General features: G+C 65.7%; 48 protein-coding genes and 4 pseudogenes. 31 read left to right on the forward strand and 21 right to left on the reverse strand.

All coding sequences use genetic code 11. The features are described from left to right. Positions 1-999 precede the first annotated feature (999 nt). Positions 1,000-1,092 (reverse strand): annotated as a pseudogene (locus tag MSIMFI_RS29820) (PE family protein); the annotation flags it as partial. Between the two features lie 597 nt (positions 1,093-1,689). Beyond that, positions 1,690-2,244 (reverse strand): annotated as a pseudogene (locus MSIMFI_RS29825) (PE family protein); the annotation flags it as partial. Positions 2,245-2,515: 271 nt separating this feature from the next. Here MSIMFI_RS29825 and MSIMFI_RS23335 point away from each other — a divergent pair. Then, positions 2,516-4,819 carry a molybdopterin guanine dinucleotide-containing S/N-oxide reductase gene (locus tag MSIMFI_RS23335; RefSeq protein ID WP_191499353.1) on the forward strand — a complete coding sequence of 768 codons (2,304 nt, stop codon included), beginning with the start codon at positions 2,516-2,518 and terminating at the stop codon, positions 4,817-4,819. Positions 4,820-4,845: 26 nt separating this feature from the next. On the opposite strand, the gene MSIMFI_RS23340 is transcribed toward MSIMFI_RS23335, so the two are convergent. The 6 genes from MSIMFI_RS23340 to tkt all read right to left on the reverse strand — a co-directional run bounded on the left by MSIMFI_RS23340 (position 4,846) and on the right by tkt (position 11,824). Continuing rightward, the gene (locus MSIMFI_RS23340; RefSeq protein ID WP_186242816.1) at positions 4,846-5,244 is read right to left on the reverse strand and encodes an ATPase; all 399 of its coding nucleotides are present in this window, start codon (positions 5,242-5,244) and stop codon (positions 4,846-4,848) included. Positions 5,245-5,260: 16 nt separating this feature from the next. Then, positions 5,261-6,004: a 6-phosphogluconolactonase gene (gene pgl, locus MSIMFI_RS23345; RefSeq protein WP_191499354.1), complete on the reverse strand. Its 744-nt coding sequence runs from the start codon at positions 6,002-6,004 to the stop codon at positions 5,261-5,263. Beyond that, positions 6,001-6,912, reverse strand: coding sequence for a glucose-6-phosphate dehydrogenase assembly protein OpcA (gene opcA, locus MSIMFI_RS23350; RefSeq protein WP_191499355.1), 912 nt, complete (start codon positions 6,910-6,912; stop codon positions 6,001-6,003). Before opcA ends, pgl begins: the two co-directional genes overlap by 4 nt. Before the next feature lie 58 nt (positions 6,913-6,970). After that, a complete protein-coding gene (gene zwf / locus MSIMFI_RS23355) occupies positions 6,971-8,527 on the reverse strand; it encodes a glucose-6-phosphate dehydrogenase (protein ID WP_191499356.1) in 1,557 nt (518 codons plus the stop codon). A gap of 70 nt (positions 8,528-8,597) precedes the next feature. Next, on the reverse strand, positions 8,598-9,716 hold the full coding sequence (gene tal / locus MSIMFI_RS23360) for a transaldolase (RefSeq protein WP_191499357.1): 1,119 nt from the start codon (positions 9,714-9,716) through the stop codon (positions 8,598-8,600). Positions 9,717-9,733: 17 nt separating this feature from the next. Continuing rightward, positions 9,734-11,824, reverse strand: a complete 2,091-nt coding sequence (gene tkt, locus MSIMFI_RS23365) for a transketolase (RefSeq protein WP_191499358.1) — start codon at positions 11,822-11,824, stop codon at positions 9,734-9,736. A gap of 275 nt (positions 11,825-12,099) precedes the next feature. Here tkt and MSIMFI_RS23370 point away from each other — a divergent pair, with 275 nt between their 5' ends. Beyond that, positions 12,100-13,029, forward strand: coding sequence for a heme o synthase (locus tag MSIMFI_RS23370; RefSeq protein WP_191499359.1), 930 nt, complete (start codon positions 12,100-12,102; stop codon positions 13,027-13,029). Between the two features lie 471 nt (positions 13,030-13,500). On the opposite strand, the gene MSIMFI_RS23375 is transcribed toward MSIMFI_RS23370, so the two are convergent. After that, the gene (locus tag MSIMFI_RS23375) at positions 13,501-14,481 is read right to left on the reverse strand and encodes a quinone oxidoreductase family protein (RefSeq protein WP_191499360.1); all 981 of its coding nucleotides are present in this window, start codon (positions 14,479-14,481) and stop codon (positions 13,501-13,503) included. A 19-nt stretch (positions 14,482-14,500) separates the two neighbouring features. Here MSIMFI_RS23375 and MSIMFI_RS23380 point away from each other — a divergent pair, with 19 nt between their 5' ends. Further along, positions 14,501-15,355, forward strand: coding sequence for a hypothetical protein (locus tag MSIMFI_RS23380; RefSeq protein WP_191499361.1), 855 nt, complete (start codon positions 14,501-14,503; stop codon positions 15,353-15,355). On the opposite strand, the gene MSIMFI_RS23385 is transcribed toward MSIMFI_RS23380, so the two are convergent. From MSIMFI_RS23385 to mptB, 4 genes are all read right to left on the reverse strand, one after another. Continuing rightward, positions 15,305-16,279, reverse strand: a complete 975-nt coding sequence (locus tag MSIMFI_RS23385; protein WP_396820572.1) for a COX15/CtaA family protein — start codon at positions 16,277-16,279, stop codon at positions 15,305-15,307. The genes MSIMFI_RS23380 and MSIMFI_RS23385 overlap by 51 nt on opposite strands. 113 nt (positions 16,280-16,392) lie before the next feature. Next, a complete protein-coding gene (locus MSIMFI_RS23390) occupies positions 16,393-17,103 on the reverse strand; it encodes an ABC transporter permease (protein ID WP_224770445.1) in 711 nt (236 codons plus the stop codon). Positions 17,104-17,180: 77 nt separating this feature from the next. Next, positions 17,181-18,116, reverse strand: coding sequence for an ABC transporter ATP-binding protein (locus tag MSIMFI_RS23395; protein ID WP_396820583.1), 936 nt, complete (start codon positions 18,114-18,116; stop codon positions 17,181-17,183). Between the two features lie 214 nt (positions 18,117-18,330). After that, positions 18,331-20,043, reverse strand: coding sequence for a polyprenol phosphomannose-dependent alpha 1,6 mannosyltransferase MptB (mptB, locus tag MSIMFI_RS23400; RefSeq protein WP_191499363.1), 1,713 nt, complete (start codon positions 20,041-20,043; stop codon positions 18,331-18,333). 85 nt (positions 20,044-20,128) lie between these two features. On the opposite strand from mptB, the gene MSIMFI_RS23405 reads away from it, so the two are divergent. From MSIMFI_RS23405 to MSIMFI_RS23435, 7 genes are all read left to right on the forward strand, one after another. Further along, the gene (locus MSIMFI_RS23405; protein ID WP_224770396.1) at positions 20,129-21,076 is read left to right on the forward strand and encodes a helix-turn-helix transcriptional regulator; all 948 of its coding nucleotides are present in this window, start codon (positions 20,129-20,131) and stop codon (positions 21,074-21,076) included. Continuing rightward, on the forward strand, positions 21,073-22,521 hold the full coding sequence (gene sufB, locus MSIMFI_RS23410; RefSeq protein WP_186242827.1) for a Fe-S cluster assembly protein SufB: 1,449 nt from the start codon (positions 21,073-21,075) through the stop codon (positions 22,519-22,521). Before MSIMFI_RS23405 ends, sufB begins: the two co-directional genes overlap by 4 nt. A gap of 70 nt (positions 22,522-22,591) precedes the next feature. Then, complete coding sequence (gene sufD / locus MSIMFI_RS23415; RefSeq protein WP_191499364.1) at positions 22,592-23,788, forward strand: Fe-S cluster assembly protein SufD; 1,197 nt, start codon at positions 22,592-22,594, stop codon at positions 23,786-23,788. Beyond that, positions 23,785-24,582: a Fe-S cluster assembly ATPase SufC gene (sufC, locus tag MSIMFI_RS23420; protein WP_186242829.1), complete on the forward strand. Its 798-nt coding sequence runs from the start codon at positions 23,785-23,787 to the stop codon at positions 24,580-24,582. The genes sufD and sufC overlap by 4 nt, the downstream gene beginning before the upstream one ends. Beyond that, positions 24,579-25,844, forward strand: coding sequence for a cysteine desulfurase (locus MSIMFI_RS23425; protein ID WP_191499365.1), 1,266 nt, complete (start codon positions 24,579-24,581; stop codon positions 25,842-25,844). The genes sufC and MSIMFI_RS23425 overlap by 4 nt, the downstream gene beginning before the upstream one ends. Further along, the gene (gene sufU, locus MSIMFI_RS23430) at positions 25,841-26,329 is read left to right on the forward strand and encodes a Fe-S cluster assembly sulfur transfer protein SufU (protein WP_191499816.1); all 489 of its coding nucleotides are present in this window, start codon (positions 25,841-25,843) and stop codon (positions 26,327-26,329) included. Before MSIMFI_RS23425 ends, sufU begins: the two co-directional genes overlap by 4 nt. After that, complete coding sequence (locus MSIMFI_RS23435) at positions 26,304-26,651, forward strand: metal-sulfur cluster assembly factor (RefSeq protein ID WP_085252190.1); 348 nt, start codon at positions 26,304-26,306, stop codon at positions 26,649-26,651. The genes sufU and MSIMFI_RS23435 overlap by 26 nt, the downstream gene beginning before the upstream one ends. A gap of 14 nt (positions 26,652-26,665) precedes the next feature. On the opposite strand, the gene MSIMFI_RS23440 is transcribed toward MSIMFI_RS23435, so the two are convergent. Both MSIMFI_RS23440 and MSIMFI_RS23445 read right to left on the reverse strand, forming a co-directional pair. Next, complete coding sequence (locus MSIMFI_RS23440; RefSeq protein ID WP_191499817.1) at positions 26,666-28,495, reverse strand: acyl-CoA dehydrogenase; 1,830 nt, start codon at positions 28,493-28,495, stop codon at positions 26,666-26,668. 92 nt (positions 28,496-28,587) lie between these two features. Continuing rightward, positions 28,588-29,682: a PE family protein gene (locus tag MSIMFI_RS23445; protein WP_191499366.1), complete on the reverse strand. Its 1,095-nt coding sequence runs from the start codon at positions 29,680-29,682 to the stop codon at positions 28,588-28,590. A gap of 242 nt (positions 29,683-29,924) precedes the next feature. On the opposite strand from MSIMFI_RS23445, the gene MSIMFI_RS23450 reads away from it, so the two are divergent. The 6 genes and pseudogenes from MSIMFI_RS23450 (at position 29,925) to MSIMFI_RS23475 (ending at position 35,669) form a co-directional block, all read left to right on the forward strand. Continuing rightward, complete coding sequence (locus MSIMFI_RS23450) at positions 29,925-31,916, forward strand: heavy metal translocating P-type ATPase (protein WP_191499367.1); 1,992 nt, start codon at positions 29,925-29,927, stop codon at positions 31,914-31,916. 41 nt (positions 31,917-31,957) lie between these two features. Further along, a pseudogene (locus MSIMFI_RS23455) lies at positions 31,958-32,358 on the forward strand (thioredoxin domain-containing protein). Positions 32,359-32,365: 7 nt separating this feature from the next. After that, the gene (trxA, locus tag MSIMFI_RS23460; protein ID WP_186242835.1) at positions 32,366-32,716 is read left to right on the forward strand and encodes a thioredoxin; all 351 of its coding nucleotides are present in this window, start codon (positions 32,366-32,368) and stop codon (positions 32,714-32,716) included. A 203-nt stretch (positions 32,717-32,919) separates the two neighbouring features. Then, positions 32,920-33,729: an enoyl-CoA hydratase gene (locus MSIMFI_RS23465; RefSeq protein ID WP_191499369.1), complete on the forward strand. Its 810-nt coding sequence runs from the start codon at positions 32,920-32,922 to the stop codon at positions 33,727-33,729. 16 nt (positions 33,730-33,745) lie between these two features. Next, the gene (locus MSIMFI_RS23470) at positions 33,746-35,383 is read left to right on the forward strand and encodes an ABC-F family ATP-binding cassette domain-containing protein (protein WP_191499370.1); all 1,638 of its coding nucleotides are present in this window, start codon (positions 33,746-33,748) and stop codon (positions 35,381-35,383) included. A gap of 94 nt (positions 35,384-35,477) precedes the next feature. Beyond that, positions 35,478-35,669, forward strand: coding sequence for a helix-turn-helix domain-containing protein (locus MSIMFI_RS23475; protein WP_186242838.1), 192 nt, complete (start codon positions 35,478-35,480; stop codon positions 35,667-35,669). Positions 35,670-35,675: 6 nt separating this feature from the next. Here the strand turns inward: MSIMFI_RS23475 and MSIMFI_RS23480 are convergent, their stop codons facing one another. Further along, the gene (locus MSIMFI_RS23480) at positions 35,676-36,239 is read right to left on the reverse strand and encodes a TetR/AcrR family transcriptional regulator (RefSeq protein WP_191499371.1); all 564 of its coding nucleotides are present in this window, start codon (positions 36,237-36,239) and stop codon (positions 35,676-35,678) included. Positions 36,240-36,259: 20 nt separating this feature from the next. Continuing rightward, a complete protein-coding gene (acnA, locus tag MSIMFI_RS23485; RefSeq protein WP_191499372.1) occupies positions 36,260-39,082 on the reverse strand; it encodes an aconitate hydratase AcnA in 2,823 nt (940 codons plus the stop codon). A 251-nt stretch (positions 39,083-39,333) separates the two neighbouring features. Here acnA and MSIMFI_RS23490 point away from each other — a divergent pair, with 251 nt between their 5' ends. The 6 genes from MSIMFI_RS23490 to MSIMFI_RS23515 all read left to right on the forward strand — a co-directional run bounded on the left by MSIMFI_RS23490 (position 39,334) and on the right by MSIMFI_RS23515 (position 45,486). Beyond that, a complete protein-coding gene (locus tag MSIMFI_RS23490; RefSeq protein WP_191499373.1) occupies positions 39,334-39,912 on the forward strand; it encodes an Rv1476 family membrane protein in 579 nt (192 codons plus the stop codon). A gap of 227 nt (positions 39,913-40,139) precedes the next feature. Continuing rightward, positions 40,140-41,558: an NlpC/P60 family peptidoglycan endopeptidase RipA gene (gene ripA, locus MSIMFI_RS23495; RefSeq protein WP_191499374.1), complete on the forward strand. Its 1,419-nt coding sequence runs from the start codon at positions 40,140-40,142 to the stop codon at positions 41,556-41,558. 10 nt (positions 41,559-41,568) lie between these two features. Beyond that, on the forward strand, positions 41,569-42,288 hold the full coding sequence (gene ripB / locus MSIMFI_RS23500; RefSeq protein WP_186242843.1) for an NlpC/P60 family peptidoglycan endopeptidase RipB: 720 nt from the start codon (positions 41,569-41,571) through the stop codon (positions 42,286-42,288). A 140-nt stretch (positions 42,289-42,428) separates the two neighbouring features. Further along, positions 42,429-43,532: a chaperone MoxR1 gene (gene moxR1 / locus MSIMFI_RS23505; protein WP_085252203.1), complete on the forward strand. Its 1,104-nt coding sequence runs from the start codon at positions 42,429-42,431 to the stop codon at positions 43,530-43,532. After that, positions 43,529-44,482: a DUF58 domain-containing protein gene (locus MSIMFI_RS23510; RefSeq protein ID WP_191499375.1), complete on the forward strand. Its 954-nt coding sequence runs from the start codon at positions 43,529-43,531 to the stop codon at positions 44,480-44,482. The genes moxR1 and MSIMFI_RS23510 overlap by 4 nt, the downstream gene beginning before the upstream one ends. Next, entirely contained in the window at positions 44,479-45,486 is a 1,008-nt protein-coding gene (locus MSIMFI_RS23515) for a VWA domain-containing protein (RefSeq protein WP_191499376.1), read from the forward strand. The genes MSIMFI_RS23510 and MSIMFI_RS23515 overlap by 4 nt, the downstream gene beginning before the upstream one ends. A 58-nt stretch (positions 45,487-45,544) precedes the next feature. Here MSIMFI_RS23515 and MSIMFI_RS23520 read toward each other — a convergent pair whose 3' ends face one another. Further along, positions 45,545-46,387 carry a hypothetical protein gene (locus tag MSIMFI_RS23520; RefSeq protein WP_191499377.1) on the reverse strand — a complete coding sequence of 281 codons (843 nt, stop codon included), beginning with the start codon at positions 46,385-46,387 and terminating at the stop codon, positions 45,545-45,547. 206 nt (positions 46,388-46,593) lie between these two features. Between MSIMFI_RS23520 and fabG1 the strand changes: the two genes are divergently transcribed. Genes fabG1 through MSIMFI_RS23535 form a run of 3 tightly spaced genes read left to right on the forward strand, consistent with a single transcriptional unit; the run spans position 46,594 to position 49,184 of the window. After that, positions 46,594-47,283, forward strand: coding sequence for a 3-oxoacyl-ACP reductase FabG1 (gene fabG1 / locus MSIMFI_RS23525; protein ID WP_396820584.1), 690 nt, complete (start codon positions 46,594-46,596; stop codon positions 47,281-47,283). 35 nt (positions 47,284-47,318) lie between these two features. Then, positions 47,319-48,128 (forward strand): NADH-dependent enoyl-ACP reductase InhA, encoded by an 810-nt coding sequence (gene inhA / locus MSIMFI_RS23530; RefSeq protein ID WP_191499379.1) that lies wholly within the window; start codon positions 47,319-47,321, stop codon positions 48,126-48,128. Between the two features lie 6 nt (positions 48,129-48,134). Further along, positions 48,135-49,184, forward strand: coding sequence for a ferrochelatase (locus MSIMFI_RS23535; RefSeq protein WP_191499380.1), 1,050 nt, complete (start codon positions 48,135-48,137; stop codon positions 49,182-49,184). Here MSIMFI_RS23535 and MSIMFI_RS23540 read toward each other — a convergent pair. After that, on the reverse strand, positions 49,167-50,075 hold the full coding sequence (locus MSIMFI_RS23540; protein ID WP_191499381.1) for a hypothetical protein: 909 nt from the start codon (positions 50,073-50,075) through the stop codon (positions 49,167-49,169). The genes MSIMFI_RS23535 and MSIMFI_RS23540 overlap by 18 nt on opposite strands. A gap of 57 nt (positions 50,076-50,132) precedes the next feature. Here MSIMFI_RS23540 and MSIMFI_RS23545 point away from each other — a divergent pair, with 57 nt between their 5' ends. From MSIMFI_RS23545 to MSIMFI_RS23555, 3 genes are read left to right on the forward strand one after another with little or no spacing between them, the layout of a single operon-like run. After that, positions 50,133-50,567, forward strand: coding sequence for an NfeD family protein (locus MSIMFI_RS23545; protein ID WP_191499382.1), 435 nt, complete (start codon positions 50,133-50,135; stop codon positions 50,565-50,567). Positions 50,568-50,588: 21 nt separating this feature from the next. Next, positions 50,589-51,734 (forward strand): SPFH domain-containing protein, encoded by a 1,146-nt coding sequence (locus MSIMFI_RS23550; protein ID WP_191499383.1) that lies wholly within the window; start codon positions 50,589-50,591, stop codon positions 51,732-51,734. Between the two features lie 10 nt (positions 51,735-51,744). Beyond that, positions 51,745-52,110: a DoxX family protein gene (locus tag MSIMFI_RS23555; RefSeq protein WP_191499384.1), complete on the forward strand. Its 366-nt coding sequence runs from the start codon at positions 51,745-51,747 to the stop codon at positions 52,108-52,110. 559 nt (positions 52,111-52,669) lie between these two features. On the opposite strand, the gene MSIMFI_RS23560 is transcribed toward MSIMFI_RS23555, so the two are convergent. Further along, complete coding sequence (locus MSIMFI_RS23560) at positions 52,670-52,933, reverse strand: hypothetical protein (protein ID WP_224770397.1); 264 nt, start codon at positions 52,931-52,933, stop codon at positions 52,670-52,672. Between the two features lie 85 nt (positions 52,934-53,018). Between MSIMFI_RS23560 and MSIMFI_RS23565 the strand changes: the two genes are divergently transcribed. Genes MSIMFI_RS23565 through MSIMFI_RS23575 form a run of 3 tightly spaced genes read left to right on the forward strand, consistent with a single transcriptional unit; the run spans position 53,019 to position 55,476 of the window. Then, positions 53,019-53,747, forward strand: coding sequence for a response regulator transcription factor (locus MSIMFI_RS23565; RefSeq protein ID WP_191499386.1), 729 nt, complete (start codon positions 53,019-53,021; stop codon positions 53,745-53,747). Then, positions 53,744-55,237, forward strand: coding sequence for an ATP-binding protein (locus MSIMFI_RS23570; RefSeq protein ID WP_191499387.1), 1,494 nt, complete (start codon positions 53,744-53,746; stop codon positions 55,235-55,237). The genes MSIMFI_RS23565 and MSIMFI_RS23570 overlap by 4 nt, the downstream gene beginning before the upstream one ends. Continuing rightward, positions 55,234-55,476, forward strand: coding sequence for a hypothetical protein (locus MSIMFI_RS23575; protein ID WP_191499388.1), 243 nt, complete (start codon positions 55,234-55,236; stop codon positions 55,474-55,476). The genes MSIMFI_RS23570 and MSIMFI_RS23575 overlap by 4 nt, the downstream gene beginning before the upstream one ends. 448 nt (positions 55,477-55,924) lie before the next feature. On the opposite strand, the pseudogene MSIMFI_RS29065 reads toward MSIMFI_RS23575, so the two are convergent. Continuing rightward, positions 55,925-56,251 (reverse strand): annotated as a pseudogene (locus MSIMFI_RS29065) (PE family protein); the annotation flags it as partial.

Below are 56,251 nucleotides of genomic sequence, written 5' to 3' on the forward strand. Positions count from 1 at the left end.
CCCCCGCCGCCCCCGCCCCGCCCGCGTGTCCCCCCGGCCCCCCTTTCGCGGGGGGTGGGGGCCCCCCCCCCCGCCGCCCCCGCCGCCCCCCCCGCGCCGGGTCCCCCGGGTTTCCCCGCCGCCCCCCCCGGCCCCGCCGGTGCGTTGGCCGTGGGGTTGGGCGCCGGCCCCGCCGGCCCCGCCGGCGCCGCCCGAGCCAGCGAGGAGACCGGCGTTGCCGCCGGCGCCTCCGGCGCCGCCCTGTTGGGTGCCGCTACCGCCGGCGCCGCCGTGTCCGCCGGTGCCGCCCGCGCCGCCCGAGCCGAACAGCAGGCTGGCGTTGCCGCCGGCCCCGCCGGCCCCGCCGGTCAGGATGCCGGCCCCTCCGGAGCCGCCAGCGCCGCCGGCGCCGAAGGACAGTGCGCCGGCGTTGCCTCCGGCGCCGCCGGTCCCGCCGGTCTCGCCGCCCGAGCCGCCACTGCCGCCCGTGCCGCCGGCTCCGAACAGCCCGCCGGTCCCGCCGACGCCGCCGTTGGCGGCGTTTCCGCCAGCGCCGCCGGTGCCACCATCGCCGAACACCAGCCCGTTACCGCCGGCCCCGCCCGCGGCTCCGGCCCCGCCGGCTCCGCCGACTCCGCCGTTGGCGAACAATCCGCCTGTACCGCCGGTACCGCCCACGCCGGCGGCGCCCGGACCCGCGCCGTGCCCGCCCGTCCCGGCGGCGCCGATGAAGAAGCCAGCGTTGCCGCCGTGCCCGCCAGCCCCGCCTTTCGCGCCGGTGTTTATCGACTGTCCGGCGCTGCCGCCGGTGCCGCCGGCGCCGTTCAGCACCGCGTTGCCGCCGGCACCGCCGGTTCCGGCCACCCCGTTGATTCCGGTGGCGATGCCGCCCGTCCCGCCGGCGCCGCCGTTACCGAACAAGCCGCCGCCGGCGCCGCCGGCACCGCCCTCCCCGCCGCCCCCGCCGGTCGCGGTGTTGGTCGCCCCATGCGCGCCGTTGCCGCCGTTGCCGAACAGCCAGCCGCCGTCCCCGCCGGCAGCGCCGGTTCCTGGGGTTCCGTTGACGCCGTTGCCAATCAGTGGGCGCCCGGTCAGTGCCTGGATGGGCTGATTGACGATGCTGAGCACATCTTGCTGCAGGATGTGCACCGGGTTCGTGCTCATCGGAGCGTTGAAGCCGTCGGCACCCAACAGCAGCCCGCTGATGCCACCGAGGCCGGTCTTGCCCGCGGCCGCGCCCGTCCCGCCGCTGCCGGCGTTGCCGCCGTTGCCGATCAGCACACCGTTGCCGCCGGCCCCGCCGTTACCGCCGGTGGTCACGCCGGCACCGCCGTTGCCGCCGTTGCCGCCGTTGCCGAAGAGCCAGCCACCGGCTCCACCCGCTGCGCCGTTGCCGCCGTCGCCGCCGAGTGCGCCGTCGCCACCGACACCGGCTGCGCCGCCGTTGCCGCCGGCGCCGCCGGCCCCGCCGGTCCCGCCCGCGCCGCCAGTGCCCCACATTCCGGCGGTACCACCGGCACCACCGTGACCGCCGCGACCACCAGGGGCGCCGTTGAAGGGGGTGAGGTTACCATCGGCGCCGCTGGCTCCGGCGCCACCAATGCCGCCGTTGCCGCCGGAGCCGAACAGCCAGCCGCCGTGTCCACCGGCGCCGCCGGCGCCACCGACCGCGCCGGTGCCGGCCGCCGGGCTATAGCCGGCGCCGCCGACGCCGCCGTTGCCGATGAGCCCGGCACTGCCGCCGTTGCCGCCGTCGGGGTGGACGGCGTCGCCGGCCCCGCCGTTTCCGCCGTTGCCCCATAGCAAGCCGCCGGCCCCGCCGTTTTGGCCTGGTGCCCCGTCTGCGCCGTTGCCGACTAGCGGGCGCCCCAGCAGGATCCCGGTGGGCGCGTTGATCGCGGCGAGTAGCTGTTGCTCGACAGTCTGCAGCGCGGAGCCGTTGGCGGCCTCGGCGGCCGCATACGAGCTGGCGCTGGCGGTTAAGGCCTGTACGAACTGCTGATGAAACCCGGCCATCTGGGCGCTGAGCGCCTGATAGTCGCGGGCGTAGCCAGAAAACAGCGCGGCGATCGCTTGCGACACCTCATCGGCGCCGGCGGTCAGCACCGAGATGGTCGGACCCGCCGTGGCCGCATTGGCCGCGCTGATCTCCGATCCGATGCCCGCCGCATGCGTAGCCGCCGCCGTCAGCGCCTCGGGCGCCGCGATCAAGAGTGACATGCGAAACCCTCCCGACGGTTCATGACGACCCGTCCTCGAATGCATTGCGGGATCGAAAACTGCCTAGGAACTTCTTCCCTTTAACGAATTGCTGTTGTCCAAAGAAAAACACGGATTTTCGCTCGTATTCAATTCGTTTTCTGTCGCGCGATTTCAGGCCAAAAACCGCTGGTTAGCGTGGCTACATAGGCCAGCGTGCCGACAGCTGCTCGCATTCGGTTGCTTGGTTGCTGGGTTGTTTGGGTTGTTTGGTCTCGGAGCTAAACCCTTCCGAGGTGCTCAGCTGACTACCAACTGGCATCCTTAGACTGCGACAATGACGCAGATCTTTACGTCGACAACGCATTGGGGCGCATTCACCGCGCAGGTGCGCGACGGTGATATCGCGGCCGTGTCCCCGCTTCCTGGCGATACCAACCCGTCCCCGCAGCTACAGAACCTCCCGGGCGCGGTAAGACACCGCAGCCGCATCGCCAACCCCGCCGTGCGACGCGGCTGGCTGCAGAACGGTCCAGGGCCCAGCTCGACCCGCTGCGCCGAGGAGTTCGTTGAGGTCAGCTGGGACGAATTAATCGACCGGCTGGCCGCCGAGTTGCGCCGCGTCGTCGACCACTACGGCAACGAGGCGATTTACGGCAGCTCCTACGGTTGGGCCAGCGCGGGGCGGTTTCACCACGCGCAAAGCCAGATACACCGGTTTTTGAACCTGCTCGGCGGATACACCGCCTCCCGGCACAGCTACAGCGCCGGCGCCTCGGAAGTGATCTTCCCGCACATCTTCGGCTCGTCCCTGTTCGACGCCCTGCCGGGCAGTACCACCTGGGATGTCATCGTCGAGAGCACCGACCTATTGGTGGCGTTCGGTGGACTGCCGCTCAAGAACGCGGCGATGAAGCCGGGCGGGGCCACCACGCATGAGGACCGCGACTACATCACCCGGTACCGGGCCCGCGGCGGCCGGTTGGTGTCGGTCAGCCCGCTGCGCGATGACATCACCGCGATCGCGGGCCCGCTCAGCGACGGGTGCCAATGGATTGCACCGGTGCCGGGTACCGATGTGGCGATCATGCTGGGCCTTGCGTACGTGCTGGCCACCGAATCGCTGGCCGATCGTGGCTTCCTCGACACCTACTGCACCGGCTACGACCGGTTCGAGCGCTACCTATTGGGTCGTGACGACGGGGTCCCCAAGACGCCGGAATGGGCCGCGGCCTTGTCCGGACTCGACGCCGACGAGCTGCGGGTGTTGGCCCGCCGGATGGCTGCCGGCCGCACCCTGATCACCACCAGCCTGTCCTTGCAGCGAGCCGAGCACGGCGAACAAACGGTGTGGATGGGTGCCACCCTGGCGGCGATGCTGGGCCAGATCGGGCTTCCGGGTGGGGGATTCGGTCACTGTTACAGCGCCAACGGCGTGGGCAATGCGCCGGTGACGTGTAGCCTGCCCGCACTGCCGCAGGGCAACAACCCAGTGTCGACATTCATCCCGGTGGCGGCGATCAGTGAGTTGCTGGACCGGCCCGGCGAGCAACTGCCCTACAACGGCAGACTGCTCGATCTGCCCGACATCAAGGTCGTTTACTGGGCTGGTGGGAACCCGTTCCACCACCACCAGAACCTGCCCCGGCTGCGCCGGGCGCTTGCCCGGGTCGACACAATCGTTGTGCACGAACAGTTTTGGACCGCGATGGCCAAACACGCCGACATCGTCGTACCCACCACCACCAGTTTCGAGCGCGACGATTTCGCCGCCAGCAAGAACGACCCGATGTTGACCGCGATGCCGGCGCTGGTGCCGCGGTATGCGAACGCCCGCGACGACTACGACACCTTTTCCGCACTGGCGCACCGGCTGGGGTTTGGCGAACGGTTCACCGAGGGCCGCACCGTGCGCGAATGGCTGGCAAACATCTACGAAAAATGGTCGGCGGAGCTGGATTTCGCGGTGCCGTCATTCGCCGAATTCTGGCGCGCCGGCCAACTGCGGCTGCCGACGAAAACCGGACTGACGTGGTTCGCTGACTTTCGGGCCGACCCGCTCGCTTCTCCGTTAGGCACCCCCAGCGGGCGCATCGAGATTTTCTCCGAAACCATCGATGGATTCGGGTTGCCGGATTGCGGCGGGCATCCGAGCTGGTACGAACCGAAAGAGTGGCTCGGTGGTCCGCGGGCCGGGTTGTACCCACTGCACCTTATCGCCAACCAACCTCGGACTCGGCTACACAGCCAGCTCGACCACGGCGCCGCCAGCATGGATTCGAAAATCCATGGGCGAGAACCGATCCGGATTCATCCCAAGGACGCGGACGCTCGTGGGCTTACTAACGGCGACATCGTGCGAGTGTTCAACGATCGCGGCGCCTGCCTGGCGGGCGTTGTCGTCGACGACGGTCTTCGACCGCAAGTGGTGCAGCTGTCCACCGGGGCATGGTTCGACCCCGCCGACCCGTCGGATCCGGACTCGATGTGTGTGCACGGCAATCCCAATGCGCTGAGCAACGATTCCGGCACGTCGTCGCTGGCGCACGGCAGCACGGGCCAGCACGTCTTGGTTCAGGTCGAGAAATTCACCGGCGAACTGCCGCCGCTGCGCGCCCACGAGCCACCGCCATTGGCTTAGCGCCGACATTGGTACCGGGCGCAGTACTAGTGTGCGGTCCGGTTCCGGAGCCTGTCCAGCACACCGCGTACCGCGTGCTCGGTGACCGATAGCGGCGTCATCACCGTCTCACTGAGGCTCACGATGTAGTCGATCCGCTCGACGATCGCCTCCACCGGCTCGACAAGCACGATGAGCCGTTTGGCGAGATCATCAAGGCTGTGCAGCGTGCCCTCTAGATGATCCAGGCCCCCCTCCAAGCGTTCCACCGTGCCGTTCAACTGTGCTAGCGAGTTATTGAGTTCGACCATGGTTTTGCCCAGGCCGTCGAGGACGTCTTCGACCTGCTCCACCGTCCTGTCGGCGTTCAGCGCTGCCTGGGTGAGCGTCTTCATCCGGCTTCGCACGGGTGTGGTGCGCACCGTCTTGTCTGCCATGACGGCCATTATGACTCGGACCGGATTAGCGAGGAAGCCTGGCTGCCGCGTCCTCGTCCAGTAGCCAGAGCGTGGTCTCGCGCCCGATGGCGCCGGCGGCCGGCACGGAAACGGGATCGGCGCCGCCGATGGCGTCGGCGACCGCGGCGGCTTTGCCTGCTCCGGACACCATCAGCCAGACCTCGCGGGAACGCTGAATCGCAGGCAGTGTCAAGGTGATTCGTTGCGGCGGCGGTTTCGGGGAGTCGTCGACCGAGACCACCATACGGACGGTTTCACGCACCGCGGGGGTATCCGGAAACAGCGAGTTGATATGGCCCTCGGGTCCCATTCCCAGCAAGTGGACATCAAAATTCGGCACCCGGCCACCGGATACGGCGTTTGCGGCCAGGACCTGCTCGTACGCCAATGCCGCGGCATCCAGATCGGTGCCGAAATCCCCGTCGCTGGCTGCCATGGGGTGCACCTGGCTCGCCGGGATATCGACATGATCCAGCAATGCCTCGCGCGCCTGTTTGTCGTTGCGCTCGTCGTCGTCTTCGGGAACGTAGCGCTCGTCGCCCCAGAATAAATGGACCTTAGACCAGTCGACCTGGGCCCCCTGGGTGCCGAGGTATCGCAGCAGTGCGCAGCCGTTGCCACCGCCGGTCAGCACAATCAGCGCCTCCCCTCGGGCCTCGACGGCGGACTGGATGGTGTCGACCAGGCGTTTGCCGGCCGCCACAACAAGGGCCCCGCTGTCCGGAAAGATCTCGATGTCGGTACTCACACGTACTGAACCTTCTTGATGCCTTCGAGCGCGGCGTAATAGATCTCGTCGGGGTCCAGTCGGCGCAGGTCTTCGGCCAAGCACTCCCCAGTTACCCTGCGCGCCAACGGAACCAGGGCATCTGGCTTAGCGGTACGGCTCAAGGTGGCAGTCACCCCCTCCTGGGGTCGGCGTAGCGCTATCGTCTCGCTCTTGCGCACCAGCTCGACCTTCAGGTCGCCAACCGCGCGCCGCACCGGACCGTCGATGCGACTGGCGAGCCAGCCGGCCAGGATGTCGAGCGCCGGCTCGGTCTCCAGGCCCGAGATCAGTGCCGAGTCGATTGGCTCGTGCGGCGGCTGGTCGATGGCCGAGGTCAGCAGGGCACGCCAGTAGGTGATGCGGGCCCAGGCCAGGTCAGTGTCTCCCGCGGTGTATCCGGGAAGTCGGCTCTTGATGGCCGACAGCGGGTCGACACCGTTGGTGGCGTCGGTGATGCGCCGAATCGCCAACTTGCCCAACGGATCTTGGGCCGGAACGGCGGGGGCGATGTCGGGCCACCACGCCACCACCGGGATGTCGGGAAGTAGGAAGGGGATGACCACGCTGTCGGCGTGACCGGCGAGCTGCCCGGACAGCCGCAGCACCACAACCTCCCCGGCGCCCGCGTCGGCGCCAACGCGCAACTGCGCGTCCAGCCGTGGTTCGTCGGCGTACGGATTGCCCCTCATCGTGACGATGATCCGGCTGGGATGTTCGTGGCTGGCACCATTGGCCGCTTCGATGGATTCTTCGAGCACGGCGTCGCTGTCCGGCGCGATGATCAGTGTTAGCACCCGCCCCATGGTGACGGCGCCGATTTTTTCCCGCAGCTCGTCGAGCTTCTTGTTGACCGCCGTGGTGGTGGTGTCGGGCAAATCGACGATCATTTGTGCCGCTCCTCCTCGCCGATTTTGTCGCTACGCGAGCTATCGTCGCCGGCGCGGATCATGGCCGCCGCCATTCCCGGCCGGTGCGGCGCAGCATGTCGAACGCCGACTCCGGCCCCCAGGTGCCCGCCTCATAGGGGTCGGGCTTGCCGCTTGCCGCCCAGTTGTCCAGGACGGGATCGAGTATTTCCCACGCCAATTCGACCTCCGCGTTGACCGGAAACAGGGACGGCTCGCCGAGTAGGACGTCGAGAATCAGCCGTTCGTAGGCCTCTGGCGAATCCTCGGCGAACGCCGAGCCGTAGGAGAAGTCCATGTTGACATCACGGACTTCCATCGCGCTGCCGGGCACCTTTGACCCGAACCGCAACGTGATCCCTTCGTCGGGTTGTACCCGGATGACCATGGCATTGGTGCCCAGCTCATCGGTCATGGTGGCGTCGAAGGGCAGATGCGGTGCACGCTTGAATACCAACGCAATCTCGGTCACTCTGCGGCCCAATCGTTTTCCCGTTCGGAGATAGAACGGCACACCGGCCCACCTGCGGGTATCAACCTCCAGCGTGATGGCCGCGAACGTTTCGGTGGTGGAGTCCTTGGCGAATCCCTCCTCGTCGAGCAGTCCGACGACTTTCTCCCCGCCCTGCCACCCCGCGGTGTATTGGCCGCGACTGGTGGTCTCGTCAAGCGGCTCGGCGAGTTGCGTCGCCGAGAGCACCTTGATCTTCTCGGTCTGCAATGCAAACGGATTGAAGCTGACCGGCTCTTCCATCGCGGTCAGCGCCAGCAGCTGCATCAGGTGGTTCTGGATGACGTCGCGGGCTGCACCGATGCCGTCGTAGTAGCCGGCTCGTCCGCCGAGTCCGATGTCTTCGGCCATGGTGATCTGCACGTGGTCGACATAGTGTGCGTTCCAGATCGGGTCGAACAGCTGATTGGCGAAGCGCAGCGCGAGGATATTTTGCACAGTCTCTTTGCCCAGGTAGTGGTCGATGCGAAAGACCGATTCCTCCGGGAAGACCGTATTGACCGCCTTGTTCAGCGCCCGTGCGCTGTCCAGATCATGGCCGAACGGCTTCTCTATCACGACTCGAGCCCACCGGTCCTCTCGCGGGCGGGCCAGTCCGGATTTGTGCAGCTGTTCGCAAACCACCGGAAACGATTTGGGCGGGATCGCCAGGTAGAAGGCGTGGTTGCCGCCGGTGCCGCGTTCGGCGTCAAGCTTTTCCAGCGTCTCGGCAAGCCGGGCGAAAGCCTCGTCGTCGTCGAAAGAGCCTGGCACGAAACGAAATCCCTCGGCCAGCCGATCCCAGTTTTCCTGCCGAAACGGTGTCCGGCAGTGCTCTTTGACGGCCTGGTAGACCACCTTGCCGAAGTCCTGGGTGTCCCAGTCCCGGCGGGCGAATCCCACCAGGGCAAAGGTCGGCGGCAGCAGGCCGCGGTTGGCCAGGTCATAAATAGCCGGCATTACCTTTTTGCGGGCCAAGTCTCCGGTGACACCGAAAATCACCATGCCGCACGAGCCGGCGATTCTGGGTAGCCGCTTGTCCAGCTTGTCCCGCAATGGGTTGTGCCACTGGCCGGCGCTAGCGCTGCGGGCAGCTGCGGGGCTCATTTGCGCCGCTCCTCTCTCCCGCAAGCGGGAGGTACCCCCACATCGCCATGTATATCGTCGCCGGCGCGGCTCATTTGGCGGCGGAGTCGAGCTGCACCTGGGTCTCCTTGAGCAGCTCGTTCCAGGACGCCTCAAATTTCTCCACGCCCTCGTTCTCGAGCACGACAAAAACATCCGGGATGTCGATGCCGACCGCCTCGAGCTTGTCGAACACCTGTTGGGCCTCCGAAGCCTTGCCGATGACGGTGCCGCCGCTGATCACACCGTGGTCGGCGACGGCGTCAATCGTCTTCTCCGGCATCGTGTTCACGGTGTTCGGGGCGACCAACTCGGTGACATACAGGGTGTCGGAGTAGTCGGGATTCTTGACGCCGGTCGACGCCCACAAGGGGCGCTGGACCCGGGCTCCGTCGGCCTGGAGCGCCCGGTAGCGATCGCCGCTGTCGAAGGCCTCCTGGTAGGCGGCGTAGGCCAGTCGGGCGTTGGCGACACCGGCCTGGCCACGCAATGCAAGCGCGTCGGCCGAGCCGATCTTTTCCAGCCGCTTGTCGATCTCGGTGTCCACTCTGGAGACGAAAAACGACGCCACCGAATGGATCTTGGACAGATCGTGGCCCGCTTCGCGGGCCTTCTCCAAACCGGCCAGGTACGCATCCATCACCGCGCGATGCCGTTCAACTGAGAAGATTAGCGTGACGTTGACCGAAATCCCTTCCGCCAGAACGGCGGTGATCGCCGGCAGGCCGGCCTTGGTGGCCGGGATCTTAATGAACAGGTTGGGGCGGTCGACGATCTTCCACAGCTCGATCGCCTGCTGGATGGTCCTGTCGGTTTCGTGCGCCAGTCGCGGGTCGACCTCGATAGACACCCGGCCGTCGACGCCGTCGGAAGCTTCCCACTGACGCGCCAGCACGTCGCACGCGTTGCGCACGTCGTCGGTGGTGACAGTACGGACGGTGGCATCTACGTCGGCACCACGCTCGGCGAGTTCGGCAACCTGGGCATCGTAGGCATGGCCCTCCGACAGCGCCTTCTGGAAGATCGACGGGTTTGTGGTGACGCCGACGACGCTCTTGGTGTCGATCAGCTCCTGCAGGTTGCCTGACCGCAGCCGGTCGCGCGATAAGTCGTCCAGCCATACCGATACCCCTGCGGCGCTCAACGCGGCAAGGTTTGGGTTCTGGGTCATCTTTCAATCACCTTTTCTCAGTTATCGAGTGCTTCTTCCGCGGCGGCGGCGACGGCTTCTGGTGTGAAGCCGTACTCGCGGAACAAAGTCTTGTAATCGGCGGACTCACCGTAGTGCTCGATCGATACGATCTTCCCGGTATCGCCGACCAGCTTGTGCCAGGATTGCGCGACGCCGGCCTCGACGGCCACCCGGGCCGATACCGACGGAGGGAGCACGGCGTCGCGGTAGTCGTACGGCTGCGACTCGAACCACTCCACGCATGGCATCGATACCACCCGCGCGAGGATGTCCTTGTCCGCCAACAACTTTTGCGCCTCGACCGCGAGTTGCACCTCGGAGCCGGTGGCGATCAGAACGACATCGGGCTCCTCATCGCCGGGATCACCCAGCACATAGCCACCACGGGCAACTCCCTCGGCGTTAGTGCCCTCCAGCACCGGAACGCCCTGCCGCGTCAATATCAGGCCGACCGGACCGCTGCCGTTGTCGCGAGCCAGGATCGTGCGCCAGGCGTAGGCCGTCTCGTTGGCGTCGGCCGGGCGGACCACCGACAAGTTTGGGATCGCGCGCAGCGCCGAAAGGTGCTCGATCGGCTGATGGGTGGGGCCGTCTTCGCCGAGCCCGATCGAGTCGTGCGTCCACACGTAGATGGTGTCGATATTCATCAGCGACGCCAGCCGCACCGCCGGACGCATGTAGTCCGAGAACTGCAGGAACGTGCCACCGTAAGCCCGGGTGGGGCCGTGCAGCACGATGCCGGACAGGATGGCGCCCATCGCGTGTTCGCGAACACCGAAATGCAGCGTGCGGCCATACCAGTGCGCTGTGTAATCCTTGGTCGAAATCGACGGGGGCCCAAAGGAATCGACGCCCTTGATGGTGGTGTTGTTGCTGCCCGCCAGGTCGGCTGAACCACCCCACAACTCCGGCAGTTTCGGCCCGACGGCGGCTAGCACCGCACCGGAAGCCGCGCGGGTGGCCAGCGCCTTCGACCCGGGTTCCCAATGGGGTAAGTCGGCGTCCCAGCCGTCGGGCAACTTCTGCGCGAGCAACCGGTCCAGCAGCTGCTTGCGCTCGGGTTCGCGCTGCGCCCACGCTTCGAAGTCGAGCTGCCAGCGTTCGTGGGCCTCTTTGCCTCTGGCCACCAGCCCCCGCGTGTGGGTGATGACATCCTCGCGGACCTCGAACGTGTTCTCGGGATCGAATCCGAGGATCTTCTTCACGGCTGCGACTTCCTCGTCACCCAGCGCCGCGCCGTGCGCCTTGCCAGTGTTCATCAGGTTTGGCGCCGGATAGCCGATGATGGTGCGCAGCGAGATAAACGATGGCCGATCGGTAGCGGCCTTCGCGTTGGCAATGGCCTCCTCGATGCCGACGACGTTTTCGCCGCCCTCCACCTCTTGCACGTGCCAGCCGTAGGCACGGTATCGGGCGGCGGTGTCCTCACACAGCGCGATGTCGGTGTCGTCCTCGATCGAGATCTGGTTGTGGTCGTAGAACACGATGAGGTTGCCCAGCTGCTGCACCGCGGCCAGCGACGACGCTTCCGAAGTCACCCCTTCCTCGATGTCCCCGTCAGAGGCGATGACGTAGATGTAGTGGTCGAAGGGGCTGGTCCCCGCTTCGGCATCGGGGTCGAACAGGCCGCGTTCGTAGCGTGATGCCATCGCCATCCCGACCGCTGACGCCAGGCCCTGGCCCAGAGGCCCGGTCGTGATCTCAACGCCCTTGGTGTGCCTGAACTCCGGGTGTCCGGGGGTCTTGGAGCCCCAGGTGCGCAGCGACTCGATGTCGGACAGTTCTAGGCCGAACCCGCCGAGGTAGAGCTGCAGGTAAAGGGTCAGGCTGCTATGCCCGGCGGACAGCACGAACCGGTCGCGTCCCAGCCAGTGGGTGTCGCTGGGATCGTGGCGCATCGTCCGCTGGAACAGCGTGTACGCCAGCGGGGCCAGGCTCATCGCCGTTCCGGGGTGACCGTTGCCGACCTTCTGGACGGCATCGGCGGCCAGCACCCGGACAGTGTCGACCGCCGCCGAATCGATCTCGGTCCAGTCGTCGGGATGGCGCGGTTGGGTAAGGGCGGAGATCTCTTCGAGTGTGGTCACAAATTCAGTCCTCAGGTCAGTCCTCAGTCCGGGGTCATCAAACTGATCAATCCCACCCTAGTGCGGGATTGCGAGCGGCCGCAGGTCCAGATTTGGGGGTACCCATGGGAGCCCTGTGAAACGTAACCTGCGGGCTACTCGCGCTTTGCATTCGGTGCCGATATGCCGCAAAAATCATTGTGAATCGACCCTGCGGCGCCGCGGCCCGGGTCACGCGGTCTACCATCGTGCGTAGTAGAAGCTGCGCGCGGCTGCGATCCCCGAGGAGTTATTGCGTGAGCGTTCGCGGGCTCGTCGCGCCGAGGCGAGTAACAGGACGGGTAACCGGTAGGCTCCTGGCTTACCTTGCGCTGACCAAGCCGCGGGTCATCGAGCTGCTGTTGGTCACCGCGATACCTGCCATGCTGCTCGCTCACCGCGGTACCGTTCAGCCGCTGCTGATCCTCAACACCCTGGTCGGCGGGATGATGGCCGCCGGCGGGGCCAACACACTCAACTGTGTGGCCGACGCAGATATCGACAAGGTGATGAAGCGCACTGCGCGACGGCCGCTGGCCCGTGCCGCCGTTCCGACCAGAAATGCCCTGGTCCTCGGGCTGCTGCTCAGTGCCGGCTCGTTCTTCTGGCTGTGGTGGACCACCAACCTGTTATCGGGACTGCTGGCGGTGGCGACCATCGCGTTCTATGTGTTCGTCTACACGCTGCTGCTCAAGCGTCGGACGTCGCAAAACGTCGTATGGGGCGGCGCGGCGGGCTGCATGCCGGTGATGATCGGTTGGTCGGCCATTACCGGCACCATCTCTTGGCCGGCGCTGGTCATGTTCGCGATCATCTTCTTCTGGACACCGCCGCACACCTGGGCTCTGGCGATGCGGTACAAGGAGGATTACAAGGTAGCCGGCGTGCCGATGCTGCCCGCCGTGGCGACCGAGCGCCAGGTCACCAAGCAGATCCTGATCTACACCTGGCTTACCGTGGTGGCGACGCTGGCGCTCGCGCTGGCGACAGGGTGGCTGTACGCAGCGGTGGCGCTAGTGGCCGGGGTGTGGTTCCTGGCTATGGCGCATCAGCTGTACGCCGGGGTCCGCGCTGGCGAGCCCGTCAAGCCGCTGCGGCTGTTCCTGCAGTCAAACAACTACTTGGCGCTGGTTTTCTGCGCGTTGGCCATCGACTCGGCGATGGCGCTGCCGACGTTGCTTGGGTGACGGCACGCGGGTTGTCATGGTCGCAGTTGGAGCTCTTCTGTCTGCAGGCTTCGACGGTTGCGGAGGTCCGCAGGCGGGCGATGGGCTCACCCACACGGCCGACGTGAGCCACATGGAACTGCTCAGCACCGAGGACCACGGCCTGTACCACCGTCGGAGCGCCTTCGTATGAGCCGCGGTCGGAATCGGCTGCGGGCGACGGGTTGAGGTTCGGTCTCAGGCAGGAATTCGGCATGGCCAACGGGCGGCGATATCGTCTCGCACCGGCAGCACTCGTTGAGAAATCCCGCGCGCCGAAATTGTCGTCGTCCGGATGGCGCAGGCCCCGCTGACCGACAAACGGCCACGGCACTCTCGCTTTCTTCGATGGATTCCAGACGCCAGTTTGGCCGCTCCTACCCTCCCGTTTATCGGGCAGAATTTGTGTCACCCGAACGGCGGCTCCGCTGTCCCTTAACGGCTGCTCCGAATTCAAGCGGGGATGAGAACGATTGATCCGGCCGTTTTTCGGCCTTGCAGATCCTTATGCGCCTGGGCCGCGTCGGCCAGCGGATAGCGACCGCCGACTTCGATATTGACGGCCCCGCTGCCAATGACGTCGAACAGTTCGGTAGCGCGCCAGCTGAACTCATCGCCAGTACGGATGAAGTGGAACAGCGAGGGCCGGGTGAGATACACCGAGCCGGCGGCGTTGAGGAGCTGCGGATCGACCGGTGGGACGGGTCCGCTAGCGGCGCCGAATAGGGCCAGTGTGCCGCGTACTGCCAGGCTGGCCAGGCTGGCGTCGAACGTGGTCGCGCCCACTCCGTCGTACACTGCTTGCACCCCGACGCCTCCGGTTAGCTCACGGATCTTGCCGCCGAACTGGGCGGCGTCCTCAGGGTAGGGGAGCACTTCGTCGGCGCCGGCCTCCTTGGACAGCCGCGCCTTTTCGTCCGTCGAGACGGTGGTGAGCACCCGCACGCCGAGGTGAGCGGCCCATTGCGTCAGAATCAGCCCGACACCACCGGCGCCGGCGTGCACCAGCACGGTGTCGCCGCTTTGCACCGGATACACCGACTTCAGCAGATAGTGCGCGGTTAGCCCTTTCAGCAGTACCGAGGCCGCTACCTCGGAGCTGACGTGGTCCGGCACTTTCGCCGTCAAAATTGCTGGCGCAGTGGCGTACTCGGCGTATCCGCCGTTCGCTGAGGCACTGACCACCCGATCGCCCACGTTGAATCCGCTTTCGGCCCCCTCGCCAATGTCAGCTACCGTGCCGCAGACCTCGGAGCCGATGACGAACGGCAGCGGGCGTGGGTACTGCCCCGTGCGGAAGTAGGTGTCGATGAAGTTGACTCCGATGGCCTCGGTCTTGATCAGCAGCCCGCCAGGGCCGGGTTCGGGTTGCGGCCTTTCGACATAACGCAGGACATCTGGGCCGCCGGTTTCGCTGACTTCGATTGCGTGCACGTGGCTATCATGCCCGACCATGAAGCTCGCCCGGCCGGACGTCTTCCATCCACGCGTTGCGTTGGCAGGTTGTCCGCAGCAAGTTGCCGGTGACGCCGACGACGCCGGGCTGGTTGCCGCGCTGCGCAGGCGGGGGTTGCATGCGCGTTGGATGTCCTGGGACGACCCGGAAATCACCCGAGCGCATCTCGTCGTATTGCGTGGCGCTCGCGACTATGCCAAGCGACTCGACGAGTTCCTGGCTTGGACCGCCAGCGTGCGGAACCTGCTGAACGCGCCCGCGGTCGTCGCCTGGAATGCTGACCGGAGCTACTTGGGCGACCTGGTCGATCGGGGGGTGCCGACGCTGCCTTGGGACCGCTCCTCGCCGGGCGGGCCGGTTCGGCTGCCACGCGACGGCCGCATCTTTGTCAGCCCCTCTGTCGGCACCGGGACTCGGCGCTTTAGTGACCGGTCCATGGCGGCGGAGTACGTCGCCGATCTGCACGCCGCCGGCCGGAGCGCATTGGTGCAGCCCGGCGGATTTGCCCCCGAGGCAGTGCTGGTCTTCCTTGGGGGGAAGCCGTCGCATGCGTTCGTCACGCAGGAGAATGCGCTGCGTCAGGGTGATCCCGACTTTGAACTCTGGGATATTGGGGCCGCGGCGCTGGCCGCCGCGGCGGCCCGGGTGGGCGTCGAGGTGGGTGAGTTGCTCTACGCGCGAGTCCACCTGGTCGGCGACAGGTTGCTCGAACTGCAGTTGGTGGACCCGTTGCTGGGCTGGCGGCGCTTGGATGCGGATACCCGCGATTTGGCCCAGCGAGAGTTCGCGTTGTGCGTGGAGTCAGCTTTGGAGCGGCTCGGGCTCGGCCCGTTCTCGCATCGACGCCCATAACGCCGCGGTAGCCGCCGTGCATGCAGCGGCACCGGCCACGTGCACGGCCACCAGGGCCGCGGGCACGCCGGTGAAGTACTGGGTGGTGCCGACGGCGGCCTGCGCGAAAACCAGTGCCAGCAACACCGTGAGCCGCAGCATGATCGCTCGGGCGGCGTGCACCGCCAGCAGCCCAAACCCGAGCCCGACCAGCAGTGCGAGGTAGGAGACCAGCAGCGAGGAATGCATGTGCACCAGGGTGGTGATTTCGACTTTCAGCCGCGGCACCGTTCGCGTCGGGCTTCGGTCGCCGGCATGCGGGCCGGCTGCGGTCACCAGCGTGCCCGTGACCAGCACCGCGGCCAGGTTCAGCGCGCTCAAGGCCGTGAGCGCGCGCAGGGGCCTGGCTACCCGCTCCTGGACAACTGCGTCGTCTCGCTCACCGACCTTGACGTAGAGCAACACCGATAGCCACACCATCGTCATCGATGCCAGGAGGTGGATGGCGACCGTCCACCACAGCAACCCGGTGCGCACGGTGATGCCACCGATCACCGCCTGCACGACGGTGGAGGCCGGCATCAGCCACGCATAGACCAGCACCTCGGCACGCCGGCGCGCCCGGGTGACGGCGAGCACCGCGAGCGCCGCGGTGATGACTACCGCGAAGGTGATCATGCGATTGCCGAACTCGACGGCCTGATGAATCCGCGGCACCTCGGCGACCGCGACCGGGGTAAAGCTGCCCGGAAAGCACTGCGGCCAGGTCGGGCAACCCAGACCCGACGCCGTGACGCGGACAATCGCACCGGTGACCGCGATTCCGCCCTGGGTGAGGATTACGGCCGCGGCAATAACGCGCTGGACGCGCAGGCTGGGGTCGGGGAGCAGGTCCACCAACCGCAACAACCCTCGTCCGACGGCCACTGCCCGATCGTAAGGCACGAAAAACTACACCCTGTAGTAGGGACCTGCCCCTGCGCCCAAACTGAAACTACGCACACCGGTGTCGGTGTGTCGCGTGCGTGGTGTGAGTGTCGCGACGCACCGCGCGACCGTCAGGTGAACCGGAACCAGCGCCGCGCGGCGAGGGCGGCGATTATGCCCCACGCCGCCATGACGAAGATTCCGAACCAGTCCACTGACAGGATCATCGCCTGGGACAACGCCTCGGTAAGCGCGCCCGACGGGGTGAGCCGGGCCGCCCACTTGACCCCGGTGGGAATCACGTTGGTCTCGAGGGTCAGCGTGCCGAACCCGGCGAACACGAACCACATGAGGTTGGCGACCGCGAGGACGATCTCTGCCCGCAGCGTGCCGCCGAGCAGCAGGCCCAGCGCCGCGAAGCCCGCGGTGCCCAGTGCGATCACCGCCGCGCCCAACGCCAGGGCGGCCAGCACCGGCCGCCAGCCGAGCGCAAACCCGATGGCGCCCAAGATGATTGCCTGTAAGAACACCACGGCGACCACTGCCAACGACTTGCCGGCGATGATTCCCCAGACCGGCAGCGGGGTGGCCCCGAGCCGCTTCAACGCCCCGTAGCGGCGATCGAACGCGACCGCGATGGCCTGCCCGGTGAACGCGGTGGAAATCACCGCCAGCGCCATGATGGCGGGGACAAACGTGGCCGCGCGATCCTCGCCGAACGAGCCGAGCGGCAGCAGCGTGAGCCCGACCAACAGCGTGATCGGGATGAACATCGTCAAGAGCAATTGTTCGCCGTTGCGCAAAAGCAGTTTCAATTCCAAATTGAACTGTGCGGCAAGCATTCTGGGCACGGTGTTGGGATGTGGATCCGGGGTGAAGGTGCCCGCGGGGAACAGTGCGCCTACCTGCTTGTCTAGAGTCACTGCCGCAACCTCCTGCCGGTGAGATCGAGGAACACGTCCTCGAGGCTGCGCTGCTCGACCCGCATATCGGTGGCCAGTACGTCGATTTGCGCACACCACCCCGTGACCGTCGCTAGCACCTGCGGGTCGACCGGGCCCTCGACCAGGTACTCGCCCGGCGTCACCTCGGTGGCCTTGTAGTCCTCCGGCAGAGCGGAGGCCAACAACGACAGGTCAAGACGCGGCGGCGCGGTGAACCGCAACTGGTCTTTGGCGCCGCTGCGCATCAACTCCGCGGGTGTGCCCGCGGCCACCGTCACTCCGTGGTCGATGATGACCAGCCGGTCGGCGAGTTCCTCTGCCTCCTTGAGCTGATGGGTGGTCAGCACCACCGTCACGCCGTCGCGGCGCAGCGTGTCGATCAACTCCCAAACCAGCAGTCGTGCATGGGCGTCCATGCCGGCGGTCGGCTCGTCGAGAAACACCAGCTCGGGACGGCCGACTAGCGCACACGCCAACGCCAGCCGTTGCTGTTGCCCACCGGAGAGCCGGCGATAGGTCGTGCGGGCGGCCTCGGTCAGGCCCAAAGTGGCTAAGAGCCACTGCGGGTCCAGGGGGTTGGCCGTGTAGGACGCCACCAGGTTCAGCATTTCGCCGGCGCGTGCCGCCGGATAGCCGCCGCCGCCCTGCAACATCACGCCAATGCGCGTGCGCAGGCGCGCATTGTCAGCGATCGGGTCCAGGCCGAGCACCTCGATCGTCCCGGCGTCCCTGCGGACAAAGCCCTCGCACATCTCGACGGTCGTGGTCTTCCCGGCTCCGTTTGGGCCCAATAGCGCCATCACTTCGGCGGCGTGCACATCGAGATCGAGGTTGGAGACCGCTGTCAGGGATCCGTAATGCTTACATACCCCGCGTAGCCGCATGACGATGTCGGGGACTTTGGGGGCCATGCTCACGAGCGCCGCTCCTCTTCATCGCTTCGCTCTGCATCGTCGTCGGCGCGGCTCACGAGCGCCGCTCCTCTTCATCGCTTCGCTCTGCATCGTCGTCGGCGCGGCTCACGAGCGCCGCTCCTCTTCATCGCTTCGCTCTGCATCGTCGTCGGCGCGGCTCACGAGCGCCGCTCCTCTTCATCGCTTCGCTCTGCATCGTCGTCGGCGCGGCTCACGTGGAATCAGCGTAGGCGTCGGGCGCCGCCTTGGGACGAGGGGTGGCCGTCCGGGTCTCCGGGCCTTCGGTTGCCGTCACCACATCCACGACCGCTGGCTGATTCACGTCGCCGTCCTCCGGCAGCGGTCGCCATGGCAGCCGCGTGTACGTCAGCGCGATGAGCACCACCACGGTGGTTGCGCTGGCCAACGTGGCATCAACGATCTGGAACAGCGCGAAGCGGTCACCGTTGGCCGTCGGACCGAAGATGCCGACGATGAGGGTGACCATGATGGCCGCTACCCGAAATCCCGTGCGGCTGGCCCAGGTGGCCAGCGGGATGATGGCCCACAGCAGATACCAGGGCTGCACGACGGGAAACAGCAGCACTGTGATGCCGAGTGCAACCCCAAGGCCACCGATCGGGTGCAGTCGGCCGCGGAAGACGGCCAGCAACAGCCAGCAGACCATCACCATGATGATCAGCACGCCGATGCCACGGGTCAGCGACAGCACGGCTGTGGTGTGATCGCCCAGGCGCAGCAGAATCCCTACTTGTCCCGTGCCCAGGGCCAGCAGTGTCGGCGGGGACATCCAGCTGCGCACCACATTCGCGGTGCCGAGCGTGAAGATCCAGCCGAATCCGAGCCCACTGGCCCAGCCGACGATGGCCATCACCGCCAGCGACAACCCCGTCATCCCGCCCCCGGCCAGCAGCAGCGCCCGCAGGTTGCCGCCCAAGCGGTAGGCGAGCGCCATCGTCACAAAGCCCAGTGCCAGCAGGGAGGGCAACTTCACCTGCGACGACAGCACGATCAGGATCGAACCCCCCACCAGCATGCCCAGCGGTTCCCAGTCCGGGCCGAGCCGCCACGACGCGGGCTTCAGGCGGGGGGACTCGATGCCGCGCAGCGCGAACTCGGCGCCGGTCAGCATCAGGCCGAGCATCAACGCCTCGTTGTGGATGCCGGCGACCAGGTGCATAAACAGCAGCGGATTGGCAGGCCCTAGCCACAGCGCGCTGACTTCGGCGACTCCGCAACGCCGCGCCAGCCGCGGCGTCGCCCACACGATCAGAGCCACCCCGATCAGCACCACCAACCTGTGGCAGAGCACGGCGGCGACGATGTTTTCCCCGGTCAGCGCGGAGATTCCGCGTCCAATCCATAAGAACAACGGGCCATAGGGCGCCGGCGTCTCGCGCCACAGGCTGGGCACCGAAAGCGTGAATACGTGGCCGAGGCCCAAGCCTGACGCCGGGCCCACCCGGTAGGGGTCAAGTCCCTCCAGTGAGATCTGGCTCTGGGCCAGGTAGGAATAGACATCCTTGCTGTACATCGGCGGTGCGATCAGCAGCGGCAGCATCCACAACACCAATGTGCGGTCCAGCTCGCCCCGCGACATCCGCCTTTTGCCCAACGCGAACCGCCCCAGCATCAACCAGGCCAGCGCCATCATGACCGCCCCGGTGGTGGTCATTGTCAAAGACACCGTTTGGATCCGCGACGGCAGATTCAGCAACCGGACCCCGAAAGTGGGGTCCTGGACGACGGGCCGGGCCCCGGCGCCCAGGGCGCCGATGGCCATCAGGACGGTTCCGGTAGCGCCAAAGAGGCGAGTGCGCTGAAGTGCGGTGAACTCGGTAGCGTTCAGCGGCGAGCCCACCGCTGCCTCATCGCCGTGCAAGCTGGCGATGGATGAGCTCAGCGAGTGGTGGCGGGCTGCCATCAGAGCAGCCTAGCCCCGGCGACGATGCGGGCCGCGGGAAGCGGGCCGCTGAGGAGCGGGGCCATCGTGTCTAGCCCCGGCGACGATGCGGGCCGCGGGAAGCGGGTGGCTGCGGAGCGGCTGTTGCACTCGTCACGTGAGGGCACCCTGGCTAGACCGATGTCCGGAATTGCGTCACACTGGTGTTGTGAAAATCCGATCCGACGTGGATGCTGCCGTGCCTGCAGCGGCTGCTGCAGGGGCGGATGGCCACACCCGCCGCGCGGTGGTGCGCTTGCTGCTGGAATCCGGGTCGATCACCGCCGGAGAGATCGGCGACCGACTGGGGCTGTCGGCAGCGGGGGTGCGGCGTCATCTAGATGCACTGATCGAGGCCGGTGACGCTGAATCCGCGTCTGCTGCGGCATGGCAGCACGTGGGGCGCGGCCGGCCCGCCAAGCGCTACCGGTTGACTGCGAATGGCCGGGCCAAGCTCGACCATTCCTACGACGACCTCGCGTCCGCGGCCATGCGGCAGTTGCGCGAAATCGGCGGTGAGGACGCGGTACGGACGTTCGCCCGGCGGCGTATCGACTCGATCTTGGCCGACGTCGAGGCGGCCGACAGCGCCGACGACGCCGCAGTGGAGGCGGCCGCCGAGCGGGTCGCCGGCGCGCTGACCAAAGCCGGTTACGTTGCGACCACCACTCGGGTGGGTGGGCCGATCCACGGCGTGCAGATCTGCCAGCATCACTGCCCGGTGTCGCACGTTGCCGAGGAATTCCCCGAGCTTTGCGAAACCGAGCAGCAGGCCATGGCCGAGGTTCTCGGAACCCATGTGCAAAGGTTGGCGACCATCGTCAACGGTGACTGCGCCTGCACTACCCACGTACCACTGACACCGGCGCCCAGCTCGCGCCGCGCCGGCAACGATGCATCGCGAAGCGATGAGGTGGGGGCACGCCCCCACAAGTGGGAGGTACCCCCACCCGCTTGCGGGGGAGAGCGGCGCAACATGACCAACACGACGAGCATCAAAGGAGCATCCGCATGACACTCACGCCAGAGTCCACGAAGGCTCCGGCCGAGCCGCTGACCCAGGAAGAAGCGATCGCCTCGCTGGGCAGGTACGGCTATGGCTGGGCGGACTCCGACGTCGCGGGCGCCAGCGCACAGCGCGGGCTGTCCGAGGCGGTTGTCCGCGACATCTCCGCAAAGAAGAACGAGCCCGAATGGATGCTGCAGAACCGGCTGAAGGCGCTGCGCATCTTCGAGCGCAAGCCCATCCCGAAGTGGGGCTCCAACCTTGAGGGCATCGATTTCGACAACATCAAGTACTTCGTGCGGTCTACCGAAAAGCAGGCCGCGAGTTGGGACGATTTGCCGGAAGACATTCGGAATACCTACGACAAGCTGGGAATTCCAGAGGCGGAAAAGCAGCGCTTAGTTGCTGGGGTAGCCGCACAATACGAAAGTGAAGTTGTATACCATCAGATCAGAGAGGATTTAGAGGCTCAAGGAGTCATCTTCTTGGACACTGATACTGGTTTGCGAGAGCACCCCGAAATATTTAAGCAGTATTTCGGCACAGTAATTCCAGCTGGCGATAATAAGTTTTCTGCGTTGAATACGGCTGTTTGGAGTGGCGGGTCGTTTATTTACGTCCCCCCGGGCGTGCACGTCGACATCCCGCTGCAGGCCTACTTCCGGATCAACACCGAGAACATGGGCCAGTTCGAACGGACGCTGATCATCGTCGATGAGAACGCATACGTTCACTATATCGAGGGCTGCACCGCGCCCGTTTACAAGTCGGACTCGCTGCACTCGGCGGTGGTCGAGATCATCGTAAAGCCAAGTGGCCGTTGCCGTTACACCACAATTCAGAACTGGTCGAACAACGTCTACAACCTGGTCACCAAGCGGGCTCGCGCCGAAGCCGGCGCCACGATGGAGTGGGTCGACGGCAACATCGGATCCAAGGTGACGATGAAGTACCCGGCGGTCTGGATGACCGGTGAGCACGCCAAGGGTGAGGTGCTTTCGGTGGCGTTCGCCGGCGAGGACCAGCATCAGGACACCGGTGCCAAGATGCTGCACCTGGCGCCGAACACGTCGAGCAACATCGTGTCCAAGTCGGTGGCGCGTGGCGGTGGCCGCACGTCCTACCGCGGCCTGGTTCAGGTGAACAAGGGTGCCCAGGGCTCCAAGTCGAGCGTGAAATGCGATGCGCTGCTGGTCGATACGATCAGCCGCAGCGACACCTACCCGTACGTCGACATCCGCGAGGACGACGTCACGATGGGCCACGAGGCCACCGTGTCGAAGGTCAGCGAGAACCAGCTGTTCTACCTGATGAGCCGCGGGCTGACCGAGGATGAGGCCATGGCGATGGTGGTGCGCGGCTTCGTCGAGCCGATCGCCAAGGAACTTCCCATGGAGTATGCGCTTGAGCTCAACCGACTGATCGAGCTGCAGATGGAGGGCGCGGTCGGATGACCGGCGCCGTCGACGAGATACATGGCGATGTGGGGGTACCTCCCGCTTGCGGGGGAGAGGAGCGGCGCGCATGACCGCTGAGACAACAGCTCTAGAGGAGTCCCCAGCAGGGTCTGCCGCGCTGAATAAGGGAGAGCTGTTCGCCTCCTTCGACGTTGACGCTTTCGAGGTTCCGCACGGCCGCGACGAGATCTGGCGGTTCACTCCGCTGCGGCGGTTGCGCGGCCTGCACGACGGTTCAGCGCCCGCTACCGGTAGCGCAACGATCGCCGTCAGCGAACGGCCCGGCGTGCGGGTGGAGACGGTGCGCCGCGGAGACGAGCGGCTCGGGCAGGGCGGCGTTCCAGCCGACCGTGTTGCCGCCGAGGCGTTTTCGTCCTTCAACTCGGCGACGCTGGTCACCGTCGGGCGCGACACGCAGATCGCCGAGCCGGTGAACATCACACTGACCGGTCCTGGCGAGGGTGCGGTGGCCTACGGCCATCTGCAGATCCGGGTCGACGAGCTCGGCGAGGCTGTCGTCGTCATCGATAACCGGGGGAGCGGTACTTACGCCGACAACGTCGAATTCGTCGTCGATGACGCGGCCCGGCTTACCGTCGTATGGATCGCCGACTGGGCCGACGACATGGTTCACGTCAGCGCGCATCATGCCCGGCTCGGTAAGGATGCCGTGCTACGCCATGTCACCGTCACGCTGGGGGGCGAGCTGGTCCGAATGTCGGCCAATCTGCGGTTCGCGGCAACCGGAGGCGACGCAGAATTGCTGGGCCTGTACTTCGCCGACGACGGCCAGCACCTGGAATCACGGCTGCTGGTCGACCACGCTCACCCCAACTGCAAGTCGAATGTGCTGTATAAGGGTGCACTGCAAGGAGATCCGGACTCGTCTCGGCCCGACGCGCACACCGTCTGGGTGGGCGACGTGTTGATCCGCGCCGAAGCCATCGGAACCGACACCTTCGAGGTGAACCGCAACCTGGTGCTCACCGACGGTGCGCGTGCCGACTCGGTGCCCAACTTGGAGATCGAGACCGGGGAGATCGTCGGCGCCGGACATGCCAGCGCCACCGGACGTTTTGACGACGAGCAACTGTTCTACCTCCGCTCTCGCGGTATCCCCGAAGAGCAGGCCCGCCGGCTGGTGGTCCGCGGCTTCTTCGGCGAGATCATCTCCAAGGTCGCGGTGCCCGAGATACGCGAGCGCCTGACCGCAGCCATCGAACACGAACTGGCCATCACGGAATCGAGATCAACAGCCTCATGACGACTCTGGAAATCAAGGACCTGCACGTCAGCGTCGACAACCCCAACGCCGTCGACGGGGAACGTGAGATTCCCATCCTCAAAGGCGTCGACCTGACCGTGAAATCCGGTGAGACACATGCGTTGATGGGCCCCAATGGCTCCGGCAAGTCCACGCTGTCGTATGCGATCGCCGGTCACCCAAAGTATCGGGTGACGTCGGGATCCATCACGCTGGACGGTGCCGACGTTCTAGAGATGAGCATCGACGAGCGCGCGCGAGCCGGACTGTTCTTGGCCATGCAGTATCCCGTCGAGGTACCCGGCGTCTCGGTGTCGAACTTCCTGCGCTCGGCGGCGACCGCCATCCGCGGCGAGGCACCGAAGCTGCGGCACTGGGTCAAAGAGGTCAAAGCCGCGATGTCTGCCCTCGATATCGACCCGGCGTTTGCCGACCGCAATGTCAACGAAGGGTTTTCCGGCGGCGAGAAGAAGCGCCACGAGATCCTGCAGCTGGAGCTGCTCAAGCCCAAGATCGCCATCCTCGACGAAACCGATTCCGGTTTGGACGTTGACGCGTTGCGTGTGGTCAGTGAAGGGGTGAACCGCTATGCCCAATCCGAGCACGGCGGCATCCTGTTGATCACGCACTACACCCGCATCCTGCGTTATATCCATCCGGAATATGTTCACGTGTTTGTCGGCGGCCGCATCGCCGAATCCGGCGGGTCGGAGCTGGCCGACGAACTCGAGCAGAATGGCTATGTACGCTTCACACAAGCGGCGCCGATGGTGTCTGGGGGGGCGGGACCATGACCGTCTCGTTAGGCCGTCGATCGCCCCCATTAGACCTTCCGGCGATCCGTGCCGATTTCCCCATTCTCAAGCGCGTGATGCGCGGGGGAAATCAGCTGGCGTACCTGGATTCCGGTGCGACATCGCAGCGCCCATTGCAGGTGCTCGACGCCGAGCGCGAATTTCTCGTCACGTCCAACGGCGCGGTGCATCGTGGCGCGCACCAGCTGATGGAAGAGGCGACCGACGCCTACGAGCAGGGCCGTGCTGACATCGCGGCGTTCGTCGGCGCCGACGCGGACGAGCTGGTGTTCACCAAGAACGCTACCGAGTCGCTCAACCTGGTGTCATATGTGCTGGGCGACAAGCGGTTCGAGCACGCCGTCGGACCCGGTGAGGTCATTGTCACCACCGAGCTCGAGCACCACGCCAACCTGGTCCCGTGGCAGGAACTCGCCCGGCGTACCGGGGCCACGCTGCGCTGGTATGGCGTCACCGACGACGGTCGTATCGATCTTGATTCGGTCGAGCTGGACGAACGCGTCAAAGTCGTTGCGTTCACGCATCACTCCAATGTGACGGGCGCATTGACGCCGGTGACAGAACTGGTTTCCCGAGCCAAAGCCGTTGGTGCGCTGACCGTCCTGGACGCTTGCCAGTCGGTCCCGCATCAGCCGGTCGACCTGCACGGCTTGGACGTCGACTTCGCCGCGTTTTCCGGGCATAAAATGTTGGGCCCCAACGGGATCGGCGTGCTATACGGCCGCCGTGAGTTGTTGGCCGCCGTGCCCCCATTTATTACCGGTGGCTCGATGATCGAGACCGTGACCATGGAAGCCACCACCTACGCGTCGCCGCCGCAGCGATTCGAGGCAGGAACCCCGATGACCTCCCAGGTGGTCGGGTTGGCCGCCGCCGCACGCTATCTCGGCGCGATCGGCATGGACGCCGTCGAAGCGCACGAACGTCAGCTCGTTGCCGCGGCCATCGACGGGTTGTCCGATGTCGACGGCGTGCGCATCATCGGGCCCACAGCAATGGAAAACCGCGGCTCGCCAGTAGCATTCGTCGTCGACGGCGTGCACGCGCACGACGTCGGGCAGGTGCTCGATGACGACGGCGTCGCCGTGCGAGTCGGGCACCATTGCGCGTTACCGCTGCACCGCAGGTTCGGGTTGGCGGCCACCGCGCGAGCTTCGTTCGCGGTGTACAACACCATCGGCGAGGTCGATCGGTTGGTGGCCGGTGTTCGACGGTCGCTGGAATTCTTTGGGAGAGCCTGAAGTTGCGACTCGAGCAGATCTACCAGGACGTGATCCTGGACCACTACAAGCACCCGCAGCACCGCGGGCTGCGTGAGCCATTTGGTGCGCAAGTCTTCCACGTCAACCCCATCTGCGGCGACGAGGTTACCCTGCGGGTGACCTTGTCGGACGATGGTGAAACCGTGGCTGACGTTTCCTATGACGGCCAAGGCTGTTCGATCAGTCAGGCGTCGACCTCGGTGCTCACCGAACAGGTGATCGGTCAGAGCGTGCCCGAGGCGCTGCGGACCATCGCGGCGTTCACTGAAATGGTGTCTTCGCGCGGCACCGTTGAGGGCGACGAGGATGTGCTGGGCGACGGAGTCGCATTCTCCGGAGTGGCCAAATACCCAGCGCGAGTGAAATGTGCGTTGCTTGGCTGGATGGCGTGTAAGGACGCACTGGCCCAGGCCAGCGAATCCTTTGAGGAGGTTACTGATGAGCGAAACGACCGCGCCGGATGAGGAATTGCTCGCCGACGTCGAGGAGGCGATGCGCGACGTCGTCGACCCGGAGCTGGGGATCAACGTCGTCGATCTGGGACTGGTCTACGGCCTAGACCTGGAAGAGGGCGACGAGGGAACTGTCGCGCTGATCGACATGACCCTGACATCTGCAGCGTGTCCGCTCACCGATGTCATTGAGGACCAGTCGCGCAGCGCGTTGGTCGGCAGTGGTTTGGTCAACGACATACGCATCAACTGGGTCTGGAACCCGCCGTGGGGTCCGGACAAGATCACCGACGACGGGCGTGAGCAACTACGCGCGCTCGGTTTCACCGTCTGATCGCAAAACGCCTGTCAGAAGGCGTCTTCGGAGACGCGCATGATCTCGTCGTCGATGGATTCGATCACGGTACGCACTCCGCTCAGTTTCGGCAGCATGTTTTTGGCGAAGAACGACGCGACCGCAATCTTGCCCTGGTAGAACGACTCGTCGTTCTTCGACGGCCCATTCGCCAAAGCGGCGCGGGCGACATTGGCTTGAGCCAGCAGTCGCCAGCCGATGAGCAGGTCGCCAACGGCCAGCAGGTATCGCACCGATCCGAGCCCCACCTTGTAGATGTCGTTGGGGTTTTGTGCCGCAGACATCAGATACCCGGTCAGGGCGCCGGTCATGGCGGTGAAATCGTCGAGTGCGGTCTGTAGCAGCTCGGCTTGTGGCTTCAGCGACTCATCGATGTTCTCGATGGTGTGGCTGATCTGCGCCAGCACATGCTGCAGTGCCTGGCCGTGGTCACGCACGATCTTGCGGAAGAAGAAGTCCAGCGCCTGGATGGCAGTGGTGCCCTCGTAGAGAGAATCGATCTTGGCGTCGCGGATGTACTGCTCAATGGGATAGTCGACCAAGAAACCCGAGCCACCCAGCGTCTGCAGCGACTCGGTCAGGATTTCGTAGGCCCGTTCCGAGCCCACCCCTTTGACGATCGGCAGCAGCAGATCGTCGACGCGGTGCGCCATATCGTGATCCGCGCCCGAAACACGTTGTGCCACATCGTCATCCTGGTGTGCGGCGGCATACAGATACAGGGCCCGCAGACCCTCGGCGTAGGCCTTCTGGGTCATCAGGCTGCGACGCACATCGGGATGCCGCATGATCGTGACCCGCGGCGCCGTCTTGTCGGTCATCTGGGTTAGATCCGCACCCTGTACCCGCTCCTTGGCGTAGGCCAGCGCGTTCAGATAGCCCGTGGACAGGGTGCCCGCGGACTTGACTCCGATCGTCATGCGGGCGTGCTCGATGATGGTGAACATCTGCGCGATCCCGTTGGGCACACCGCCGATCAGGTAACCAACGGCCGGCACATCGGTTGCGCCGAAAGTTAATTCACACGTGGGGGACGACTTCAGACCCATCTTGTGCTCAAGCCCGGTGACGTACACGCCGTTGCGCGGGCCGAGTTCTAAAGTCTCGGGGTCGAAGAGGAAATTGGGCACGTAAAACAGGCTCAAGCCCTTGGTACCTGGGCCGGCGCCCTCGGGGCGGGCCAACACGAGATGGAAGATGTTCTCGCAGGTATCGCCGACGTCTCCACCGGAGATGAACCGCTTGACGCCCTCGATATGCCAAGTGCCATCGGGTTGTTCAATGGCCTTGGCGCGGGCCGCACCCACATCGGAGCCCGCGTCGGGTTCGGTGAGCACCATGGTGGACTGCCAGCCACGCTCTATACCCTTGGCCGCCCACTGCCGCTGCTGTTCGTTGCCCTCCACGTAGAGCGCATTGGCCATCACCGGTCCCAAGAGATAGAAGCACGCAGACGGATTGGCGCAAAAGATCATTTCGTTGACAGCCCAGGTGAGCGGCGGCGGCGCGGCCATTCCACCGATCTCCTCGGCCAGACCCAGGCGCCACCACTCGGCATCTTTGATCGCTTGCACCGTCTTGACTAACTCCTCCGGCACGCTGATCGAATGCGTGGCCGGGTCGAACACCGGTGGGTTGCGGTCGGCGAAGGCGAACGATTCGGCGATCGGGCCTTCGGCCAGGCGCGCGGCCTCGGACAGTATCGTGCGGGCGGTGTCGGCGTCGAGATCGCTGTACCTGCCGGCGCCGAGGACGGCGCCTACATCAAGAACTTCGAACAGGTTGAACTCGAGATCGCGGACGTTGGCGATGTAGTGCCCCAATTCGGTTCCCTTCAACCTCGGCTGATCGGTTATTGATCGGGAACAGTCTCGCCGAGTGGAGAAAACGTACGCAACCGTAGGTAGGGCTGCTACTACGTGCCGTTCGCGCCGTTTATGCCGAACAGCAGCCCGCGCTGGCCGCCGGTGCCGGGCGTGTTAAGAAGACCGAAGGCGTCGCCTCCGTCACCGCCGTTGCCGATCAACAGCGCGTTGCCGCCGTTGCCGCCATCGCCGATCACCGTCCCGCCGTCGCCACCGGCCCCGCCGTTACCGATCAATCCGGCCTGGCCGCCGATCCCGCCGTTACTGGTCGTTCCGCCGTCGCCGCCGTCACCGCCGCTGCCGTACAGGAACCCGCCGTTGCCGCCACTCCCGCCGTTGCCGAAGGAGAGGGAATCCCCGCCCGCGCCTCCGTCGCCTAGTAACCAGGCCCGACCACCCGCGGCGCCCCCGGCGGGGCCGGCGCCGCCGGCGCCGCCATTGCCGTAAAGGAATCCGCCGTTTCCGCCGACGCCGCCAACTCCCCCGGGAGCGCCGGCGCCGCCGGCGCCGCCCGCGCCGAACAACAAGGCGGAGCCACCGATGCCTCCGGTGCTGCCGATGCCGCCGATACCACCGTTGCCGTACAGCCACCCGCCAGCGCCGCCATTACCGCCGCCCGCGCCCGCTCCGCCGTTACCGCCGTTCCCGCCGTTGCCGAGCAGTCCGGCGGCCCCGCCGCTGCCGCCAGCGACCCCCATGGCGGATTGCGAGAAGCCGTTGCCGCCATTGCCGAACAGGATCCCGCCGGCCTGGCCGTTCGGGCTCGCCGCGGTGCCATCGGCTCCGCTACCAATAAACGGACGGTTGAACAGCGCTAGCGCGGGCGCATTGATAAAGTCCGCGATCGGCTGGAAGGCGCCGAAGTTGGTGGCCTCCGCGGCGGCGTACGCCTGGGCGCCGCCGGACAGGCTTCGCACGAATTCGCTGTGAAACGCCGCGACCTGAGCGCTCGCTACCTGAAAACTTTGGCCGTGTGCGGCGAATAACGCCGCGACGGCGGCCGATACCTCATCGGCGCCCGCGGCGGCCACCGCTGTCGTCTGGGCCGCCGCCGCCGAATTAGCCTCGCTAAGCATCGAACCGACGCGAGCCAAGTTCTGGGCCGCACCCGATAACAGCTCCGTATTGGCAACCACGAACGACATCCCGTACCTCCCCTGTGAAGCGTCAGCGACGCAATGAATCTTAGCGTGATTCGTCAGCAATAGTTACCCATTCTTCACCCGTTTCAGGATGAGTTGCGCAAACCGGCGCGGAAATCAATTTGCGTTGTGCCAGTGACCAATTCAATCGCATACCGCAATGCAATCGAGATTTTTGGCGATCGCTGCGTCCCTAGACTCGGTTCATCCTGACGTACTCCCACCCCTGTCGTGAGGCCGCCGGAATGACTTTGACCGCTTTCGAAGTGACTGCCCCAGAGGCAACTTTCGACCGCGCTCCAAGAACGATCTCCCAACCGTTGAGCTGGCGGGCCGCGCTGTGGACAGTGGTGTCCGTGCGCTGGGCGGCGATCGCGCTTGCGCTGTTCCTGGCGGGGTTGGCGGCGCAGCTGAACGGTGCGCCTAAGGCGATGTGGTGGACGCTGTATCTGGCCTGCTACCTCGCAGGTGGGTGGGGTTCGGCATGGGCCGGCGCACAGGCGTTGCGGAACAAGGCCCTTGACGTCGACTTGCTAATGATCGTCGCCGCGATCGGCGCGGTCGCAATCGGTCAGATCTTCGACGGCGCGCTACTGATCGTAATTTTCGCGACCTCCGGCGCGCTCGATGACGTTGCCACCAAACACACCGCAGACTCGGTCAAAGGGTTGTTGGACCTCGCGCCGGATCGCGCCGTAGTGATCGACGGGGACGGCAACGAGCGGGTGGTGCCGGCCAGTGAGTTGGTGATCGGTGACCGGGTGGTGGTACGGCCCGGAGAGGGGATACCCGCCGATGGGGTAGTGATGTCGGGATCCTCTGAAGTCGACCAATGCTCGATCACCGGCGAATCGATGCCGATGGCCAAGGACAGCGGCGACGAGGTGTTCGCTGGCACCCTCAACGGATCAGGGGTGCTGCAGGTAGTGGTCACTCGTGACCCGTCGCAGACCGTGGTCGCCCACATTGTCGAACTGGTGGCCGAAGCGTCGGCGACCAAGGCCAAGACGCAGCTCTTCATCGAGAAAATCGAGCAGCGCTACTCCGCTTGCGTGGTGGCCGCCACGCTTGCCCTTGTCACCATCCCGTTGATGATGGGCGCCCAACTGCAGCCAACGTTGTTGCGCGCCATGACTTTTATGATTGTGGCCTCGCCGTGTGCCGTCGTGCTGGCCACTATGCCGCCGCTGCTATCGGCGATCGCCAATGCGGGCCGGCACGGGGTACTAGTCAAGTCCGCGGTGGTCGTCGAGCACCTCGCTGACATCAGCATTGTCGCGCTTGACAAGACCGGCACGCTGACTTGCGGCATCCCGCAACTGACCACCGTGGAGCCGCTGAACCGTGACGCGGTCGGCGTCGATAGATTGCTCCAATTGGCTGCTGCCGCAGAGCAATCCAGCGAACATCCGCTTGGGCGTGCCATCATCGAGGAAGCTCGCAGCCGAGGCATCGCCGTCCCGCCGGCAGAGGACTTCCGCGCTCTGCCGGGCCGTGGGGTGCGCGCCACCATAGGGCGTGATTTTGTCGAGGTCTGCAGCCCACACGGCTATCGAGGCGCGCCCGTGCCCGAACTGACGCCGATCCTCGAGGCCGGTGCAACCGCCGCGATCGTCCTACTGAATGGTGTCGTGGTTGGCGTACTCGGACTCACCGACCAGGTCCGACCCGATGCCGCTGAATCGGTCGCGTCCCTGACCGCTTTGACCACGGCACCGCCGGTGCTGTTAACCGGAGACAACGGGCGCGCGGCCCGACGGGTTGCCCAGCACGCCGGGATCACCGACGTACGCGCGGCATTGCTGCCAGAACAGAAAGTCGAGGCGGTCCGCGGCCTGCAGGCCAGCGGTCACCGGGTGCTCGTCGTCGGCGACGGCGTCAACGACGCCCCCGCGATGGCGGCGGCCCGTGCCTCCATGGCCATGGGCGCCGGAGCCGACCTCACCCTGCAGACTGCCGACGGTGTCACCGTGCGCGACGAACTGCACACCATCCCGACGATTATCGGGCTGGCCCGGCAGGCTCGCCGGGTCGTGACCGCCAACCTGGCCATTGCGGCTACCTTCATCACGGTCCTGGTGTTGTGGGATCTGTTCGGCCACCTGCCGCTGCCGCTGGGCGTGGCGGGCCACGAAGGATCCACGGTGCTGGTCGCCCTCAACGGCATGCGTCTGCTCACCAACCGGTCGTGGCGGGCCGCGGCCCATTCTTGTCGGGGCACGTGCGCTGAGGGCTGAAACTCGGGCGTTTCCGCCAACCCGGACGTACGCTCCCAGACGTGGTTACTCGGAACCTGACGGCAGCGGTTTTCAAGCAAACCATCGACGTCAACGACAATGTGCTCGTCTACTTCTGGGCGCCGTTGTGCAGGCCGTGTGACTTGTTCACCCCGACCTATGAGAGCTCGTCGAACAAACACTTCGACATCGTGCACGCCAAGGTCAACTACGAAACCGAGAAGGACCTGGTAGAGCTGGCTAAGGTTCAGCACTTACCGACACTGATGGCATTCAAAAAGGGCACGCTGGTGTTCCGGCAGGCCGGTGTTGCCAATCCCTCGGTCATGGACAACCTGGTGCGGCAGCTTCGGACCTACAAGTTCAAGGTCGAATCGCCCCCGCAAGCCCAGCGTGGCCTGCTTTGAGCCCAGGGAACAAGAACAGCGCCGCGTGGCGTTAGGGGTGGCGTGACTACCCAAGACCTCACTGCTGCACAGTTCAATGAAACCGTCAACGGCAACGACATGGTGCTCGTCGATTTTTGGGCATCCTGGTGTGGCCCGTGTAAGGCCTTCGCGCCGACGTTCCAGGCTTCCTCGGAGAAGCACCCAGACGTTGTGTTCGCGAAGGTGGACACCGAAGCCGAGCAAGAGCTCGCGGCAGCCGCCCAGATCCGGTCCATCCCCACGCTGATGGCATTCAAGAAGGGCAAGCTGCTGTTTAACCAGGCCGGCGCCCTGCCGCCCGCAGCGTTAGAGGACCTGGTCAAGCAGCTCAAGGCCTACGACGTGGACGCCGCCCAAGCAGAACAAGCCTGATACGACCGGGCCGTTCTGGATTGCCCGGTTCCTCAGCCCGCCGCCACGCGGCGGGCATCGTCGCCGGGCTTGTGCCGGATTGCCCGGTTCCTCAGCCCGCCGCCACGCGGCGGGCATCGTCGCCGGGCCGTTCTGGATTGCCCGGTTCCTCAGCCCGCCGCCACGCGGCGGGCATCGTCGCCGGGCTGCGCTACCTTGCATGGGTGAGTTTGGTCCTTATTGAAAACCCCCGGCCCGAGATTGCGCTAATCACGCTTAACCGGCCTGAGCGGATGAACTCGATGGCTTTCGACGTCATGGTGCCGCTCAAAGAGGCCCTGGAGCAGGTCACCTACGACAACTCCGTGCGCGTAGTTGTGCTGACCGGGGCGGGTCGAGGGTTCTCTTCGGGCGCAGATCACAAGTCCGCGGGCACCGTGCCTCATGTCGAGGATTTGACCCGCCCGACGTACGCGCTGCGTTCTATGGAGTTGCTCGACGACGTCATCCTGGCGTTGCGCCGGTTGCACCAACCGGTGATCGCCGCGGTGAACGGCCCGGCGATCGGCGGTGGGCTGTGCCTGGCGCTGGCCGCAGACATCAGGGTGGCCTCGACAACCGCTTACTTTCGGGCCGCCGGCATCAACAACGGACTGACCGCAAGCGAACTGGGGCTCAGCTACCTGCTGCCCAGGGCCATCGGATCGTCACGTGCGTTCGAGATCATGCTGACCGGTCGGGATGTCAGTGCCGAGGAAGCCGAACGGATCGGGCTGGTGTCGTGTCAGGTGCCGGAAGGCCAATTGCTGGACACCTGCTATGCGATCGCCGCCCGGATGGCGGCGTTCTCGCGACCGGGAATTGAGTTGACCAAACGTACGCTGTGGGGTGGACTAGACGCCGCCAGCCTGGAAGGGCACATGCAGGCCGAGGGCCTGGGACAACTGTTCGTTCGTCTGCTGACGGCCAACTTCGAAGAAGCAGTAGCCGCGCGCGCGGAGCGAAGGCCGCCGGTTTTCACTGACGACAAATAGCCACAGGGGAGCGATTGTGATCACGGCTACGGACCTCGAGGTCCGCGCTGGTGCGCGCATTCTGCTCTCACCCGATGGTCCCGACCTACGCGTGCAACCCGGCGATCGGATCGGGCTGGTCGGACGCAACGGTGCGGGCAAGACCACGACGCTGCGCATCTTGGCGGGGGAGAGCGAGCCGTACGCCGGGTCGGTTACCCGCAGCGGCGAAATCGGTTATCTGCCACAGGATCCCAAGGAGGGTGATCTCGACATCCTGGCCCGCGACCGGGTGCTGTCGGCGCGCGGACTCGACGTGTTGCTCACCGATCTGGAAAAGCAGCGGGCGCTGATGGCCGAGGTGGCCGACGACGACGCGCGCGACCGCGCAATCCGCCGGTACGGCCAGCTCGAGGAGCGATTCGTCGCGTTGGGCGGCTACGGCGCCGAAAGCGAGGCGGGCCGAATCTGCGCGAGTCTCGGGCTGCCCGAACGGGTGCTGACACAGCAACTGCGCACCCTGTCCGGCGGTCAGCGCCGGCGGGTGGAGCTGGCGCGGATTCTCTTCGCCGCATCGGAAGGCGGAGCCGGTGCTTCGGGTTCGGGGACCACGTTGCTGCTCGACGAGCCGACCAATCACCTCGACGCCGATTCGCTTGGCTGGCTGCGGGAATTCCTGCGGGCGCATACCGGCGGGCTGGTAATGATCAGCCACAACGTCGACTTGATCGCTGACGTGGTCAACAAGGTGTGGTTCCTGGATGCGGTGCGCGGTGAGGTCGACGTCTACAACATGGGCTGGCAGAAATACCTCGACGCCCGTGCCACCGACGAGCAGCGTCGCCGTCGGGAACGCGCCAACGCCGAACGCAAAGCCGCCGCACTGCGTACCCAAGCCGCCAAGCTGGGCGCCAAAGCCACCAAAGCCGTTGCAGCACAAAACATGTTGCGTCGTGCCGATCGCATGATGGCCGCCCTCGATGAAGAGCGCGTCGCCGACAAGGTGGCCCGGATCAAATTCCCCACCCCGGCCGCGTGTGGTCGCACTCCGCTAGTGGCCAAGGGGCTGAGCAAGACGTATGGATCGCTTGAGGTATTCACCGGTGTCGATCTGGCTATCGACCGTGGCTCTCGGGTTGTCGTGCTGGGACTCAACGGTGCCGGCAAGACAACCCTGCTGCGATTGCTGGCCGGCGTCGAGCAAGCCGATGCCGGCGCGTTAGAGCCGGGGCACGGATTGCGGATCGGCTATTTCGCCCAGGAACACGACACGCTCGACAACGAAGACACCGTCTGGCAGAACATCCGCCACGCCGCACCCGAATCCGGTGAACAGGATCTGCGCGGTCTGCTAGGGGCCTTCATGTTCAGCGGCCCGCAGCTTGATCAGCCCGCGGGCACACTATCCGGCGGAGAAAAGACCCGTCTCGCGCTGGCCGGTCTGGTGGCGTCCACAGCCAACGTGTTGCTCCTCGACGAACCGACCAACAATCTCGACCCGGCGTCGCGTGAGCAGGTGCTCGACGCGCTACGTAGCTATCAAGGCGCGGTGGTGCTGGTGACCCACGATCCCGGCGCCGCCGAGGCGCTCGACCCGCAGCGCGTGGTGCTGCTGCCGGACGGCACCGAGGACTATTGGTCCGACGAGTATCGGGATCTCATCGAGCTGGCCTGAGCAACCGCAAGCGTTTTCGCCCAAATCGGCCCGCTGGCGGCAGCAGGTTCTTACGCTAGGTGCTCGGGGATCGTCAGCATGGGCGGAGGTAGCGATGCGGAAGTCGAAGAAGACCCGCGATCAGTTATTGCATGAGTTGCGCAACGCTTACGAGGGTGGGGCCAGCATTCGCAATCTGGCGGCCACCACCGGCAGGTCCTACGGATCCATCCACAGCATGCTGCGAGAGTCCGGTACCACCATGCGCAGCCGCGGCGGCCCCAATCACCGCTCCCGGCCTCGATAGGCGAATTTAGTTGCGGCGCACCGAGTTCTCCACCAGGTCGAGGACCGCGGACAGCCGTTGCGGGTCTTCGCCGGACGCAAGCCGGGCCACCAATCCGTCGAGCACCAGGTCCAGGTAACACTGCAACACGTCGCCCGGGACGTCGTCACGCACCCGGTTGGCCTCCTTCTGCCGGCGTAGGCGGTCCGTCGTCGCCGCGGCCAGTTCCGCGGAGCGCTCCGCCCAGCCGCGGCTGAACTCGGGGTCGTTTCGCAGCTTGCGCGCGATCTCCAACCGGGTGGCCAGCCAATCGAATTGGTCTGGGGCGGCCAGCATGTCACGCATCACCTGGATGAGGCCCTCGCGGGACGCGACGTCGGCCATCCGCTCGGCATCCTCGCGCGCCAGCGCAAAGAACAGCGCGTCCTTGTCGCGAAAGTGGTGGAAGATCGCACCGCGCGACAACCCGATCGCCTGTTCCAGTCGCCGGACGGTGGCCTTGTCATAACCGTATTCGGCGAAACAGCGGCGAGCGCCGTCGAGGATTTGACGACGGCGAGCCGCCAGGTGATCCTCGCTGACCTTGGGCACGAGAGGCCGGCTTAGTGGGCCTAGCCCGACTTGAGCATGTTGCGCAGCACGTACTGCAGGATGCCGCCGTTGCGGTAGTAGTCCGCCTCACCGGGGGTGTCAATGCGCACCACCGCGCCGAACTCTATTGGACCGTCGGCCCCGCCTTCTTTGGTGGCGGTGACTTTGACCGTCTTGGGCGTCTTGCCGTCGTTGAGCGCTTCGATGCCGGTGATGTCGAACACCTCCGTGCCGTCCAGCCCTAGGTCCTTGGCCGACTTGCCTGCGGGGAATTGCAGGGGTATCACGCCCATGCCGATCAGGTTGGAACGGTGGATGCGCTCGAACGACTCGGCGATCACCGCCCGAACTCCCAGCAGTAACGTGCCCTTGGCCGCCCAGTCCCGGGAGGAACCCGATCCGTACTCTTTACCGCCCAGCACAACCAGCGGAATGTTTTGTGCCGCATAGTTTTGCGCAGCGTCGTAGATGAACGCCTGCGGGCCGTCGGGCTGGGTGAAGTCGCGAGTGTACCCGCCGGACACGTCATCGAGCAGCATGTTGCGCAGCCGGATGTTGGCGAAGGTGCCGCGAATCATCACCTCGTGGTTGCCGCGCCGCGACCCGAAGGAGTTGTAATCCTTGCGCTCGACGCCATGTTCGTCGAGGTACTGCGCCGCCGGGGTGCCCGGTTTGATGGCGCCGGCGGGGGAGATGTGGTCGGTGGTCACCGAGTCACCAAGCAGCGCCAGCACCCGGGCCCCGGTGATGTTGGCGACCGGCTCGGGATCGGCGGACATGCCCTCGAAGTACGGTGGCTTGCGCACGTACGTCGAATTCTGATCCCATTCGAAGGTGTTGCCGCTCGGGGTCGGCAGGTTGCGCCAGCGCTCGTCGCCCTTGAAGACGTCGGCGTAGTTCGTGGTGAACATCTCCTGGTTGATCGCAGAGGCGATGGTGTCGGAGACATCCTGTTGCGAAGGCCAGATGTCTTTGAGGAAGACATCTTTACCATCACTATCGGTACCCAGCGGCTGCGAATCGAAGTTGAAGTCCATGGTCCCGGCAAGCGCGTAGGCGATTACCAAGGGTGGCGACGCCAAGTAGTTCATCTTCACATCGGGGTTGATGCGCCCCTCGAAATTCCGGTTGCCCGACAAGACGGCGGCCACCGAAAGGTCGTTGTCGTTAACCGCCTTCGAGATCTCCTCGGGCAGTGGGCCGGAGTTGCCGATACAGGTGGTGCAGCCGTAGCCGACCAGATAGAAGCCGAGCTTCTCCAGATACGGCCACAGGCCGGACCTCTCGTAGTAGTCGTTGACCACCTGGGAGCCCGGTGCCATCGTCGTTTTAACCCAGGGCTTCGCGGCCAGCCCCTTCTCGACGGCATTGCGGGCCAAAAGAGCTGCGCCCAACATCACCTCAGGGTTGGAAGTGTTGGTGCACGACGTGATCGCGGCAATCACCACCGCGCCGTGGTCGAGCACGAATTCGCCGAGTTCGTCGGATTTCACCGGCACGGGCTTGCTCACCCGTCCGTCGGCGTTCGCGGCGGCGGAGTGCACGACCTCGACGTCGTCGTTGGCGAACGTGAGTTGCCCTGGGTCGCTGGCCGGGAATGTTTCCTCGACCACCTCGTCCAGTTTGGAGTGCTGCTCGGGCGCGGACCCGTCACCGACGTACGCGGTGATCTGCTCGCGGAACGTGGACTTGGCCGCGGACAGTGCGATTCGGTCCTGCGGACGCTTCGGCCCCGCGATCGATGGCACCACGTCGGATAGGTTGAGCTCGAGGTACTCCGAGTACGCGGGCTCGTGCTTGGGGTTGTGCCACATGCCTTGCCGTTTGGCGTAGGCCTCGACCAACGCCACCTGCTCAGCTGTGCGACCGGTGAACCGCAGGTACTTGATGGTTTCGTCGTCGATCGGGAAAATCGCTGCGGTGGAACCGAATTCGGGGCTCATATTGCCCAGGGTGGCGCGGTTGGCCAGCGGCACCTCGGCCACACCCTCGCCATAGAACTCGACGAACTTGCCGACTACGCCATGCTTGCGCAGCATCTCGGTGACGGTCAGCACGACGTCGGTAGCAGTAACGCCGGGCTGAATCTCGCCGGTCAGCTTGAAGCCGACGACGCGGGGGATCAGCATCGACACCGGCTGACCGAGCATCGCGGCCTCGGCCTCGATGCCACCGACACCCCAGCCCAGGACACCGAGACCGTTGACCATCGTGGTGTGCGAGTCGGTGCCCACACAGGTGTCGGGGTACGCCACGCCATCGCGGGTCATCACCACGCTCGCCAGGTATTCGATGTTGACCTGGTGCACGATGCCGGTGCCCGGCGGTACCACCTTGAAGTCGTCGAACGCGCCCTGCCCCCAACGCAGGAACTGGTAGCGCTCACCGTTGCGCTGGTACTCGATCTCAACGTTGCGCTCGAACGCGTCGGCCCGGCCAAACAGGTCGGCGATCACCGAGTGGTCGATCACCAAGTCGGCGGGCGCCAACGGGTTGACCTTGTTCGGATTGCCACCCAGATCACCGATGGCCTCACGCATGGTGGCCAAGTCGACGATGCACGGCACGCCGGTGAAGTCCTGCATCACGACTCGGGCGGGCGTGTATTGGATCTCGATGCTGGGCTCCGCCTTGGGATCCCAGTTCGCAATGGCTTCGATGTGATCCTTGGTGATGTTGGCGCCGTCCTCGTTGCGCAACAGGTTTTCGGCGAGGACCTTGAGGCTGTAGGGGAGTTTTTCCGTATTGGGAACGGCGTCGAGACGGTAGATCTGGTAACTTTTGTCGTCGACCTTGAGGGTGTCACGCGCTCCGAACGAATTCACCGAATCTTTGCTAGTCACATCAACTCCCGGGATTTAGTTCTCCCGCCGACGGGCCGTGTCGACGGTGCCACATCACTTTAACAGTACGCTTGTCCTGCATTGAGTGGCGGTCGGGTTTTGTCAGTCCTATCTACAGTGAGCGGGTGCTGCGCCCCGATTCAAGCCACGCACCCCCCCGCCGGCGCGTCGTCTGCGTCGTGTGAGTGTCGGCGAAAGAGCGCGATCGGGGACGGGGACCGTGCTTCTAGTTCAGCGGGAGGAGCGACGCGATGTCCGGGCTAGATTCTTTCGGCCAATTGCCATTGCCCCAGACCGTCCCGTTCCTGCCTGCGTATATCCCGCAAGACGTGGACATGGCTGCGGTCAAGGCTCAAGTCGCCGCGACCGGCGTCAGTGCGCCACCGGAGGCGGTGCCCGGGCTGCTCGGCGTGGTTCATCATGCACACGACGAGGGCATCGACCTCAAGATCGTGCTGCTGGACCACAACCCCCCGAATGACACACCACTGCGGGATATCTCCACCGTCGTTGGCGCCGATTACCCGGATGCCACCGTGTTGACGCTGAGCCCCAACTACGTCGGCAGCTATAGCACGCATTACCCGCGCGTCACCCTGGAGGCGGGGGAGGACCATTCCAAGACCGGTAACCCAGTGCAGTCGGCACAGAACTTTTTGAATGAGTTGACAACTCCCGAGTTTCCCTGGACTGCATTGACCATTTTTTTGCTGATTGGTGTGCTCGCGGCGGCCGTCGGCACCCGGTTCCTGCAGCTGCGCAGTAGGCTGTCAGCAACATCGACTGAGACCGTGGAAGGTGTCGCGGAACAACCCGCCAAAGGCCTCTAACCTGGCTATTTCGTTCAATCGGTCTCGACCTTCCGCTTCCCTTCGGCAAACCCTCAAGGTAACCGTTCGGTCACATTAATTGCACGTACCGGGTGCACTTTGTGACATACGTTTCTTTAGCGTCAGATGTGACGTACGGTGCAAATGATGCTTGTGATGCCTTTGGCGCTTTCAGTGACAACTGGCGCTGTCCGTCCGATTTTGAGCCATAGGAGAACTGAGTCCGAATGAGACGGGCCCGCCGTAGCTCTGCTTCGCAAGCGGCCGCCAGGTTTGTGCGGCCGGCCATTCCGTCGGTCGTCGGTGTTGCCCTGCTCCTGTGCACTCCTGGGCTGGTTCACGCGGACCCCAGCACGGACGCGATCGCGGTCCTGATCGCCGATGTCGCCAGGGCCAATCAGCGCCTGGAGGACCTGAGCGCCGCCGTTGAGATGGAACAGGAAAGCGTTAACAAGGCGCTCGTCGAGGTGGAGACCGCACGTGAGCACGCGGCGGAAGCGCAACGCGAACTCGAGGTCAGCCAGCAGGCGGTCAAGGACGCCAACGAGGCCATTGCCGCAGCGCAACGTCGGTTCAACACGTTTGCCGCCGCCACATATATGAACGGTCCCTCGGACAGCTACCTCACCGCCAAGAGTCCCGAGGACATCATTGCCGCCGCGACCGCCACTCGAACCCTGACCGCCAGTTCTGCGACGGTGATGGCCAATTTGCAGCGGGCCAGGACCGAGCAGGTGAACAAGGAATCGGCGGCGCGGTTGGCCAAGCAAAACGCGGACAAGGCCGCCACCGACGCGACGGCCAGCCAGGACGCGGCGGTGGCGGCGCTCACCGATACGCGGCGCAAGTTCGACCAGCAGCGCGACGAGGTCAACCGGCTGGCCGCCGAGCGCGACGAGGCGCAAGCCAAACTCCAGGCGGCCCGGCTCGTGGCGTGGTCCTCGGCTGGCGGCCAGGGCGCGCCGCCGTCGGATGGCATGTGGGATACCGGAACAGGGCCCGGTGGTGGCCGTCGCTGGGATGGTTGGGACCCCACGTTGCCCATGATTCCCAGTGCCAACATCCCCGGCGACCCGATCGCCGTGGTCAACCAAGTGTTGGGGTACTCGGCCACGTCGGCGCAGGTCACCGCGCAAATGGGGCGCAACTTCCTGCAGCAGCTGGGCATACTCAAGCCCACCGACACCGGCATCACCAACGCCCCGACCGCTTCGGCGCCGAGCAGGATTCCGCGGGTCTATGGACGTCAGGCCTCCGAGTACGTGATTCGCCGCGGGATGTCTCAGATCGGTGTGCCTTATTCCTGGGGCGGCGGGAACGCCGCGGGCCCCAGTAAAGGAATCGACTCCGGTGCCGGCATCACCGGCTTCGACTGTTCAGGCCTGGTCTTGTACTCGTTTGCCGGGGTTGGCATCAAGCTGCCGCACTACTCGGGTTCGCAATACAACCTGGGTCGCAAGATCCCTACCTCGCAGATGCGCCGCGGTGACGTCATCTTCTACGGCCCGGGGGGCAGCCAGCACGTGACGATCTACCTCGGCGACGGTCAGATGCTCGAGGCGCCCGACATCGGTTTGAAGGTCCGTGTTGCCCCGGTACGAACCAGCGGCATGACGCCCTTTGTGGTCCGCTATATCGAGTACTAAACGAGGATCTATGCGCCACAAGCGATTTCGCATGATCAACCTAGCCTGGATCGCCGCATTGGTGACCGGGCTACTGATCGCTGTGGCCGCTCCAGCCACGGCCGAGCCCGGTCAGTGGGATCCCACGTTGCCGGCAACCGTCAGTGCGGGCGCGCCGGGAGATCCGCTCGCCGTCGCCAACGCTTCGCTGCAGGCCACCGCCCAAGCCACCCAAACCACGATCGATCTGGGCCGGCAGTTCCTCAGCGGACTGGGCCTCGGCCCCCCGAGCACTCCCGCCGCCAGCAGTCCCAACACCAGCCCGAGCCGGATTCCGCGTGCCAACGGCAGGCAGGCCATCGAGTACGTGATCCGCCGGGCCGGCTCCCAGATGGGGGTGCCGTACTCGTGGGGCGGCGGCACGTTGGAGGGGCCCAGCAAGGGCGTTGACTCCGGTGCGGGCACCGTCGGCTTCGACTGCTCGGGACTGATGCGTTACGCGTTCGCCGGCGTCGGCGTCCTGATCCCGCGGTTTTCCGGCGACCAGTACAACGCCGGCAAGCACATTCCTCCCTCGCAGGCCAGGCGCGGTGACCTGATCTTTTACGGCCCAGGCGGCAGTCAGCACGTCACGATGTACCTCGGCAATGGTCAGATGCTGGAGGCGTCCGGAAGTGCCGGCAAAGTCACCATCAGCCCCGTGCGGAAGTCGGGTATGACGCCGTTTGTGACCCGGATCATCGACTACTGATCCGGGTTCGATTTGCTGTGCGCGACCCGCGGCGTCGACGGAATCCCGGAGGCCTGGAATAGTTGAACGCGGGCACGTCGCTGCCCGGTGACATTTGTCGTGTTGGCAGTCGTGTCCAAATGAGCTGTGGAGGGTTATTGATGACATCAGCAGGTGGCGGTTACTCGGGCCCGGGTGGGCCGGCTCACGAGGCGCCTCCAGGTGGCGCCGACGGGCTGGCCGCCGAGGTACACACGCTGGAGCGGGCCATCTTCGAGGTCAAACGGATCATCGTCGGCCAGGACCAGCTCGTGGAGCGGATGCTGGTCGGTCTGCTGTCCAAGGGTCACGTGTTGCTCGAGGGCGTGCCAGGTGTGGCGAAGACACTGGCGGTGGAGACTTTCGCACGCGTGGTCGGCGGGACGTTTGCCCGCATTCAGTTCACCCCCGACCTGGTGCCTACCGACATCATCGGTACCCGCATCTACCGGCAGGGCAGGGAGGAGTTCGACACCGAACTCGGTCCGGTGGTGGTCAACTTCCTGCTCGCCGACGAGATCAACCGGGCGCCGGCGAAGGTGCAATCGGCGCTGCTGGAAGTGATGCAGGAACGCCACGTGTCCATCGGCGGCAAGACCTTCCCGCTGCCCAATCCGTTCCTGGTGATGGCGACACAGAACCCGATTGAGCACGAGGGCGTCTACCCACTGCCCGAGGCCCAGCGCGACCGGTTCCTGTTCAAGATCAACGTCGGCTACCCGACGGCCGAGGAAGAGCGCGAGATCATCTACCGGATGGGCGTCACCCCACCGCAGGCCAAGCAGATCCTCAACACCGGCGACCTGGTGCGGCTACAGGGGATCGCGGCCAACAACTTCGTCCACCACGCGCTGGTCGACTATGTGGTCCGCGTGGTCTTCGCCACCCGCGCACCCGAGCAGCTCGGGATGAACGACGTCAAGAGCTGGATCGCGTTCGGCGCGTCCCCTCGCGCGTCGCTGGGCATCATCGCCGCCGCACGTTCGCTGGCGCTGGTGCGGGGGCGTGACTACGTGATCCCGCAGGACGTCATCGAAGTCATTCCCGATGTGCTGCGACACCGGTTGGTGCTCACCTACGATGCGCTGGCCGACGAAATCACGCCGGAGATCATCATCAACCGGGTCCTGCAGACGGTCGCCCTCCCGCAGGTGAATGCCGTTCCCCAGCAAGGGCATTCGGTCCCGCCGGTGATGCAGGCGGCGGCTGCGGCTAGCGGCCGGTGACCGAAAGCAAAGCGCCGGCGGTCATCCACCCGCCGTCGATGCTGCGGGGCGACATCGATGACCCGAAGCTGGCGGCGGCGCTGCGCACCCTCGAGCTGACCATCAAGCAGAAGCTCGACGGTGTTTTGCACGGCGATTACCTCGGCCTGATCCCGGGGCCGGGCTCGGAGCCGGGCGAGTCCCGTCTCTACCAGCCTGGCGACGACGTCCGCCGGATGGACTGGGCGGTCACCGCCCGAACCACCCACCCGCACGTCCGCCAGATGATCGCCGACCGGGAACTGGAGACCTGGCTGGTGGTCGACATGTCGGCCAGCCTGGACTTTGGCACCGCAGTCTGTGAGAAACGAGACCTTGCGGTGGCGGCCGCGGCTGCCATCACCTTCCTCAACAGTGGCGGTGGTAACCGGATGGGTGCACTGATCGCAAACGGTGCGACGATGACCCGCGTGCCGGCGCGCACCGGGCGCCAGCATCAGCACACGATGTTGCGCACCATTGCGACCATGCCCAAGGCTCCGCCGGGGGTCCGCGGCGACTTAGCGGTGGCCATCGACGCGCTGCGTCGGCCGGAACGCCGTCGTGGGATGGCCGTGATCATCAGCGATTTCCTGGGCCCGATCAACTGGATGCGTCCGCTGCGCGCGATCGCGGCCCGCCACGAGGTGCTGGCCATCGAGGTGCTCGATCCCCGCGATGTCGAACTGCCCGATATCGGAGATGTGATCCTGCAAGACGCCGAATCCGGGGTGACTCGGGAGTTCACCATCGACGCGCAGCTGCAGACCGATTTCGCCAGGGCCGCCGCGGCTCACCGCGCCGACGTGGCTCGGACTATCCGCGGGTGCGGGGCACCGATACTGACGCTTCGCACCGACCGCGACTGGCTCGCAGACATCGTCCGTTTCGTCGCCTCTCGTCGACGTGGGGCAATGGCGGGGTCGCAGTGACGTTGCCGTTGCTTGGGCCGATGACGCTGTCCGGCTTCGAACACTCGTGGTTCTTTCTGTTCCTTTTCGTCGTCGCTGGGCTGATCGCCCTTTATGTCGTGCTGCAACTCGCACGGCAACGGCGGATGCTGCGTTTCGCCAACATGGAATTGCTGGAAAGCGTTGCCCCCAAGCGGCCCTCGCGCTGGCGGCACATACCGGCGATCCTGTTGACGCTTGCTCTGGTGCTGTTCACCATCGCGATGGCCGGGCCGACGAACGACGTCCGGATTCCGCGCAACCGTGCGGTGGTGATGCTGGTGATCGACGTGTCGCAGTCGATGCGTGCCACCGATGTCGAACCCAACCGGATGGTCGCCGCGCAGGAGGCCGCCAAGCAGTTCGCCGACGAGCTGACCCCAGGAATCAACCTCGGCTTGATCGCCTACGCGGGCACCGCGACGGTGCTGGTGTCACCGACAACCAACCGCGACGCGACCAAGAACGCGCTCGACAAGCTGCAGTTCGCCGACCGCACCGCGACCGGGGAGGCGATATTCACGGCCCTGCAGGCCATCGCCACCGTGGGTGCGGTGATCGGTGGCGGCGACACACCGCCTCCTGCGCGCATCGTGTTGTTCTCCGACGGCAAGGAGACGATGCCGACCAACCCGGACAATCCCAAGGGCGCCTTTACCGCCGCGCGTACCGCCAAGGACCAGGGCGTACCGATCTCGACGATTTCGTTCGGCACCCCGTATGGCTTCGTCGAAATCAACGACCAGCGCCAGCCGGTGCCCGTCGACGATGAGACGCTCAAGAAGGTCGCGCAGCTCTCTGGTGGAAATTCCTACAACGCCGCGACCCTGGCCGAGTTGAAGGCCGTGTACGCGTCGCTGCAGCAGCAGATCGGCTACGAGACGATCAAGGGTGACGCAAGCGTGGGCTGGCTGCGGCTGGGCGCACTAGTCCTGGCACTCGCCGGCCTGGCGGCACTACTGATCAACCGCCGCTTACCTACTTAGCCCTTAGCCCGCGAGCGTAACGTGGCTGCGATTTCGGGTTGGAATTTTCGCAGTGCGGTTACGCTCGCGAAGCGCGCGCCTCGGCGACCCGGCGAATGACATCGGCGGGGTGATCTTCTGCCACGACGCGGACCACGATCCAGCCGTAGTGGCGCTCCACTTTCTCGAGACGGCGGATGTCCTTTCGATAGTGGTAGCGACTGGTTTGGTGCTGATCACCCTCATACTCGGCTGCAACCTTGATGTCCTCCCATCCCATATCTAAATACGCTTCGGCCCAACCCCATTCGTTGCGGACTGGGATCTGCGTCTGGGGCCGGGGAAACCCGGCCTGGATCAATAGCAGGCGCAGCCATGTCTCCTTCGGGGACTGAGCCCCACCATCGACCAGTTCCAGGGCGGCTCGGGCGGCCTTCATACCCCGGCGGCCTTTGTAGCGGTCGACGAGTAACTCAACATCGACCCTCTTCAACTCGGTCGCCTGCACAAGCGCGTCGACCGCGGCAACCGCCGCGCCCAGCCGGTATCGCCTGGCCAGGTCGAGGGCGGTGCGGGCCGGTGTGGTGACCCGCATGCCGCTGACGACGGCGATCTCGTCAACCTCGATGCGCTCTTCCCAGACCTGCACTCCGGCCTCTCGCCGGCGATTGGTGTCGATGATCGCGGCGGGTTGGGCCGCGTCGATCCACTTCGAGCCGTGTAGGGCGGATGCGGAAAGACCCGCAAGGATGCCACGGCGCCGCGAGCGCAGCCAACAGGCACGCGCGCGTAAGACCGCCGTCAGCTCGGCATCCCTCGGCACGTACACGTCTTTGTGCAGGGCCGCGTATCGACTGCGCAGTTGGTAGGGGGTCAACAAGCCCGCAGCTAGGGCTTCGCTGCCCACAAATGGGTCGTTCATGGGCGGAGTGTGCCGACCCACACTGACAAGTGCGCGCCAGCGTAACCGCACTGCGAAAAACGGGGTCGAGAATCGCACCCAGGTCACGCTCGCGGGCAGCCGATTTCAGCCCGGTCGCGCGGAGGCGATAGGTTGACGTGGTGACTGACACGTCCTCCGATAGTGCTCCCGCCTGCGTCAAGCCACCATTCGTACCCCGTTCGGTCATGGTCACCGGCGGGAACCGGGGGATCGGTCTGGCGATCGCACAGCGGCTGGCCGCCGACGGCCACAAGGTGGCCGTCACGCACCGCGGATCCGGCGCGCCCGAGGGGCTGTTCGGCGTCGAGTGTGACGTCACCGACAACGACGCCGTAGATCGCGCCTTCAAACAGGTGGAGGAGCACCAGGGTCCAGTCGAGGTGCTGGTGTCCAACGCCGGCCTGGCCGCGGACGCGTTCCTGATGCGGATGACTGAGGAGAAGTTCGAAAAGGTCATCGACGCCAACCTCACCGGAGCGTTCCGGGTGGCTCAACGGGCGTCGCGGAGCATGCAGCGAAACCGGTTCGGCCGGATGATCTTCATAGGTTCGGTCTCCGGCAGCTGGGGCATCGGCAACCAGGCCAACTACGCAGCCTCCAAGGCCGGTGTGATCGGCATGGCCCGCTCGATCGCCCGGGAGATGTCGAAGGCCAACGTGACCGCGAATGTGGTGGCCCCGGGTTACATCGACACGGATATGACCCGCGCGCTGGATGAGCGGATCCAGGAGGGGGCACTGCAATTCATCCCGGCGAAGCGGGTTGGCACCGCCGCCGAGGTCGCCGGAGTGGTCAGCTTCCTGGCGTCGGAGGACGCGAGTTACATCTCCGGTGCGGTCATCCCGGTCGACGGCGGCATGGGTATGGGCCATTGATGGGCATTGCCGAAACCACAAGATTAGGACGGACAATGGTAGGACTGCTCGAAGGCAAACGGATCCTGGTCAGCGGGATCATTACCGACTCGTCGATCGCGTTTCACATCGCCCGGGTGGCGCAGGAACAGGGCGCCCAGCTGGTGTTGACCGGGTTCGACCGGTTGCGGCTGATCCAGCGCATCGTGGACCGGTTGCCGGAGAAGGCCCCACTGCTCGAGCTCGACGTGCAAAACGAAGAGCACCTGGCCAGTTTGGCCGGCCGGGTGACCGAGGCCATTGGCGACGGCAACAAGCTCGACGGTGTCGTCCACTCGATCGGCTTCATGCCGCAGACCGGGATGGGCATCAATCCCTTCTTCGACGCGCCCTACGAGGACGTTTCCAAGGGCATCCACATCTCCGCCTACTCGTATGCCTCGCTGGCCAAGGCGCTGCTGCCGATCATGAACCCCGGCGGTTCGATCGTCGGCATGGACTTCGACCCGAGCCGGGCGATGCCCGCGTACAACTGGATGACGGTCGCCAAGAGCGCACTGGAGTCGGTAAACCGGTTCGTAGCCCGCGAGGCCGGCAAGTACGGTGTGCGCTCCAATCTCGTTGCCGCCGGGCCGATCCGGACGCTGGCCATGGCGGCGATCGTCGGCGGTGCGCTCGGCGAGGAGGCGGGCGCCCAGATACAGCTGCTCGAAGAAGGCTGGGATCAGCGCGCTCCGGTCGGTTGGAATATGAAGGACCCCACCCCGGTCGCCAAGACGGTGTGCGCGCTGCTCTCCGACTGGCTGCCGGCCACTACCGGTGACATCATCTTCGCCGACGGCGGCGCGCACACCCAATTGCTCTAGAACGCAATGCAATTTGACGCCGTCCTGCTGTTGTCCTTCGGCGGGCCGGAGGGACCCGAGCAGGTGCGGCCATTCCTGGAAAACGTGACCCGTGGCCGTGGTGTGCCGCCCGAACGTCTGGACGCCGTGGCCGAGCATTACCTGCATTTCGGTGGGATATCACCGATTAACGCGATCAACCGCGCGCTGATCGCCGAACTGGAAGCGGAGCAAGAACTGCCAGTGTACTTCGGCAACCGTAACTGGGAGCCGTATGTGGAAGATGCCGTTACGGCGATGCGAGACAATGGTATTCGTCGTGCGGCGGTATTCACTACCTCCGCGTGGAGCGGTTATTCGAGCTGCACGCAATACGTCGAGGACATTGCCCGGGCGCGCCGAGTGACCGGCAAGGACGCGCCCGAATTGATAAAGCTCCGGCCCTATTTCGACCATCCGCTTTTTGTCGAGATGTTCGTCGAGGCCATCGGCGCGGCCGCCGCAACCGTGCCCTCCGGGCAGCGCGCGGCTGCGCGGCTGGTGTTCACCGCACATTCGATTCCGGTGGCCGCCGACCGGCGCTGCGGCCCGAATCTCTACAGCCGCCAAGTCGCTTACGCCGCAAGGCTGGTCGCGGCCGCCGCCGGATATGACGACTACGACCTGACGTGGCAGTCGCGATCTGGCCCGCCCCAAGTTCCCTGGCTGGAGCCCGACGTTGCCGACCATCTCACGGCCTTGGCAGCCGCCGGAACCACGGCTGTGATCGTTTGTCCCATAGGATTTGTCGCCGACCACATTGAAGTGGTATGGGATTTGGACAATGAGTTGCGATCACAGGCCGAGGCGCTAGGCGTGGCATTCGCTCGTGCCAGCACGCCTAATGCCGATCGGCGATTCGCCCGCTTGGCCGCTGACTTGATCGACGAACTCCGTTACGGCCGTGAGCCCGCCCGGGTGAGTGGTCCCGATCCGGTGCCGGGCTGTCAATCCAGCCGCAACGGCGAGCCATGCCGTCCGCCGCATTGCGTTGCGGCCGAAGATGGTGACACCATCGGACTAGTCGGTCCAGGCTGATTGCAGGATGGCGCTGACCGCTGCGATCCGCGCCGAGCGCACGACGGCGGTTAGCGGCCGCAGTGCATCGGTGGCTAGCTGACTTTCCGACGATGATTGCAGTCCACCGGAGCCGGGTAATCGGCTCAGTCCGGCGCTGACCGCAATGATCGCGTCGACGTGCGCAGCGTTCTCGAGCACCCGCAGCGCGCGCGACGGCGCATGGTCGGGAATCCGGTGTTGGCGCGAAGATTCCAGCAACTGTTCGACCAGCCCACGTGGATTGGCGATGTCGGTGGCGGCCGATCCCAACCCGATTGCGCCCAACGCGTCGGCTGCCGAGCGCACCGCCGATCGCAGCGCGTACTCGGCATCGCCCAGCTCGTGATGGTCGAGCACCGGGGCGCCGGGCAGGGAGTACACCATCCATGTCAGCGCAGACAATTCGGGTTGATCCGCCTCGCCGTCTCCGTCAGGCTCGTCGGTATCGCCGTAGCGGAACTCCGGGACGAGTCCAATGGCCGTCCCGGGATAGTCCGGATTGGTGATGATCACCGCCTCGCCGGCCGCCAGCGCGTCGCGCTCGAACTGCGTTCCCGCAAAGAGCCCGCGGACATCTCCAGGGACCGGCAATACCACGTTTATTGTCCCGCGCAATCGACACGGCGCCTCCGGTGTGGACATCGTCGGCCGGCCAACCGCCGCACGCAGAGTTTGTAGTAGCGCCACCGTGCCGACGTTGTGGACATCAGGCCACGGCAACCCGGTGTGCCCCGCGGCGACAGCGTCGTATGCGCTAACCGATTGCGTTGGCGCCCAAAGTGATAACGCGTCCAAGACGTCGTCAGGCGCGGCCTTGCCCGCGAGCCAGGCGTTGGCCCACATCGACAGCGAAACACTGGGACACCACATGATCTCGCAGTGTAGTTGTTCGCCGCGGTTGAAGCCGATCACGCGTATTCTGTGCGCATGCCCGTCGCGCTGATCTGGCTAATCGCAGCGTTGGTGCTAGCCGGTGCGGAAGCGCTCACCGGTGACATGTTCTTGTTGATGCTGGGCGGCGGCGCGCTGGCGGCGTCGGGGACAAGTTGGCTGATGGATTGGCCGGTGTGGGCCGACGGACTTGTGTTCCTGCTCGTGTCGGTGCTGTTGCTGCTGCTGGTTCGGCCCGCGCTGCGACGGCGGCTGGCGCCCGGCAGGGCAGCGCTGATGGGTGTCAAGGCGCTGGAGGGCAAGAATGCCGTGGTGCTTGATCGGGTTGCCCGCGATGAAGGCCAAGTGAAGCTTGAGGGTCAGGTGTGGACGGCGCGCCCGCTGAACGAAGGCGACATTTACGAACCCGGTCAGTCGGTCACCGTCGTGCACATCGACGGGGCCACCGCAGTGGTGTTTAAAGGCGCGTAGCGGTTCGAGAAAGGAATCCCGATGGAAGGTGCGGTTGCAGGTTTGGTGTTGCTGGCCGTCCTGGTGATATTCGCCATCATCGTGGTGGCCAAGTCGGTTGCGCTGATTCCGCAGGCGGAGGCCGCGGTGATCGAGCGGTTGGGTCGGTATAGCCGAACCGTCAGTGGACAGCTGACGTTATTGGTGCCGTTCATCGACCGCATCCGGGCCCGGGTGGACCTGCGCGAGCGAGTGGTGTCGTTTCCGCCGCAGCCGGTGATCACCGAGGACAACCTGACGCTGAACATCGACACCGTCGTCTACTTCCAGGTGACCGTTCCGCAGGCGGCGGTCTACGAGATCAGCAACTACATCGTCGGCGTCGAGCAGCTGACCACCACCACGCTGCGCAACGTCGTCGGAGGCATGACGTTGGAACAGACACTGACCTCCCGCGACCAGATCAACGCCCAGTTGCGCGGCGTGCTTGACGAGGCGACAGGTCGGTGGGGCCTGCGGGTGGCGCGGGTTGAGCTGCGCAGCATCGACCCGCCGCCGTCGATTCAGGCGTCGATGGAAAAGCAGATGAAGGCCGACCGGGAAAAGCGGGCGATGATTCTGACCGCCGAAGGTACCCGCGAAGCGGCGATCAAACAGGCCGAGGGCCAAAAGCAGTCGCAAATCCTGGCCGCCGAGGGCGCCAAGCAGGCCGCGATCCTGGCCGCCGAAGCGGACCGGCAGTCACGGATGCTGCGCGCCCAAGGCGAACGCGCCGCGGCCTACCTGCGTGCACAGGGTGAGGCCAAGGCCATCGAAAAGACCTTCGCCGCGATCAAGGCCGGCAGGCCGACCCCGGAGATGCTGGCCTATCAGTACCTGCAGACGCTGCCGGAGATGGCACGTGGGGAAGCGAACAAGGTATGGGTGGTGCCCAGCGACTTCAATGCGGCGCTGCAGGGGTTCACCAGACTTTTGGGAAAGCCGGGCGAGGACGGGGTTTTCCGGTTCGAGCCGTCCCCGGTTGAGGATGTCCCTAAGCATGCCGCCGGCGAGGAGGACCCCGACGTCGCCGACTGGTTCTCTACCGAAACCGACCCATCGATTGCCCAGGCGGTGGCCAAGGCCGAGGCCATAGCACGCAAACCGGTCGACGACGCGCTCGGAGGACCGCCCCAGTTACGTCATTAGGCTTTAAAACATGAGCGTTCTGACTTCACCGAAAACCTATGCGGCGCTAGCCGCGTTTCAGGCCGGCGATGCGGCGGCATGCGCGATACCCCTGCCGTATATCGATAAAACCTTGGATTACCTGGAGGTTCCGGTCGGCGTGCGGCCCATCCTGCCGGTGGTGAAAGTTGCGTCCATGGTCGGTCTCTTGTCGGTCACCCGGTTTCCTGGCTTGGCGAGGTTGACGACGGCGATGCTGACGTTGTATTTCGTCTTAGCGGTAGCCGCCCATATCCGGGTGAAGGATCGGCCTGTCAATGCGATTCCGGCAGCGACTTTCTTGACGACCTACGCCGTGATGACGGCTAAAGGGCCTAACTGTCGCGATCACAAGTGACAAGCGAGGCTCACCTCGGCTGTGTCGCCGGAGTTGTGGGCGCCGGGGTCGGCGCTGGCGATGCCGGACCGCCTGGTCCCTGACCCGGCACCCCCGGTGGCGGCCCAGGCGGAAGTCCAGGTGCAGGAGCGCCCGGCGGTGGGCCAAAGCGGAAAGCCGGGAATCCGGGTGGCGGAGGAAGCTGGGGCGGTCGACCATACATGGGTCCCGGGAGCATGCCCGGTCCCGGAGGCGGCCCGTGGTGCCAAGCCATTTGTGGCCCCGGCGGCCCGAACGGTCCTGGCGGCGGTGGTGGCCCAAAAACGAAGGCCCACAGGAAAATAGACGCACCGGCGGTGGCAACCGCGCCGATGACCAAGCCGCCTAGCCCGGCGCCGACGAGTGCGGCTGTTGAGTAGCGGCGGCGCGGACGTTCTTGGGGGCTTGCCGGTGCCGGATTGGCGACGGAGCCTTGGTCAACGGGGTGGGGGCGGGTGGTTGGGTTGGCATCGCTGTTTTCGGTGGTCATGTGGCTCAAGGTAAACAGCGAACTTGAAATGGGTCTGAAGAAAGCTCAGTGCTATCGCGGCGGCGAGGGCGGCGAGGGCGGCGCCGGTGGTGGCGGGTAGCTCACCGGAGGTGTCGACGACAGTTGCGGATATGGCGGCGGCGGAAGCTCGACGCGGACTTTCAAGGTGAGGCCCGATATCACAAAGGCGACGATCGCCCCGACGACCAGTCCCACAACCCCAGCGCCAACCACCGCGCCTGTGGAATGGCGTCGCCCGGGTGCGGCGCTGATAGCCGGAGGCGGCGGTGGCGTGTTGGCGTTGCCGTGAGTCATGTGGTTCCCCATGTCGTTGGTTGTGCGTAGTGAAGAAACTAGCTGCTTCAGGTCGATCTCAGAATGACGCGTTAACAATGGGGCCATGTCCGATTGTTCGCGCGCGCGGTCGGCCGGTCGCCGGGTCGATCAGTTCAGCGTCGGTGCGCCGCGGGTCCTCGTCGTCGAGGACTCCGAGACCATCCGCGAAATGGTGAGCGAGGCCTTGCGCGACGCCGGCTACCACACCGATACCCGTTGCGACGGAGACGGATTGGAAGACGGCCTGGAAGGGCTGCGGCCGGACCTGGTGGTGCTCGACATCATGCTGCCGGGACGTGACGGATTCACCCTCGTCGACGTCATCCGCGAATGGGGTGATATCGGCATCGTGTTGATCACCGCCCGTGACGGCCTGCCGGATCGGTTGCGTGGCCTTGACGGCGGGGCCGACGATTACGTGGTCAAACCTTTCGAACTCGCTGAACTCGTGTCACGGGTCGGCGCGGTGCTGCGCCGGCGAGGACGGCTGCCACAGGTAGTTCAGATCGGCGACCTGATGTTGGATGTCGATGCCGGTATGGCTGCACGCGATGGGCACCCGCTGGACCTGACCGCGACCGAACTGCGGCTCTTGCATTTCCTTGTGGAGCAGCGCGGCCGGATCGTCAACGCCCGCCAGATCCTCAACGCGGTGTGGGGCTACGACGCCTACGACCCCAACCTGGTGCAGGTACACGTCAGCGGGTTACGGCGCAAGCTCGAGGCACACGGGCCACGGATTCTGCACACTGTCCGGGGCATCGGCTATCGACTGCAACCGCACCGGTCATGATCGCCGACCCCGCGACTCCCACACCGTCGCTGCAGCGACGGGTGATCGTGCTAGTCGTCGCGTTGTTGGCGGTACTCCTGGTGGTGCTGGGCGTGACCATCGACGTGAGCCTGGGCCGGCAGGCCCGCCGAAATCTCCACGATCGGCTGCTGGCGGCCACGTCGCGCGCGGATGCGCTGGCGGCCGACCACACTGCGCCTGAGCTACTCGCCGCCCAGCTCAACGGCGGGAGCGTGCGGGCACTGCTGGTCACCGCGGACGGTGCTACCTACGGTGATCGCAGCATCAGTCCCGATACCCAAGCGGGTTCTGCTATCCCGCCATGGCCCGGCTATAGGCCGCCCGTTCCGCCCGGCCCGCATCCGGGACCGCCGCACGGCCCGCCGCCACCACCGCCACCGCCACTCGGACCGCCTCCCGGTCCCCAGGAGGCCACGGCAACCGCGGTGGTGCACCCATTGTCCGATGGTTCTCGGCTGATCCTGGTTGCCGATACCACGCAGACCACGCTGGTAACCCGTCAGCTACGTCAACTGATGATCGGTTCCGGGATCGCGACCTTGGTGGTGGCGGCGCTGCTGCTGGTCGCGGTGAGCCGGGCCGCATTGCGGCCGCTTGACCGGCTCACGGCACTGGCCAAAGATATCACGACCGGCGATCGCGGCCGTCGTCTTCGCCCCGATCGCACTAACACCGAACTTGGCCGTGCGGCAAGCGCTTTCGACGCAATGCTCGACGCATTGGAAGATTCCGAGCGACGCGCCCGGCAGGCCGCGGATGCAGCGCAGCGCGCCGAGAACGCGACCCGGCAATTCCTCGTCGATGCCGCCCACGAGCTTCGCACCCCGATCGCCGGGATCCACGCCGCCGCCGAACAACTCGCCGCCAGCGCCGGCCAACACGAAGCCGACCCCGAGGCGCGCGGTCAGTACTGGCGGGCCAGCCTGTTGCTGTCGGACGTGCGCCGCGCCGGGCGGCTGGTCGCCGACATGCTCGATCTCAGTCGCATTGACGCCGGGCTACCGCTCAACATTCACGACACCGACTTGGCCGCCGTCGTCGACGCCGAAGTTGGACGAACCGCCATGCTCGCGCCGCAGCTGACGGTTGCCCGGACCGGCCAGACCGGATTTACGGTCGCGGCCGATCCCACCCGGGTAGCGCAGATCTTGTCCAACCTGCTCGACAATGCGCGCAGATACACCCCGGCGGGCGGGTCAATCACGGTCGACCTAGGTACCGGCGGCGGTGTGGCTGAGCTGACCGTGACCGACACTGGGCCGGGTGTTCCCGAGGACGAGCGTTACCGCATCTTCGAGCGGTTGGTGCGCCTTGATGCTGGGCGCGCCCGCGACCACGGCGGGGCCGGCCTGGGCTTGGCAATTGCGCGGGCGCTGGCCCGCGCACATGGCGGCGAGCTGGAGTGTCTGCCGCATGACGGCGGCGCGCAGTTCCGGCTCAGCTTGCCCGCGGCGGCCGGCCGCGAGTGAATAGCGCCGTAGCGGCTGGCGTGGACCCGCGGCTGCGCGTCGATACCACCGAGATGCGGGGCGGCTCCGGTGCCGCCCTTGCCGCCGTTGCCGCCGGTGCCGGCGCTGCCGTTGGTGCCGCCGGCCCCGGTGCCGGCCAGCCCGCGGCGCCTACGCCGCCGGTGGTGTTGAGGTTGCTGCCGCCGTTACCGGCGGTGCCGCCGTTGGCGTCACCGCCGGCGCCGCCCTACCCGGGCTAAAACCCAATGACCGAACCCGAAATCGTCGTAATCGACAACACGGACCTAATGCCCGAGGGATGCAGCCTGCGCGGCCGCAAGACACCCTGGCCGGTAGGCTCCGTTGTCTGATCTCGACCCGGGCAGGTGCGTTGTTTCTCACCGAAATCTGTTGGGCCAGTTGTGTAGTCGGCTCGGGACTCGACATTACGACCAATTCCGCGACGAGCAGCCGGCCCCCGCTGCGGTCGATCCGGCGGAATGTCGGCCGCTACGAGCGATTCGCGCTGCTTCGGGACAACGCCGAGAACGTGGCCGAGTAGATGGCTGCACAAGGTAGTGCACACATTCCACCCCACCGCCAGGGCGCGGTGGTCTTGATGTCGTCTTGGCCGCGATCGCGTATCGCTGCCCCGGTTGCCGCCGGGGGGCGCCGCCGTCGCAGCGCTGGCCCGTCTCGCCTCACGTGTTAGCTGGACTGGCCTTGGCTGCCGTTGCCGCCAAACAAGCCGCCAAGTATGGAGGTGCCGCCCTTCCCGCCGGACATGGCGCCGCCGCCGTTCCCTCCGCCGGAGCCAATGTTGGGGCCAACGACGCCGGCAGTGCCGCCCTTCCCGCCGGCGTCACCCGCTGCACCGGGGTTACCGTCGGCGCCGGCGCTGCCGATGACGATCGCAGAGCCACCGCCACCTCCGCCGGTGCCGGAGCCGCCATTGCCGCCTCCGCCGCCGAACTTGACCGTGGCGCTGCCGGCTGTCGGCTGGAACACAGCCTGGCCGCCGGACCCTCCCTTGCC

The organism is Mycobacterium simulans (genome assembly GCF_900232995.1).
In the GTDB taxonomy this organism is placed as follows: Bacteria; Actinomycetota; Actinomycetes; order Mycobacteriales; family Mycobacteriaceae; genus Mycobacterium; species Mycobacterium simulans.

Coding starts and splice junctions, on each gene's coding strand:
- sufC (WP_186242829.1), top strand. CDS start 23,785: ATGACGACTCTGGAAATCAAGGACCTGCACGTCAGCGTCGACAACCCC.
- ripA (WP_191499374.1), top strand. CDS start 40,140: ATGAGACGGGCCCGCCGTAGCTCTGCTTCGCAAGCGGCCGCCAGGTTT.
- MSIMFI_RS23380 (WP_191499361.1), top strand. CDS start 14,501: ATGAAGCTCGCCCGGCCGGACGTCTTCCATCCACGCGTTGCGTTGGCA.
- opcA (WP_191499355.1), bottom strand. CDS start 6,912: ATGATCGTCGATTTGCCCGACACCACCACCACGGCGGTCAACAAGAAG.
- sufB (WP_186242827.1), top strand. CDS start 21,073: ATGACACTCACGCCAGAGTCCACGAAGGCTCCGGCCGAGCCGCTGACC.
- MSIMFI_RS23475 (WP_186242838.1), top strand. CDS start 35,478: ATGCGGAAGTCGAAGAAGACCCGCGATCAGTTATTGCATGAGTTGCGC.
- MSIMFI_RS23540 (WP_191499381.1), bottom strand. CDS start 50,075: ATGTGGTGTCCCAGTGTTTCGCTGTCGATGTGGGCCAACGCCTGGCTC.
- zwf (WP_191499356.1), bottom strand. CDS start 8,527: ATGAGCCCCGCAGCTGCCCGCAGCGCTAGCGCCGGCCAGTGGCACAAC.
- MSIMFI_RS23535 (WP_191499380.1), top strand. CDS start 48,135: ATGCAATTTGACGCCGTCCTGCTGTTGTCCTTCGGCGGGCCGGAGGGA.
- mptB (WP_191499363.1), bottom strand. CDS start 20,043: ATGGCAGCCCGCCACCACTCGCTGAGCTCATCCATCGCCAGCTTGCAC.
- MSIMFI_RS23395 (WP_396820583.1), bottom strand. CDS start 18,116: ATGGCCCCCAAAGTCCCCGACATCGTCATGCGGCTACGCGGGGTATGT.
- MSIMFI_RS23490 (WP_191499373.1), top strand. CDS start 39,334: ATGTCCGGGCTAGATTCTTTCGGCCAATTGCCATTGCCCCAGACCGTC.
- MSIMFI_RS23445 (WP_191499366.1), bottom strand. CDS start 29,682: ATGTCGTTCGTGGTTGCCAATACGGAGCTGTTATCGGGTGCGGCCCAG.
- tal (WP_191499357.1), bottom strand. CDS start 9,716: ATGACCCAGAACCCAAACCTTGCCGCGTTGAGCGCCGCAGGGGTATCG.
- MSIMFI_RS23390 (WP_224770445.1), bottom strand. CDS start 17,103: ATGCTTGCCGCACAGTTCAATTTGGAATTGAAACTGCTTTTGCGCAAC.
- MSIMFI_RS23450 (WP_191499367.1), top strand. CDS start 29,925: ATGACTTTGACCGCTTTCGAAGTGACTGCCCCAGAGGCAACTTTCGAC.
- MSIMFI_RS23570 (WP_191499387.1), top strand. CDS start 53,744: ATGATCGCCGACCCCGCGACTCCCACACCGTCGCTGCAGCGACGGGTG.
- sufD (WP_191499364.1), top strand. CDS start 22,592: ATGACCGCTGAGACAACAGCTCTAGAGGAGTCCCCAGCAGGGTCTGCC.
- moxR1 (WP_085252203.1), top strand. CDS start 42,429: ATGACATCAGCAGGTGGCGGTTACTCGGGCCCGGGTGGGCCGGCTCAC.
- MSIMFI_RS23405 (WP_224770396.1), top strand. CDS start 20,129: ATGCGGGCCGCGGGAAGCGGGTGGCTGCGGAGCGGCTGTTGCACTCGT.
- MSIMFI_RS23555 (WP_191499384.1), top strand. CDS start 51,745: ATGAGCGTTCTGACTTCACCGAAAACCTATGCGGCGCTAGCCGCGTTT.
- MSIMFI_RS23565 (WP_191499386.1), top strand. CDS start 53,019: ATGTCCGATTGTTCGCGCGCGCGGTCGGCCGGTCGCCGGGTCGATCAG.
- fabG1 (WP_396820584.1), top strand. CDS start 46,594: ATGGTCACCGGCGGGAACCGGGGGATCGGTCTGGCGATCGCACAGCGG.
- MSIMFI_RS23545 (WP_191499382.1), top strand. CDS start 50,133: ATGCCCGTCGCGCTGATCTGGCTAATCGCAGCGTTGGTGCTAGCCGGT.
- MSIMFI_RS23550 (WP_191499383.1), top strand. CDS start 50,589: ATGGAAGGTGCGGTTGCAGGTTTGGTGTTGCTGGCCGTCCTGGTGATA.
- MSIMFI_RS23425 (WP_191499365.1), top strand. CDS start 24,579: ATGACCGTCTCGTTAGGCCGTCGATCGCCCCCATTAGACCTTCCGGCG.
- MSIMFI_RS23520 (WP_191499377.1), bottom strand. CDS start 46,387: ATGAACGACCCATTTGTGGGCAGCGAAGCCCTAGCTGCGGGCTTGTTG.
- MSIMFI_RS23435 (WP_085252190.1), top strand. CDS start 26,304: ATGAGCGAAACGACCGCGCCGGATGAGGAATTGCTCGCCGACGTCGAG.
- MSIMFI_RS23560 (WP_224770397.1), bottom strand. CDS start 52,933: ATGACTCACGGCAACGCCAACACGCCACCGCCGCCTCCGGCTATCAGC.
- inhA (WP_191499379.1), top strand. CDS start 47,319: ATGGTAGGACTGCTCGAAGGCAAACGGATCCTGGTCAGCGGGATCATT.
- ripB (WP_186242843.1), top strand. CDS start 41,569: ATGCGCCACAAGCGATTTCGCATGATCAACCTAGCCTGGATCGCCGCA.
- MSIMFI_RS23340 (WP_186242816.1), bottom strand. CDS start 5,244: ATGGCCGTCATGGCAGACAAGACGGTGCGCACCACACCCGTGCGAAGC.
- MSIMFI_RS23335 (WP_191499353.1), top strand. CDS start 2,516: ATGACGCAGATCTTTACGTCGACAACGCATTGGGGCGCATTCACCGCG.